At 70.6% G+C, this 42,429-nt stretch carries 31 protein-coding genes and 3 pseudogenes; 11 read left to right on the top strand and 23 right to left on the bottom strand.

Going from position 1 to position 42,429, the window contains the following annotated elements:
* Window positions 1-47: 47 nt before the first annotated feature.
* From ACFU53_RS21015 to ACFU53_RS21005, 3 genes and pseudogenes are all read right to left on the bottom strand, one after another.
* Entirely contained in the window at window positions 48-476 is a 429-nt protein-coding gene (locus tag ACFU53_RS21015; RefSeq protein ID WP_383994343.1) for a DUF6896 domain-containing protein, read from the bottom strand.
* On the bottom strand, window positions 473-2,338 hold the full coding sequence (locus ACFU53_RS21010) for a polymorphic toxin-type HINT domain-containing protein (protein WP_383994340.1): 1,866 nt from the start codon (window positions 2,336-2,338) through the stop codon (window positions 473-475). Before ACFU53_RS21010 ends, ACFU53_RS21015 begins: the two co-directional genes overlap by 4 nt.
* A gap of 1,051 nt (window positions 2,339-3,389) precedes the next feature.
* Window positions 3,390-3,908, bottom strand: a pseudogene (locus ACFU53_RS21005) (hypothetical protein); the annotation flags it as partial.
* Between the two features lie 82 nt (window positions 3,909-3,990).
* Here ACFU53_RS21005 and ACFU53_RS21000 point away from each other — a divergent pair.
* Window positions 3,991-4,470, top strand: coding sequence for a hypothetical protein (locus ACFU53_RS21000; protein WP_383994337.1), 480 nt, complete (start codon window positions 3,991-3,993; stop codon window positions 4,468-4,470).
* Window positions 4,471-4,491: 21 nt separating this feature from the next.
* Here ACFU53_RS21000 and ACFU53_RS20995 read toward each other — a convergent pair whose 3' ends face one another.
* The 6 genes from ACFU53_RS20995 to ACFU53_RS20970 form a co-directional block, all read right to left on the bottom strand.
* Window positions 4,492-6,210, bottom strand: coding sequence for a serine/threonine-protein kinase (locus ACFU53_RS20995; protein WP_383994334.1), 1,719 nt, complete (start codon window positions 6,208-6,210; stop codon window positions 4,492-4,494).
* A gap of 115 nt (window positions 6,211-6,325) precedes the next feature.
* Complete coding sequence (locus ACFU53_RS20990) at window positions 6,326-8,104, bottom strand: serine/threonine-protein kinase (RefSeq protein ID WP_383994331.1); 1,779 nt, start codon at window positions 8,102-8,104, stop codon at window positions 6,326-6,328.
* Window positions 8,105-8,264: 160 nt separating this feature from the next.
* Window positions 8,265-10,025, bottom strand: coding sequence for a serine/threonine-protein kinase (locus ACFU53_RS20985; protein ID WP_383994352.1), 1,761 nt, complete (start codon window positions 10,023-10,025; stop codon window positions 8,265-8,267).
* Between the two features lie 240 nt (window positions 10,026-10,265).
* On the bottom strand, window positions 10,266-13,169 hold the full coding sequence (locus ACFU53_RS20980) for a protein kinase (RefSeq protein WP_383994328.1): 2,904 nt from the start codon (window positions 13,167-13,169) through the stop codon (window positions 10,266-10,268).
* 388 nt (window positions 13,170-13,557) lie between these two features.
* Window positions 13,558-15,762: a serine/threonine-protein kinase gene (locus ACFU53_RS20975; RefSeq protein ID WP_383994325.1), complete on the bottom strand. Its 2,205-nt coding sequence runs from the start codon at window positions 15,760-15,762 to the stop codon at window positions 13,558-13,560.
* A gap of 304 nt (window positions 15,763-16,066) precedes the next feature.
* Window positions 16,067-17,773, bottom strand: coding sequence for a glycerol-3-phosphate dehydrogenase/oxidase (locus ACFU53_RS20970; protein ID WP_383994322.1), 1,707 nt, complete (start codon window positions 17,771-17,773; stop codon window positions 16,067-16,069).
* Between the two features lie 281 nt (window positions 17,774-18,054).
* Between ACFU53_RS20970 and ACFU53_RS20965 the strand changes: the two genes are divergently transcribed.
* A complete protein-coding gene (locus tag ACFU53_RS20965) occupies window positions 18,055-19,263 on the top strand; it encodes a nucleotide sugar dehydrogenase (RefSeq protein ID WP_383994319.1) in 1,209 nt (402 codons plus the stop codon).
* A gap of 557 nt (window positions 19,264-19,820) precedes the next feature.
* On the opposite strand, the gene ACFU53_RS20960 is transcribed toward ACFU53_RS20965, so the two are convergent.
* The 4 genes from ACFU53_RS20960 to ACFU53_RS20945 all read right to left on the bottom strand — a co-directional run bounded on the left by ACFU53_RS20960 (window position 19,821) and on the right by ACFU53_RS20945 (window position 24,177).
* Window positions 19,821-20,945 carry a GuaB3 family IMP dehydrogenase-related protein gene (locus tag ACFU53_RS20960; RefSeq protein WP_383994316.1) on the bottom strand — a complete coding sequence of 375 codons (1,125 nt, stop codon included), beginning with the start codon at window positions 20,943-20,945 and terminating at the stop codon, window positions 19,821-19,823.
* 115 nt (window positions 20,946-21,060) lie between these two features.
* Window positions 21,061-22,566: an IMP dehydrogenase gene (gene guaB, locus ACFU53_RS20955; RefSeq protein ID WP_383994312.1), complete on the bottom strand. Its 1,506-nt coding sequence runs from the start codon at window positions 22,564-22,566 to the stop codon at window positions 21,061-21,063.
* Window positions 22,567-22,722: 156 nt separating this feature from the next.
* Entirely contained in the window at window positions 22,723-23,298 is a 576-nt protein-coding gene (locus tag ACFU53_RS20950) for a sigma-70 family RNA polymerase sigma factor (protein WP_005481141.1), read from the bottom strand.
* A gap of 267 nt (window positions 23,299-23,565) precedes the next feature.
* Complete coding sequence (locus ACFU53_RS20945; RefSeq protein WP_003948568.1) at window positions 23,566-24,177, bottom strand: response regulator transcription factor; 612 nt, start codon at window positions 24,175-24,177, stop codon at window positions 23,566-23,568.
* A 392-nt stretch (window positions 24,178-24,569) separates the two neighbouring features.
* Between ACFU53_RS20945 and ACFU53_RS20940 the strand changes: the two genes are divergently transcribed.
* Entirely contained in the window at window positions 24,570-24,905 is a 336-nt protein-coding gene (locus ACFU53_RS20940) for a WhiB family transcriptional regulator (protein ID WP_383994308.1), read from the top strand.
* Window positions 24,906-24,966: 61 nt separating this feature from the next.
* On the opposite strand, the gene ACFU53_RS20935 is transcribed toward ACFU53_RS20940, so the two are convergent.
* The gene (locus tag ACFU53_RS20935; RefSeq protein WP_383994349.1) at window positions 24,967-25,869 is read right to left on the bottom strand and encodes a LysR family transcriptional regulator; all 903 of its coding nucleotides are present in this window, start codon (window positions 25,867-25,869) and stop codon (window positions 24,967-24,969) included.
* Between the two features lie 81 nt (window positions 25,870-25,950).
* On the opposite strand from ACFU53_RS20935, the gene ACFU53_RS20930 reads away from it, so the two are divergent.
* From ACFU53_RS20930 to ACFU53_RS20920, 3 genes are all read left to right on the top strand, one after another.
* Complete coding sequence (locus tag ACFU53_RS20930; RefSeq protein WP_383994305.1) at window positions 25,951-26,616, top strand: MOSC domain-containing protein; 666 nt, start codon at window positions 25,951-25,953, stop codon at window positions 26,614-26,616.
* A 134-nt stretch (window positions 26,617-26,750) separates the two neighbouring features.
* Complete coding sequence (locus tag ACFU53_RS20925; protein WP_383994303.1) at window positions 26,751-27,524, top strand: SDR family NAD(P)-dependent oxidoreductase; 774 nt, start codon at window positions 26,751-26,753, stop codon at window positions 27,522-27,524.
* A gap of 97 nt (window positions 27,525-27,621) precedes the next feature.
* Window positions 27,622-28,329 carry an ester cyclase gene (locus ACFU53_RS20920; protein ID WP_383994300.1) on the top strand — a complete coding sequence of 236 codons (708 nt, stop codon included), beginning with the start codon at window positions 27,622-27,624 and terminating at the stop codon, window positions 28,327-28,329.
* Window positions 28,330-28,438: 109 nt separating this feature from the next.
* Here the strand turns inward: ACFU53_RS20920 and groL are convergent, their stop codons facing one another.
* The 4 genes from groL to ACFU53_RS20900 all read right to left on the bottom strand — a co-directional run bounded on the left by groL (window position 28,439) and on the right by ACFU53_RS20900 (window position 32,992).
* Complete coding sequence (groL, locus tag ACFU53_RS20915) at window positions 28,439-30,064, bottom strand: chaperonin GroEL (protein ID WP_037694236.1); 1,626 nt, start codon at window positions 30,062-30,064, stop codon at window positions 28,439-28,441.
* Between the two features lie 156 nt (window positions 30,065-30,220).
* On the bottom strand, window positions 30,221-30,529 hold the full coding sequence (gene groES / locus ACFU53_RS20910; protein WP_003998759.1) for a co-chaperone GroES: 309 nt from the start codon (window positions 30,527-30,529) through the stop codon (window positions 30,221-30,223).
* 238 nt (window positions 30,530-30,767) lie between these two features.
* Window positions 30,768-31,673: a polysaccharide deacetylase family protein gene (locus ACFU53_RS20905; protein ID WP_383994346.1), complete on the bottom strand. Its 906-nt coding sequence runs from the start codon at window positions 31,671-31,673 to the stop codon at window positions 30,768-30,770.
* A 323-nt stretch (window positions 31,674-31,996) separates the two neighbouring features.
* Window positions 31,997-32,992: a polysaccharide deacetylase family protein gene (locus ACFU53_RS20900; protein ID WP_383994296.1), complete on the bottom strand. Its 996-nt coding sequence runs from the start codon at window positions 32,990-32,992 to the stop codon at window positions 31,997-31,999.
* Between the two features lie 180 nt (window positions 32,993-33,172).
* On the opposite strand from ACFU53_RS20900, the gene ACFU53_RS20895 reads away from it, so the two are divergent.
* Window positions 33,173-34,369, top strand: a complete 1,197-nt coding sequence (locus tag ACFU53_RS20895) for a methyltransferase domain-containing protein (protein ID WP_383994293.1) — start codon at window positions 33,173-33,175, stop codon at window positions 34,367-34,369.
* 21 nt (window positions 34,370-34,390) lie between these two features.
* Here the strand turns inward: ACFU53_RS20895 and ACFU53_RS20890 are convergent.
* From ACFU53_RS20890 to ACFU53_RS20870, 5 genes and pseudogenes are all read right to left on the bottom strand, one after another.
* Window positions 34,391-34,558, bottom strand: a pseudogene (locus tag ACFU53_RS20890) (RNA polymerase subunit sigma-24); the annotation flags it as partial.
* Between the two features lie 5 nt (window positions 34,559-34,563).
* Complete coding sequence (locus ACFU53_RS20885) at window positions 34,564-34,920, bottom strand: YciI family protein (RefSeq protein ID WP_383994290.1); 357 nt, start codon at window positions 34,918-34,920, stop codon at window positions 34,564-34,566.
* Between the two features lie 113 nt (window positions 34,921-35,033).
* Window positions 35,034-36,095, bottom strand: a complete 1,062-nt coding sequence (locus ACFU53_RS20880; RefSeq protein ID WP_383994287.1) for an LCP family protein — start codon at window positions 36,093-36,095, stop codon at window positions 35,034-35,036.
* Window positions 36,096-36,188: 93 nt separating this feature from the next.
* Window positions 36,189-37,550: an endo-1,4-beta-xylanase gene (locus ACFU53_RS20875; RefSeq protein ID WP_383994284.1), complete on the bottom strand. Its 1,362-nt coding sequence runs from the start codon at window positions 37,548-37,550 to the stop codon at window positions 36,189-36,191.
* 141 nt (window positions 37,551-37,691) lie between these two features.
* Entirely contained in the window at window positions 37,692-38,759 is a 1,068-nt protein-coding gene (locus ACFU53_RS20870) for a LacI family DNA-binding transcriptional regulator (protein ID WP_383994281.1), read from the bottom strand.
* Window positions 38,760-38,880: 121 nt separating this feature from the next.
* Here ACFU53_RS20870 and ACFU53_RS20865 point away from each other — a divergent pair, with 121 nt between their 5' ends.
* The 4 genes and pseudogenes from ACFU53_RS20865 to ACFU53_RS20850 form a co-directional block, all read left to right on the top strand.
* Window positions 38,881-40,245: an ABC transporter substrate-binding protein gene (locus ACFU53_RS20865; RefSeq protein WP_383994278.1), complete on the top strand. Its 1,365-nt coding sequence runs from the start codon at window positions 38,881-38,883 to the stop codon at window positions 40,243-40,245.
* Window positions 40,242-41,135 carry a carbohydrate ABC transporter permease gene (locus ACFU53_RS20860; RefSeq protein ID WP_383994275.1) on the top strand — a complete coding sequence of 298 codons (894 nt, stop codon included), beginning with the start codon at window positions 40,242-40,244 and terminating at the stop codon, window positions 41,133-41,135. Before ACFU53_RS20865 ends, ACFU53_RS20860 begins: the two co-directional genes overlap by 4 nt.
* Before the next feature lie 9 nt (window positions 41,136-41,144).
* Entirely contained in the window at window positions 41,145-42,047 is a 903-nt protein-coding gene (locus tag ACFU53_RS20855; RefSeq protein WP_383994271.1) for a carbohydrate ABC transporter permease, read from the top strand.
* A gap of 52 nt (window positions 42,048-42,099) precedes the next feature.
* A pseudogene (locus tag ACFU53_RS20850) lies at window positions 42,100-42,429 on the top strand (glycosyl hydrolase); the annotation flags it as partial.

The raw sequence follows: 42,429 nt of genomic DNA, 5'->3' as shown, positions 1-42,429 counted from the left end.
CCCCGGGGGATCATCGCCCTGACATGCGTACCGCCCCAGGACCGGCGCTAGACCGCGCTCTGTCTGTTGGCGGAGCTGAACCAACCGGTCTCCGGCTCACGGAGAGCACCGGTCTCGATCAGCTCCCGGCACGCCTTGATCAGTTCTTCCTTCCGCGGTGGGACGTCGTCACCCCGGCTCCGGGCGAACTGTTCCAGCCGCCAGAGGTCGAAGGCCTCCGAGCCGTCCGGCATCAGGTCGATGTCCACCACACGCCCATCCGGGTCGCTCATCCGGCAACCCCGTCCGTGCACCTTGTAGGTGAACCCGTCGGCCGTACAGCCCTCCCGCCCGAGCTCTCGTGCCCGTACGCCGGCCAGCACTGCCGGCAGAGCCGAGAACTCGGAGTACCGGCGAGCCAGTGCCGCCCTGATGGTCCGATGGCTGTCCAGGAACGCGCGCACCACGTCGGTGGCAGGCGCCCCGCTGCTGGTCATCTCCTGCGTCCCCTTCTGTTCTCCGGGAAGTCCGAGCCGACTTCGACCGCGGCCCAGACCACTTCGTCGACATTCTTATAGGTGTACGACTTCAGCTCCTCCAGCGAGATGACCCGGTACTGCACGTCGATCCCGGCCCTCTTGGCCGCCGCGACCCGGTGGTGGCCGTTGATGATGTACTTCCGGTTGAACGCCTCGAAGACCTCGATCGGCTCTCCGACCCAGCCGTCCTGGCTCATGCTCGTGGCGATGTCGTCGACGATCTTGCGGTCCGCGGCGCCGCCGAGCGACTCCGTCCGCTCCAGCTGGTGCGGACTGACACTGCAGTTGTGCACCAGCACCGGCTCGGAGCCCGCCAACACGTAGTACGTGTGCACGTTGCTGACGCTGAGGTTGTACACCGTGGCAAGCGGGACGGTCCGGTGTTCGACCTCGGTGATCCGCAGCCGGGTTCCGCCGCGGGTGTGCAGCCGCTCCCCAGCCTTCAGCTCGGCGGCGTCGATCCACTCGCCGAGTTCGGGGACCCAGAACGGGTGTCCGTCGGTCGCGGTGACCGAAGCCGTCCCGGTGCCCTTGTCGCCGTCCGTGTCGATGGTGATGTCTACGAGGTGCTTGCGGCCCGTGCCCTTGATCTCCGCAGTGACGGTCTCGACCGTCGTCTCGCCCGTCTCCGGGTCGGTGACCAGGACCCGGTCGCCGATCTCGACGTCCTCGATGGGTTTCGTACGGCCGTCGGCCATGAGCACTCTGGTGCCCGGAGTGAAGCTGTTGCCTCCCTTGCCCCGCACACAGGATGCCGCCGCATCGGCGAGCCGGTCCGCCTCCTTGCGGTTCTTGCGCCAGCCGTTGAACGACTCCAGCAGGTCCTCGCCGAGGTTCCAGACCCGTTTGGCGAGCGCCTCCGCCTTCTTCCACTTCCACGGCGCCCCGTACTTGACGGCGAGCCGCCCGAGCGGGCCGCCGCTGAGCAGCGAGGAGACGACGTTGAGCGCGGTCGCGCCGCAGGCACCCAGGTTGCCCGTTGTGAAGCAGTCCAGCGCGTCGGTGATGCCCAGTTCGTCGGCGATGATCTGAGCGAGTTCCTCGGCGATGGCCTTCGCTCGCTGCATCGCCGCGTCCTGCTCGGCCCGGGCGTGGTCCGCCTTCGCCTGAGCGGCGGTCTGGCTGTTGCCGGCGGGGGCGACACCGCCCGTGCCGTCGGGGTTGGCGGCCACCGCGCCCCGCTTGTGGCCGGTCGGCCACGGCCCGCACTCCTGCCAGCCGCCCACGCACTCCGCGAGCCTGAGACCCGTGGCGTCGCTGAAGGTGACCGGACTGTTGTTGGCGTAGGCATAGCCGTTGATCTGCTGCGGGTCGTTGTGGTCGACGATCGGGTCTGCCGAAAGGAAGCGGCCGGTGTCCGCGTCGTACTCGCGTGCCCCGAGCGTCGTCAGCCCGGTGGACGCCTGGATGGTGCCGCCCACGAAGCCCTTGTCGTTCACCCAGCCGGAGGCGGACGACGTGGTCTCGTCCCGCTCGTTGCCGAACGGGTCCGTCCGGCGGCGGGTGGTCTGGCCGGTGGCCGCGTCGACCGCCAGCTCGGCCGTGCCCTGGTGGTCGGAGAGCAGGAAGCGGACGCCGCTCACGTCCCGCATCGCCACCGTCTGGCCACCGAACGAGTAGTAACGGGTCGCCGTCACCTTCGACGTCGACTTGTCCAGGTGCAGCTCCGTGCCCGGCAGATAGAACGTCTTCTCGTCGGGCGTGTTCCGCAGCAGGCGTTCGCCCGACGCGTCGTACAGGTAGGACGTCACCGTCCCGTCGTGGTTGGTGACCGAGGCCAGCTCGCCCTGCTTGTCCCACGCCAAGGGTCTGGGTGTCACCGGAGAGCACACGGGTCCTGGTGTTGCCCGCGGCGTCATAGGTGTAGGTGTCACGTGAGTTGATCTCGGGGGTGGTGCTCGTCGCCGCCGTCTTCTCGGTCACCGAGGAGACCGTGTGCGGGCCGGAGTCCGCTCCGTCCGGGCCGGAGCCCTCGCCGTAGGCGTACGTACGGGTGGCGGTGGCCTCTCCGTTCAGGCCGTGGCGCACCTCGTCGGTACGGTTGCCGATCGCGTCGTAGCCGTACTCCGTCCAGAACGGGGACACACCACCCACCGTCGAGGACGAGGCCCCTGCCGAGCAGGCCGCGTCCGTGGAACCCGTGCCGGCCGCGCCGTTCGACGACACCGACGACGTCCAGGTGTCCGTCAGGCGGCGCAGACCGTCGTAGGTGAAGCACCGGATGTCCGCCGTACCACCACTCGGGGTGTCGGCGATCGACTGGATGTTGCCGGTCGCGTCGTACGTGTAGCTCGCGTCGTAGGCGACGCTCGCCGCGTTCTGCACGTCCACCCGGGAGGTGGCCAGTCGGCGGGTGCCCTTCTCGAAGGTGTTCGTCAGCCAGGTTTTCGGCGCCGCCGACGCCCCCGTGGACAGCTCCCGCTGCTCCAGCTGCGAGGTCGGTGAGTACGAGACGTCCGCGACGTAACTTCCGCCGCCCAGTGAGGTGTTGAGGGCTGCGGGACGCTGGAGATCGTCGTAGGCGTAGCCCAGCGCCTCCGCCGCCAAACCGCCCACCGCCGGCAGTCCCTGGCCCTGCAAGGTGCCGTCGTCGTTGTACTGGGTGGTGAACTCGTAGGTGCCGCCCAGCTCGGGCTCGGCCGTCTTCGACAGGTAGTACCTGGTCGTGGTCGGCTTGTAGTCGTTGTCCGGATCGAGCACCGGGTAGGTCACCGAGGAGTGGACCGCGCCGTCCTTGTACGTGTACAGCCCGTACAGATGCCCCTTGACGACCGTGTCGTACCTGGTCAGCGACAGCCGCGTGCCGCTGTCCGCGTAGCCCTGCCAGGTCGAGACCGTGCGGCCCAGCTCGTCGTACTTGGTCGACATCCTGTTGCCGCGGGCGTCCGTCACCGACGTGGGGCGGTCCATCGCGTCGTAGGTGTAGTCCCACGTACCCGTGTCGGGGTCGACCACGCTGTCCTTGCGGCCCAGCTGGTCGTAGGTGTACTCCCACGTGTTGCCGACGGTGTCCGTGACCTTCGCCAGCCGGCCGGCGTCCGTGTAGGCGTAGGACGTGGTGACCGCGGAGCCGCCCTCGGAATACTGGATCTGGGAGGTCGTCCGGTCCCGGGCGTCCTTCACGATCGTGGTCTTGATGCCACCGCTCGGCAGGGTCGTCGTCACCCGGTCACCGGAGTAGGCGTACGTGGTGCGGTATTTCTCCTTGCCCGCGACCTTCAGGATCGTGGCCGTCTCGCGGCCGGCACCGTCGTACTCCGTCACCGTCTGCGCGTCCAGGTCGGCGTCGACCGGGTCGAACAGCGTCGAGGACGGAGCGCCGGCGACATAGTAGGTGTCGTTGACCTGGATGACGCGGCCGGAGCCGTCGTAGCGGGTGTCGGCCACCATACGGCCGCCTCTCTCGCCCTCGGTCTGCTCCTGACGGGGCCTCAGGAGACCGTCGTACAGAGACCATTCGCTGCCGTACGAGGTGCCGTCGTTCTCGATCTACGAGGCGCCGGTCGCCTGGTGGATCCCGTACGCGACCAAGGACGGCTACCTCGCCCTGCGCACCTTCCACCGCACCGCGCACGCCGAGGTCACCGCACTGCCCGTCGGCGACGGCTCGATCGCCGTGGAGGGCGTCCTGCACGGGGCCGAACTCGGCGAGGGCGCGACGCTGGTGGGCGTCGCCCGGAGCGAGGAGGTGGCGGACTTCGAGGCACCGGCGACGAGCACCGACGGGGGACGCGGATTCCGCGTACAGCTGTCGTCCCTGCCCGACCCGGCGGGGCCGGACAAGGCCCCCGACGCCGAACCCCTCCGCCTCGGACGACTGTTCGACGACATCGTGGACCGCAAGGACACCGACAAGTACCCGGCGGTCACCATGGCCACGCCGAGCGGCGCCTCCCCGCAGGCCCGCTTCTTCTTCACCGTCACCAACGACCTGGCCGTCGGCCTCTCCTGAGAGGCGCTCCCTGAGACAGACCTACATCTGGTCGATCTTCAGGGTCGCGATGGCCGTACGGGCGATCTCGCGGCCCTGCTCGGTGAAGTGCCCCTTGCCCGGATAGTCGATCCAGAGCCGGTACATGTCACCGTTGCCCGCCTTGTAGTACAGGACCCGCGCCTCACGCAGGCGCGGGGCCTGGGTGTCCGTGGTCGTGTACACGATGGTGTTCTCGGCGGCCTCGTGGTCCTCGAACTTCGCCTCCTGCGGCCGTCCCTTCGGCGCGGGGTCGGCGGCGATGTCCAGCGTGTACTCGCCGTCCTTGACCAACTCCCAGTCGGCGTACGCGTTGTCCAGCGCGACGCCAGGGATCTCGTTCTCCTTGTCGTCCTTCTTGACGTCCCGGTCGACGTTGATCCGGATCAGCCCGCTCGGGTCGCTGTACTGCGCGAACGTGCCGTCGGTGTCGTCCGGCTCGAACCTGTCCTTCACGAAGTCCCCGGGCACGCCCACGTTCGCGGCGACCTTGGAGCCGAGGTCGCGCTGCTTCCAGCCGTCCGGCAGAGGCCCCGCGAACGGCTCCGCGATCACCAGGTACGCCGTCACCGCCGCCGCGACGACCACCGCGCCGAGCCCGGCGAGGGTCTTGGCGCCGACACGGATGCCCTTGCCGTCCCCCGCCGGGGGCCCGGCGATCTGCTGGACCACCTGGGTGGGCGCGGGCGCCGGCGGGTTCGCGGCCGTCTCCAGCAGCTCGCGGACGCGGGCGGCGGTCGGACGACGTGCCGGGTCCTTCTGCAGCAGGCCGTTGATGGCCTCGACGAGCGGGCCCGTGGCCGAGGCCGGCGCCGCGGGCGTGGCGTTGAGCACGGACTGCAGGGTCGCCGGCGTGTTGCTGCGCCGGAAGGGCGACACGCCCTCCGTGGCGGCGTAGAGGACGACGCCGAGCGACCAGAGGTCCGACGCGGGGCCGGGCCGCTGGCCCAGCACCCGCTCGGGCGCGATGTACTCGGGCGAGCCGACGAAGCCGCCGGTGTCCGTCAGGTTCGTCTCGCCCTCGATCTGGGCGATGCCGAAGTCGGTGAGGACGACCCGGTCGTGGCGGCCGAGGAGGACGTTGTCCGGCTTGACGTCACGGTGCAGGATGCCGGCGGCGTGCGCGGCCTCCAGAGCGCCGAGCACATCGAGGCCGATTCTCGCCGCGTCACGCACCCCGAGGGTGCCCTCCTGGAGCGCGTCACCCATCGAACGTCCCCGCACCAGCTCCATCACGATCCACGGCTGACCGTCCACGACCGCCACGTCATGCACGTTCACGACCGAAGGATGATCGAGCCGGGCCGCCGCACGGGCCTCGCGGCGCATCCGCTCGAAGGCGTTGGCCCGTTCACGCTCGGGAAGATGATCCGGTACGCGGGGCTCCTTGACGGCGACCTCACGATCCACCGTCTCGTCCTTCGCCCGCCACACCGTACCCATGCCACCATGTCCGAGCTTGGCGAGCAGCCGGTAACGGCCCGCGATCAGCCGCCCGTTGCCGGGGTCCTGCGAGGGCTGCGCGGGCTGCGGTTGCTGCGCCGAGGGCGGTGCCGGTGACGGCGGGGCCGACTGCGCCACCACCTGAGTCGGCTGCGCGTACGGGTTCCCCGGGTACGGCGCGCTCGGCTGCGGCGGTTGCAGTCCGAAACTCGTCGGCTGGTCGGGTCCGTAGCCGGGCCCATGGCCGGATCCGTAAGGGGCGCCCCCGTTGCTGCTCATATGTTCATCTGTATCGCGGCAAGCGCTTCGGCAGCCACCCCCGTCGCTTTCCGGTCACAGACCCGTGACGCGGAACGCCACTTATCTCCTCTTTGGTTACGTACGAAGGCGTGGACTAGCCGCGTCTGAAGGTGTCCACCGCCACGTCGAAGTACTCTTTCGCCTCGCTCACCTTCCCGACCGGCGCCGACACCCACACGTCGTACAGCCGCCCGTCCTGTTCCCAGCACAGGTCGTACGTGTGCCGGGGCCCCTCCGCCGCGCTGAAGCCGTCCCAGGTGAACTCCCAGAGCGCGGCGGGCCGCCCGTCGTGCGTGGTCCCGGTGACCCGGCCGTCGCGGTAGCCGGGGTTCGTGGAGGGTCCCTTCTCGTGGGCGCGCCGCATCACCCCGACCGGCCCGCCCTCCTCCGGGTCGTCGACCTTGATGCCGATCCGGATCACCTGCCCCGGCGACATGAAGAAGACCCGCTCCCCCTGCGGCTCCCGCGTGAAGTCGTCCGGCACGGCGAGACTGAAGCCGCGGTCGTCCTCGGCGAGCCGGTACCCCGAGGGCACGGTGGGCGCGGTGGCCGCCCGTGAGCGCGTCACGGTGGGCGTGGCGTCGGCCGGCGTGGCACCGGAGGTTCCGGCCCCGTCCGAAGAACTCGGCGTACTCGACGTACCCGACTGGCCCGACTGGCCCGACTGGCCCGACTGGCCCGCCGTACTCGACGCGCCCGGTGTCTGCGGTGCCGAACTGCTCGGCGTGCCGCCCCCGTCGCTCCCGTCCCGCATCAGCAGCGCCGCCGCGGAGACGCCCGCCCCGGCCATCGCCGCCACCAGCGCGGCCGCGACCAGCACGCTCCGGGTGGAGTGCGGCTGCCGCTCCTGCGCGGGCTGCTCCCGCAGGGCCGCCGCCGGGCCGAGCCCGGGCTGCCCCGCCGGCCCGGCCGCCGGTGCGTCCTGGGCGGCGGCCCCCGCAGGGGCCGTACGGTGCGCGTCCCGGCCCAGGCGCGGCACGTCCCGCCGGGTCGGCGTGTAACCGGTCGACGTCCTCGCGCTCTTCGTCGTCCTCGGTGTCCGGCCGGTCTCCCGGAAGGTCCGCAGCAGCCGCTCCGCCTCCGCCGCGTCGAGCCGCCGGTCCGGATCACGTTCCAGCAGTCCGCGTACGACGGGGAGCAGCGGCGCGGCCTGCGCGGGCGGCCGGATCTCGTCGAAGACGACCGCGTGCAGGATCCCGCCCAACGAGTCCCGCCGGAACGGCGATTCCCCGCTGAGCACGGCACACAGCAGCGCGCCCAGCGACCACAGGTCGGACTCCGGCCCGGTGCGGACCCCGGACATCCGCTCCGGCGCGGTGTACTCGGGCGAGCCGACGAAGGACCCGCTCTCGGTGAGCGTGGTCGCGCCGGCGACCTGGGCGATGCCGAAGTCGGTGAGGACGACCCGGTCGGTGCCGGTCTCCATCAGGACGTTGGCGGGCTTGAGGTCGCGGTGCAGCACCCCGGCGTCGTGCGCCCGCCGCAGCGCGCCCAGCAGATCGATCCCGATCCGCGCGGCCTCCCGCGCGTCGACCGGCCCCTGGGCCGCGATCCGCTCCGCGAGCGAGCCGCCGTCGATCAACTCCATGACGATGTACGGGCGTTCGTCCTGCTCGACGACGTCGTGCACGACGATGATGTGCGGGTGCCCGAGCCGGGCGACCGCCCGCGCCTCCCGCAGGGTGCGCTCACGCCGCTGCCGGGAGCGTTCCTCCGGGAGCGAGTCGTCGAGGGCGAGCTCCTTGACCGCGACCTGTCGACCGAGGAGCTGGTCGGTGGCACGCCACACAATCCCCATACCGCCGCGGCCGATCCTGGCCTCCAGCCGGTAACGACCCGCTATGACACGGACGTTTTCCCCCTCGGTCCCCATACGCCCCATCATGCCGCACCGGACCGGAACCCTCCGGTGCCGCGTGAAGGCCTGGCCGACAAGCGACGTACGCGCGCCTCGCGAGCGCCTCGCGAGCGCCGTGCGTGGGACGGCGTGGGACGGCGTGGGCCCTCGCGTTCGAGCCGCGGCACCCCCGCCCTCACTGCGCCGGCGGCCGCCAGCTGCGCAGCACCGCGTAGAACTGCTCCTCCGCCGTCTCCCAGTCCGCCGCGGGCGAGGACATGTAGATCGTGTACTCGACGCCGTCCCGGGAGAGATACATCTGCTCGATCGCCCGGCGCGGCCCGGGGAACTCCGTGTCCTTCGCCGGCGCGGTCCAGGTGAAGTCCCACAGCGCGCCGGGCCGGTCGCGGTAGATGTTCTCCTCCAGGCTCACCCGCCGGTACTCGGGCCGCACCTTCACCTGCTCCTCCAGGTCGATCTGGTGGTGGAGCGGGCTGTCGAAGTCCGGCGAGTCGTCCACGGCGACCCGGAGGAAGTGCTCACCCTTGTCAGGCGTGTAATCGATCTGCGTCCCCTCCACCTGCCGCTTCCACCCCTTGGGCAGGGCAAGGCTGAAACCCTCCGGGTCCTCGACCCGCTCCCACCCCTCGGGCACCCCGCCGGCCGACTGATCCCCGTCCTCCGCCTCGTCCGCCCCATCGGCTCCGGCTGCGGCGGAGCCGCTCCCCGCACGCCACCCCTCCGCGTAGTGCATCGCGACGGCACCACCACCGCCGATCAGCACGGCCAGCAGGAGGACGAGCGCGACCGTACGACGCCGGCGGCCGCGCCGCTTGACTGTGGACGCGGCGGGAACGGCGGGGGCGGGCTGATAGGCGGTGGCCATCGGGGCGACCGGGGTGCCGAAGCCACCGGCGGCGGACACGTGGCCCCCGGTCGAGGCCGCAGTGGGGTGCCCCGGCACCTGCGCGCCGCCCTCGTACGCACCAGGCGCACCGTGCACGCCCTCTGCGCCACGCGCGCCCCCACCACCCGCACCACTCGCACCACCGGCACCACCCGGGCCGGCCACACCGCCCGCACCGCCCCCAGCGCCCCCCGGCTGCTGCTCGGACGGCACATACGCCTGCGCCACCCGCGGCCGCCGCCCCTCCGCCGCCTCGGCGAGCATCTGCTCGGCCGCGTCGGGACCGGGCCGTACGGCCGGATCCTTGCACAGCAGCGCGGTGATGACGGGCCCCAGCGGCCCCGCGTCCACGGGTTCGGCGGCCTCCTCGCTCACCACGGCCTGCATCGTGGTGAGCGGTGTGGTGCGCCGGAACGGCGACTTGCCCTCCACCGCCGTGTACAGCGTGGCGCCCAGCGACCACAGGTCGGAGGCGGGCCCGGGCTCGTGCCCGCGCACCCGCTCGGGGGCTATGTAGTCGACGGAACCGACGATCTCGCCGGTCCGAGTGATGGTCGTGTCGCCCTCGACCTGCGCGATGCCGAAGTCGGTCAGCATGACCCGGCCGTCCTCGGCGAGCAGCACGTTGCCCGGCTTCACATCGCGGTGCAGTACGCCGGCCTGGTGGGCGGCCCGGAGCGCGCGCAACACCCACATCCCGATCCGCGCCGCCTCACGCGCCTCGACACGCCCCCGCTCCCTGACCGCGTCGGCCAGCGAGACGCCCTCGACCAACTCCATGACGATCCACGGCCGGTTGTCGTGCTCCAGCACGTCGTGCACGGTGACGACGGCCGAGTGGTTGATCCGAGCCGCCGCGCGCGCCTCCGCCCGGGTCCGCCGCAGCAAGATGGTCTGCTCGTTCTCCGAGACGTAGAGCGCGGCCGTCAACTCCTTGACCGCGACGGCCCGGTGCAGCACCTCGTCGTGCGCACGCCAGACCCGTCCCATGCCACCGCTGCCGATCGTGTCGACAAGCCGGTAACGCCCCGCGAGGAGCAGCCCCTGCATCTGATTCACGTTGCCCCGCAATGTTCTTGACAGGGTCAGATTAGGGAGCGGCCGGCAACCCGGGGAACCGGCCGGGCCGCACAGAGACCGCACTGTGACGGTTCTCGCTTCCGCGAACGGAGCACAACCTTCCGCCGCCGGGCCGATAAAGGCCCCATCCGACCATCCAAATCGCTCAGCCGACCATCCGCATCGCTCAGGCAGTCATCCGCATCGCTCAGCCGGTCATCCGAACAGCTGCTAACCGGTCGCCCGATACGTGTCCGCCGCCTGCTCGTACAGCCGCGTCACCTCGTCCCGCTCCGCCTCCGGCCCGCGCAACTGCAGCACGTGGTACCGCCCGTCGAGGAGGATCGCGAGATTCCGTACGAAGACGCCGCGCCCCTCGGAGTCCTGCCAGGTGAACTGCCCCTCGGCCGAGGTCACCCCGCCCACCTCGATCAACCGCATCCCGGTGGACGTGGCCCAGGACGAGTCACGGAACGGCTGCAACTCGCGCTCGTCCTCCCGCTGGTACTTCAGCGGATCACTGCCGTACGTCTGCGCGCTGTCCCGCCCGGGAACGAGGATCAGCTCGAAGTCGCCCTGGGAGTACACGATCTGACCGCGCCCGTTCTCGGCGCTGCGGTCCCACCCGCCGGCGACGGCGACCTCGAACCCCTCGGGGTCCTTGCGCAGGGTGAACCCCTGGGCGACCTCGGGGTCGCCGGCCTGCGTCTGCGTCGACCCGGACGACTCCGACGGCGACGGACTCGCCCCGCTCTGCCCCTCGCCACCGTCGGGCGAGTTCGAGTTCTGGCCGGGCCGGGACTCACTGCTCGCCTCCGGCGCCGAACTCGGCTGCCCGACACTGTCCGTACGGCTGCCCGTGTCGCTGCCCTCGCTGCTCGGCCCGGCCTTCGGCATGAACACCATGGCGTACGTGACCGCCGCCACCAACGCGAGCAGGATCAGCAGGAGCAGGTTCCGGCCCAGCTTGCGGGGCTGCGGCTGCCTCCCCTGCCGGGTGCGCTTGTGGCGGGCGTGCGCGCTGGTCGCGGGCAGCCCGGCCCGGCGCCTGCGGACCAGCTCGCCCCGCCGCCGTACGATCGGCAGCCGGCTCGCGTTTACGGGCGGCGTCGGCACGACATGCGTACCGGCCTCGGGCTCGGGCGCCGACCGCACCAGGGAGCGCAGCCAGCCGCGCAGCTCCTCGAAGTCCAGCCGCTCGGTGGGGTCCTGACGCAGCAGCGACTCCACCACCGGCCGCAGCGGGCCGCACTCCTCGGCGAACGCGGGCGGCTCCGCGCACACCATCTGCACCAGCTCGGCGGTGTTCTCCTCCGGGTAGGGCGCGTGCCCCTGCACGGCCCGGAACAGCAGCGCCCCGAGCGCCCACAGGTCCGTCGACGGCCCGATCGGCGCCGCCAGCTGCCAGTTCTCGTGCACCGGCCCGGCCTGCTCCGGTGCCCACCGCTCCGTGACCGGCCCCACCACGGCCATCCGCGCCTGCCGCGCCCGCTCGGCGGCGAGCGCGGTCGTGGGCCCCCGCCGAGGAGCGGCCCCACCACCGACGCCGTCCCAGGGGGCCGCATCCGTGACACCGGTGGGGTGCGGGTCAGCCGTGTCCTGCACGGGGGCGGCGTACGCGCCGACGCCGTACGCCGGGTTGTCGCGAGTACCTGTGTCATACGCCGGGTTGTCGCGAGTACCTGTGTCATACGCCGGGTTGTCGCGAGTACCGGTGTCGTACGCCGGGTTGCCGTACCCGGCGTCGGGACGCGAGCCGTGCCCCGGTGTGGGGTGCGTGCCGGTCTCACCGCCGTCGAAGGTGTCGTCGCGCCGACCGCCGACGCCGGACGCACCACCGAGTGGACCGCCGACGTACGGCGAGGAGTTACCGGGCGCCGCGTTCCCCTGGCCGTTGCCGCCGGGCGTGCCCGTCCCGCCGCGCGGCAGCGCGCCGTGCCAGGCACTCGTGGCGCCCCCGTTCGCGAGGACCCCGTAGGGGTCGGCGATCTGGCCGAGCGGCACCGGCCTCGTCCCCGCGCCGGAAGCCGGGTCGCCGTCCCGCCCCGCCCCCGCCGCCGTACCGTCCTGCGGCGCCGGCCGCTGCGCGGGCAACCCCGCACCCGGCCCGCCCCGTTCGTCGTCCTGCACACGGGCCGCGGCCCGCGCACCCGCCCGATACGCGGCGATCGCACCCGCCCGCGCCGCCCGGGCGTCCCCGCCGGCCTCCAGCGCGCGCTGCCCCCCGGAGGGATTCGTGCCCGGCGCCGCCGCGCTTCCCGCCCGCGCCTCTATCGCGGCCCGCCGAGCGGCTTCGGGGTCCTCGACCGCACCACCGGGCCCACCGCTACGGGCACCGCCGAACGTGCCACCGCCGGTGCCCCCGGGCAGGGCACCCCCGGGCGCCGACGCCCCGCGCGCCCCCGGAACGCCACCGGGCGGCACCGGATCCCGACGCGAACCCTGCCCCCCGACGGGCCCCACGGCAGGCGCTCCCGCGCCGCCGCCGGGTGCCCCGGGCGGCCTGTCCTCGAACTCCCGCGCGGGCACCGGGTCGTACCCGCACAACGCCTCTTCCGCCGCCCCGACCGCCAGCCCGGTCAGCATCACCCGGCCGTCGTCGCAGACCAGTACCGTGCGGGCGGTGATGTTCCGGTGGACCCAGCCGTGGGCGTGCAACGCCCGCAACGCGGTGAGCACGTCGGAGGCGACCTCGGCCGCCCGGTACGGGGTCAGCGGCTGCTCCGCGAGCAGCGCGGCGAGGGGCCGCGCGGACACCAGTTCGCTCACTATCCACAACGAGCCGCCCTCGGCGAACACGTCGAAGACCTGGTCGAGCCGAGGGTGGTCGGGGATCTGCGCGGCGGCCTGCGCGGCCTCGATGGCCCGCCGTACGGCCGGGTCCGTGGACCGGCGCGTGGTCCGCGCCGCACCCCGGCGCCCCCCGCCGTCCCGCGCCACATAACCGTCGGGCAACCCATCCGCGTCGAGCATCTCCGCCTCGACGACCTCGGGCAACGGCACCTGCCGTACCAGGACTTCCTGTCCGCTGTAGGTGTCGAAGGCCCGAATCTCGGCGGCGAGTTCGTATTCGTCGGAGGGCGGCAGCGGCAGGCGATAGCGGTCGGCGAGTACTCGCCCCGCGTATTCGTCCACGATGCCCTCCCCCGGCTGCCCGGTTGCTCAATTCCGCTCGCCTTGCGTCCCGTTCCGTTCTGGATGCGTACGGTCCGCAGCCCTTCACGATACGTGCCGGATGCAACTCACATTGACTCGATGCGATATCTCGTTCGTCTCGAATGTGTTCGAACGCTCTCGATCTTCCCCGGAGGACCCGTCCCTGAACTCACCCGGCGGGCAGAACTCCCGAAGCCGAGCTCACATCGAGAGAGCTCACCCCGGGCCGCGCCCCCTCACGCCCCCGTACGGCACCCCGAGCTGAAGCACGAAACCGCGCACAGCCACAGCCTCAAACGCACCGGCGCACAACACCCCACCCACGCGCGCTCCTGCGCACACCGTCACGGGTGGGGCACCCGGCGCCTCACGACTTCGGCTTGAATGTCTTCGTGAACGTCTGCCACGTGTTCTTGCGCAGCTCACCGCTCCACTCCGACGCCTTCGCGGTGTACATCAGCGCGTATCCCTGCTGGGAGTCGACGACGAATCCGCGGTCGATCGACCGGTTCTTCGTTCCGCTCTCCACATAGGTGAACTCCCAGTCGGCCGCGTTCCAGCCCCGGTAGTCCACCGCCTCTATTCGAATCCGCTTGTACTGCGAGCGCGTCATGTACCGCTCTTGGTTCTTCCAGTCCGCGACGGGGTCGTTCTTCGGCGTGGTCGTCCACCCGACGAGCAGCCGCTGACCGTCGGGGCCGGAGAACCGGGCCCCCGCGGCGTCCGTGGACTGGTACTTCCACCCGTCGGGCAGCCCGATAGAGAAACCCTGACCGCTCTTGTACGTCTCGGTCGCGGTGTCCTTCGAGCCGCCGGAGCCGTCACCGCTCACCGACCCGTTCGACCCGCCCGAAGGGCTCGGCGAACTGCCACCGGACCCGCTCGAACCGTCGGCCTTCTCCGTCGTGTCACCGTCCGGACTGGGGTCGGACCCCTTGTCCGCGTCCTTGCTGTCGGCGTCCGCGTCCTTGCTGTCGGCGTCGCTCCCCGACGTCGACCCGCTGGACGCGGCAGCCTTGGTGTCGGGGCCCTTGCTGTCGTTCGAACTGCCGTCGTCGCCACCGAGGGTGAGCGCCAGGACGGTCCCGAGGACGGCCAGCACCACGGCCACCGCGATGACGGCCAGCGTCCGCCGCGACACCACATCCGTGATCGGCGCCCGGGGCACCGGCCGCGGCGGCAGATCCGGCGGGGGCACCTCGGGCCACCCGGAAGTCCGCCCCGCCGAAACGGAGTTCCCGGCGCCGGCGCCCGCGCCCACACCGGCGCCACGCGGCCCGGGCACCCCGGACTCCGACTTGCCCGCAGCCTGCGCCGAGCCTCCGCCGGCCTTGGCGGCATCGGCACCCGACGCCACCCCGACGGAAGCGGACCGCGTCGTCATCACAGCCGCCGGAGACGCGGCCGGAGACTTCGCGCCGCCCCCAGCCCCGCTGGAAGCCGCACCGAGCGCCCCGCCGGAGGTACCACCGGAAGCACCCCCCGAGGTCCCACCGGACGCCCCCCGCGCGACAGCGGCACCGGTACCGGCGGCCGCAGCTCCGGCCCCCGCCCCGGCCGCGCCCTTCCGCATGGACCACCGAGGCGCACGCGGCCGCTCGCCGCCGCCCTCCTTGGCCCCGGCTCCGCCGGAACCGCCCTTCTTCGGGCGCTCCTCGGGCACGGGCGGCAACGGCACGACCCGCGTCGCGTCCACCGGCTCGACGTCCTTCGGGTCGGGCGCGTGGATCACCGTGTTGAGCATCGCCCGCGCACCGACGTCGTCGAGCCGCCGCTCGGGGTCCTTGGTCAGCAGACCGAAGATGACGTCCTTCAGGGTCCCGGCGCGCTTCGGCTCCGGCACCGGTTCGGTCATCACCGCGGTCAGCGTCGCTATGGCCGACCCCTTGTCGTAGGGCGGCACCCCCTCGACCGCCGCGTAGAGCAGACCGCCGAGCGACCACAGGTCGGCCGCGGGCCCGGGCTTGTGGCCGCGCGCCCGCTCCGGCGAGATGTACGAGGGCGCGCCCACGAGCATGCCGGTCGAGGTGATGGAGGGGTCTCCCTCGACCTGTGCGATACCGAAGTCGGTGAGGACGACCCGGCCGTCGTGCTTGTCGATGAGCACGTTCGACGGCTTCACGTCCCGGTGCAGGATGCCCTCGCGGTGCGCGGCCCGCAGCACGTCGAGGATCGCGAGCCCCACCTCGGCGGCCCGCCTCGGTTCGAGCACCCCGTCCTCACGGATGACCTCGGCGAGCGACTTGCCCTCGACGAGTTCCATCACGATCCACGGCCGGTCGTCCTCGTGCACGACATCGAACACCGTCACCGCGGCGTTGTTACGGATCCGCGCGATCGCCTTGGCCTCGCGCAACGTGCGCGTGATCAGCCGCCGCTTCTCGTCCGCGTCGATGCTCGACGGGAACCTCAGCTCCTTGACGGCGACCGTACGGCCCAACGTCTCGTCCTCGGCACGCCACACCGTGCCCATGCCGCCGCGACCGAGCACCCCTCCCAGCCGGTACCGCCCGGCGAGGAGACGTGCGTCCTTGTCCTGACGGGATTCCCCAGCCCGCTCCGCCTCCGACATGCGTCCCCTCATACAACCCGCCCTGACAGAGGCTCCATTGTCACCCACCCGCCAACCGCCCCACGCCCTGGGCCCCCCTCAACCAGCCACCCCAGCTCCAAGCCCCTCACCGCACCCACACTTCACAACCAGGGCCCGACATCGATCCCCCCATCAATCCCCCTGGGCGGACCCACACTTGATGCCGACCCAGGCTTCCGTTCAGCCCGTCCGGCGTTTGAGGACGAGCCCGAAGGGCGAGAGCGGGGGTCTGGGCGCGCAGCCCTCAGGAACGGGAAGGGTAGGGGCGGCGGGGGCGAGACGGCTACAACGGCACGATGTCCGGCGCCCCCAACCGAGCCGCATCCGCCGTCAAGTCATCCGGCTGCCGCTGCGACTCCCGCTCGGCCTCCACCCTCTTCTCATAGTGCTGAACCTCCCGCTCGATCTGGTCCTTGTCCCACCCGAGCACCGGAGCCATCAACTCCGCCGCCTCCCGCGCACTCCGCGTCCCCCGGTCGAACGTCTCGATAGAGATCCGCGTCCGCCGCGTCAGCACATCATCGAGATGCCGCGCCCCCTCGTGCGAGGCCGCGTACACCACCTCGGCCCGCAGATAGTCGTCCGCGGCCTGCAACGGCTCCCCCATCGACGGATCGGCCGCGATCAGATCGAGCACCTCCTCGGCCGCCGACCCGTACCGGTTCAACAGATGCTCCACCCGCACCACATGCAGCCCGGTACTCGCCGCGATCCGCGCCCGCGCGTTCCACAACGCCCGATACCCCTCCGCCCCCAGCAGCGGCACATCCTCGGTGACACACTCCGCGACCCGCTGGTCGAGCCCGTGCACGGCGGCGTCCACCGCGTCCTTGGCCATGACCCGATAGGTCGTGTACTTGCCGCCGGCCACCACAACCAGCCCCGGCACCGGATGCGCGACGATGTGCTCCCGCGAGAGCTGGCTCGTGGCGTCCGACTCCCCCGCGAGCAACGGCCGCAGCCCGGCATAGACGCCCTGCACGTCATCCCTGGTCAGCGGCACCGCCAGCACCGAGTTCACATGCTCCAACAGATAGTCGATGTCCGCGCTGGACGCCGCCGGATGCGCCTTGTCGAGGTCCCAGCCGGTGTCCGTCGTCCCCACGATCCAGTGCCGCCCCCAGGGGATCACGAACAGCACGGACTTCTCGGTCCGCAGGATCAGCCCGGTCGTGGAGTGGATCCGGTCCTTCGGTACGACCAGATGGATGCCTTTGGACGCCCGTACGTGGAACTGTCCCCGCTCACCCACCATCGCCTGGGTGTCATCGGTCCACACCCCGGTGGCGTTCACGACCTGCCGAGCGCGTATCTCGTACTCCCCGCCACCCTCGACGTCCTGAACCTTGGCGCCGACCACCCGTTCGCCCTCACGCAGAAACCCCGTCACACGCGCGCGGTTGGCGACCTTCGCCCCGTACGACGCGGCCGTGCGCACCATCGTCGCCACATAGCGGGCGTCGTCCATCTGGGCGTCGTAGTACTGCAGCGCCCCGACCAGCGCGTCCTTCTTCAGACAGGGCGCGATGCGCAGGGCGTGGTGGCGGGTCAGATGACGATGAAGCGGCAGCCCCCGGCCGTGCCCGCGCGCCATCGACATACCGTCGTACAACGCGACGCCCGAGCCCGCGTACCACCGCTCCCAGCCCTTGTGCTGCAAGGGATAAAGGAACGGCACGGGCTTCACCAGATGGGGGGCCAGGCGCTCCAGCAGCAGCCCTCGCTCCTTCAATGCCTCGCGCACGAGGGCGAAGTCGAGCATCTCCAGATAACGCAGACCGCCGTGGATCAGTTTGCTGGACCGGCTGGAGGTGCCGGACGCCCAGTCACGTGCTTCGACCAGGCCCGTGGACAGGCCGCGTGTCACGGCGTCCAGGGCCGTGCCCGCACCGACCACTCCACCACCCACGACCAGCACATCCAGCTCGCGCTCGGCCATACCCGCCAGTGACTCGGCGCGCTGCGCCGGTCCCAGTGCCGCTGTCCTCACCGCTGCCTCCCGCTGTTGGTCGCGTCGGCCTCACCTGTCCATGCCCGTCAGGCAAGACCCGGCTCACATCCCCCTGCCCAAAATTCTGACCGTGTTGCCCGACTTCGGCCACCACCAGCCCCCAGCCTGTGGATAACTCCGCAGGACGCGCACAGAAAAACAATTCCCCAATCCCGTATATCGGTCATATTTACTCCTAGTGTGACATTGCGCTCGCTCATCCAGTCCACAGGGCTTGCGCGCCTGTCCCGCTTCGGTTATTGGGAAGGACGGCCCACGCCATGCCCGCAGATCTCGCCGTCATCGGACTCGGCCAGTTGGGGCTGCCGCTGGCCCAAGCCGCCGTCGCCGCCGGCATCGCCACGCTCGGTTACCGCACCGGCCCCGACTCCGGCTCCCTCACCCCCGGCGAACTGCGCCGCATGCTCGCCCGCGGCTTCAAGCCCACCACCAGCCCCGCCGAACTCGGCCGCGTCCGTACGGCGGTCATCTGCGCCCCCACCTCACCGGGCGCCGACGGCTCGCTCGACCTCACCCAGGTCGAGGAGGCCGCCCGTACCCTGGCCACCCGCCTGCGCCCGCACACCACGGTCATCCTGGAGTCCCCGGTCCCCCCGGGCACGACGGAGGAACTCCTCCGCCCCCTCCTCGAAGAGAGCTCCGGCCTGCGCGCGGGCCGCGACTTCCACCTCGCCTACTCCCCCGCCCGCGTCGACCCGGGCAACCGCGACTTCGGCCCCGCCAACACCCCGAAGGTGATCGGCGGCCTGACCTCCGCCTGCACGGAGTCAGCGGCCGCCTTCTACGGCCGCCTCACCGACAAGGTGGTACGCGCGCGTGGTCTGCGCGAGGCGGAGACGGTCCACCTCCTGGAGACCAACTACCGCCATGTCAACATCGCCCTCGTCAACGAGATGGCCGCCCTCTGCAACGACCTCGGCGTCGACCTGTGGGACGTCATCCGCTGCGCCGAGACGAAACCCTTCGGCTTCCAGGCCTTCCGCCCCGGCCCCGGCGTCGGCGGCCACGCCCTCCCCCAGGACCTGTCGGGCCACGCCCCCCGCTCGCTCCGCATGGTCGAGCTGGCCCAGCGCGTCAACAACCGCATGCCCCAGTACGTCGTCCAGCGCGCCGCCACCCTCCTCAACGAGCACGGCAAGTCGGCCCGAGGCGCCCGCGTCCTCCTCCTCGGCATCACCTACAAGCCCGACGTCCCCGACCAACAGGGCACCCCCGCCGACGAGATCGCCCGCCGCCTCATCGAACTCGGCGCCCACGTCAGCTACCACGACCCCCATATCCCCACCTGGAGCGTCCTCGACCGCCCCATCCCCCGCGCCGACTCCCTCTACGAGGCCACCGCCGACGCCGACCTGACGATCCTCCTCCAGCAGCACCGCACCTACGACCTCCAGGGCCTGTCGGTGAAGGCGCAACTCCTGCTGGACACGCGAGGGGCTACGCCTACGGGGGCGGCGCACAGGTTGTGAGAGGGGGCGCACGACGCGGCCCCCGCCTCCGGGGCTGGTGGCAGACACCGCCCCACCCCGGTACCGTACGGAAACAGGTGGAGCCCACCGCAGCGGTCACTGCGGCAGGCTCCTGGATGGTTCACGGAGTGTCCGCCCCTATTTGGCTTGGGGGCGGCCGCTCACCATCCGAAAAGCCGCAAAATCCACCTCCTCCGGCACTTCACCATCCGAAGACGGACTCGGTCCCAGCGGGTGGGCTTGCGGTGACGTCCCATGGGCGCCCCCTTCCACGACACCGCCCATTGACCCGGTAGACGGTCCGTTGGAATCGGGCCGGGCCCCGAGGGCGGGGTCCGGACCAGGTCCTTGGAAGGGGGCTCCCAGCCGAACTGGGGCGCCGGACACGAACGTTATCGCCCGGCTACGCCCATTCGGCCCACATTCGTCCCCGACACCACCACGCGCCCCCACCCCACAACTCACGCCCCCACCACCCCACTTGGGCACACAAAAGGGCCCGGTCGCCCTCAGGCAACCGAGCCCCGGCCCACGCTCAAGCCGAGCGCGGCGTCACCTCACCGCATGTGCTGCGAGTCCGCCACCGTCACCTCGACGCGCTGGAACTCCTTCAGCTCGCTGTACCCGGTCGTGGCCATCGCCCGCCGCAGCGCACCGAAGAGGTTCATGGAGCCGTCAGGAGTGTGCGACGGCCCGGTCAGCACCTCCTCGATCGTCCCCACAGTCCCGAGGTCGACCTTCTTGCCGCGCGGCAGTTCCTCGTTCACCGCCTCCATGCCCCAGTGGTTTCCCTTGCCGGGCGCGTCCGTGGCGCGGGCCAGCGGGGAGCCCATCATCACCGCGTCCGCGCCGCAGGCGATCGCCTTCGGGATGTCGCCGGACCAGCCGACACCGCCATCCGCGATGACGTGCGCGTACCGGCCCCCGGACTCGTCCATGTAGTCCCGGCGGGCCGCGGCCACGTCGGCCACCGCCGTGGCCATCGGGACCCGGATGCCCAGCACGTTGCGCGTGGTGTGGGCCGCGCCGCCGCCGAAGCCGACGAGGACGCCGGCCGCGCCGGTACGCATCAGGTGCAGGGCGGCCGTGTAGGTGGCGCAGCCGCCCACGATCACCGGGACGTCCAGCTCGTAGATGAACTGCTTCAGGTTCAGCGGCTCGTGCGAACCGGAGACGTGCTCCGCCGACACGGTCGTACCGCGGATGACGAAGATGTCGACGCCCGCGTCCACGACGGCCTTGGAGAACTGGGCCGTGCGCTGCGGGGAGAGCGCGGCGGCGGTGACCACACCGGAGTCGCGCACCTCCTTGATGCGCTGCCCGATCAGCTCCTCCTTGATGGGAGCCGCGTAGATTTCCTGGAGCCGGCGGGTCGCGGCCTCGTCGGGCAGGCCGGTGACCTCGTCGAGCAGCGGCTGCGGGTCCTCGTACCGCGTCCACAGGCCTTCGAGGTTCAGGACACCGAGGCCGCCCAGCTCGCCGATGCGGATCGCGGTGGCCGGGGAGACGACCGAGTCCATGGGGGCGGCCAAAAAGGGCAGCTCGAAGCGGTAGGCGTCGATCTGCCAGGCGATCGAGACCTCCTTCGGGTCGCGCGTACGGCGGCTGGGGACGACGGCGATGTCGTCGAAGGCGTACGCCCGGCGGCCGCGCTTGCCGCGCCCGATCTCGATCTCAGTCACGTGTGTGGCCTTTCCCTGATGCGTTCAGCGTCTTCCAGTATCGCCGACGGGCACGACGAGGGCGGCCCCGGATGCACCGGGGCCGCCCTGGCCGCAGCGTGGCAAGGCCCGCTGCCTACTTACGGCTGTAGTTCGGCGCCTCGACCGTCATCTGGATGTCGTGCGGGTGGCTCTCCTTGAGGCCCGCGGAGGTGATCCGTACGAAGCGGCCGTTGGCCTGGAGGTCCGGGACGGTCCGGCCGCCGACGTAGAACATCGACTGGCGCAGGCCTCCGACCAGCTGGTGGACGACCGAGGAGAGCGGGCCGCGGTAGGGCACCTGGCCCTCGATCCCCTCGGGGACGAGCTGCTCGTCGGAGGCCACGCCCTCCTGGAAGTAGCGGTCCTTGGAGAACGACTTGCGGTCGCCGCGCGACTGCATCGCCCCCAGCGAGCCCATGCCGCGGTAGGACTTGAACTGCTTGCCGTTGATGAACAGCAGCTCGCCCGGCGACTCGGCGCAGCCCGCGAGCAGCGAGCCCAGCATCACCGTGTCGGCGCCCGCGACCAGGGCTTTGGCGATGTCGCCGGAGTACTGCAGGCCACCGTCGCCGATGACCGGGATACCGGCTTCCTTGGCGGCGAGCGAGGCCTCGTAGATGGCGGTGACCTGCGGGACGCCGATGCCGGCGACGACCCGGGTCGTACAGATGGAGCCGGGGCCGACGCCGACCTTGATGCCGTCCACGCCGGCGTCGATCAGGGCCTGGGCACCGTCGCGCGTGGCGATGTTGCCGCCGATGACGTCGACGCCCGAGGAGTTCGACTTGATCTTGGCGACCATGTCGCCGACCAGGCGGGAGTGGCCGTGGGCGGTGTCGACGACGATGAAGTCGACGCCGACCTCGATGAGGGCCTGGGCGCGCTCGAAGGCGTCACCGGCGACACCGACGGCCGCGCCGACGAGGAGGCGGCCCTCGCCGTCCTTGGCCGCGTTCGGGTACTTCTCGGCCTTCACGAAGTCCTTGACCGTGATCAGGCCCTTGAGGATGCCCGAGTCGTCGACCAGCGGAAGCTTCTCGATCTTGTGCTTGCGCAGCAGCTCCATGGCCTCGACGCCGGAGATGCCCACCTTGCCGGTGACCAGCGGCATCGGCGTCATGACCTCGCGGACCTGGCGCGTGCGGTCGGACTCGAAGGCCATGTCGCGATTGGTGACGATGCCGAGCAGCTTCTTGTTGCCGTCGGTGACGGGCACACCGCTGATGCGGAACTTGGCGCACAGCGCGTCGGCCTCGCCGAGCGTGGCGTCCGGGTGCACGGTGATCGGGTCGGCGACCATGCCGGACTCGGAGCGCTTCACCAGGTCGACCTGGTTGGCCTGGTCCTCGATGGACAGGTTGCGGTGCAACACGCCGACGCCGCCCTGGCGGGCCATGGCGATGGCCATCCGGGACTCGGTGACCTTGTCCATCGCGGCCGAGAGGAGCGGGATGTTCACCCGCACGTTCTTGGAGACGTACGAGGCGGTGTCGATCTCGTCGGGCGCCATGTCCGACGAGCCCGGCAGCAGCAGCACGTCGTCGTAGGTCAGCCCGAGCCTCGCGAATTTGTCGGGCACTCCGTCGACGTTGGCAGTCATGACACCTTCCCCAAATGGCCTTGATCGGTGCGGATGTCCATGCTAACGGGAAGCGTGGGGCACACATTCCACGGTACGAAGTGATACCGGGCTTCGTATGTTCGTACGGAAAACGCACCCCGCGTGTTCATGCGGGGTACCTGAGAGCCCGTACGGCTACTGCTCCGCCAGCGCCCGGAGTCTGCTCAGCGCCCGGTGCTGGGCCACCCGGACCGCGCCCGGTGACATCCCCAGCATCTGTCCGGTCTCCTCGGCCGTGAGCCCCACCGCGATCCGCAGCAGCAGCAGCTCCCGCTGGTTCTCGGGGAGGTTGGCCAGGAGCTTCTTGGCCCACTCGGCGTCGCTGCTGAGCAGGGCGCGCTCCTCGGGACCCAGTGAGTCGTCGGGGCGCTCCGGCATCTCGTCCGAGGGGACGGCCGTCGACCCGGGGTGGCGCATCGCGGCACGCTGGAGGTCGGCGACCTTGTGGCCGGCGATGGCGAAGACGAACGCCTCGAACGGCCGTCCGGTGTCTTTGTAGCGCGGCAGCGCGAGGAGAACGGCGACGCAGACCTCCTGCGCCAGGTCCTCCACGAAGTGCCGCGCGTCACCCGGAAGCCGGGACAGACGGGTGCGGCAGTAGCGCAGCGCCAAGGGGTGGACATGGGCGAGCAGATCGTGCGTGGCCTGCTCGTCCCCGTCGACCGCGCGATGCACGAGCGCACCGATCACTGTCGTCTCGTCGTCGCGCATCGGTCCATGGTGCCTTGCGGCCGTCCGGTCCGTGGCGCCACGTCCGTGGTTGTGCACCGAAGCGTTATGAGCAGGTGCGCCGGAACTCATCTCCTGCGCCCTCCCCTCCCGCTCGTTCGACTGCTCCCCGAGGAACTCCACACCTCAAGGATGCGGCATCCGCGGCGAAACGAGCAGCGGGCACCCGCGCGACCCCGCTGACCTCGCGGTATGCGCCCCCGCCCGCCTCGCGGCAGGCGGGGATTCCCGAACCCCCGTCGCGGCTCACTAGCGAACCAGGCCCCAGCGGAAGCCGAGCGCCACCGCGTGCGCGCGGTCCGAGGCGCCGAGCTTTTTGAACAGGCGCCGGGCGTGGGTCTTGACCGTGTCCTCGGAGAGGAACAGCTCGCGACCGATCTCGGCGTTGGAGCGACCGTGGCTCATGCCCTCCAGGACCTGGATCTCACGCGCGGTGAGCGTCGGCGCGGCACCCATCTCGGCGGAGCGCAGCCGGCGCGGGGCGAGCCGCCACGTCGGGTCGGCGAGGGCCTGCGTCACCGTGGCGCGCAGCTCCGCGCGGGAGGCGTCCTTGTGCAGATAGCCCCGCGCGCCGGCCGCGACCGCGAGGGCCACGCCGTCCAGGTCCTCGGCGACGGTGAGCATGATGATGCGCGCCCCGGGGTCGGCGGACAGCAGCCGCCGTACAGTCTCGACGCCGCCCAGACCGGGCATGCGTACGTCCATCAGAATCAGATCCGAGCGGTCGGCCCCCCAGCGGCGGAGGACTTCCTCGCCGTTGGCCGCCGTGGTCACGCGCTCGACGCCGGGCACGGTCGCCACCGCGCGGCGCAGCGCCTCTCGGGCAAGCGGGGAGTCGTCGCAGACGAGGACGGATGTCATGGCCGCCCTCCGCAGCTGATGCGCGTCACCTTGAGCCTCCAGGCTGGTACGAAATCGTCACCTGTGCGGTCGACACTCACGAGCGGACACGAACGCCTGCCCGAGCGCTTGTTCTCTCAACCGCCTCCGCCCGTCTCAACGACGGTCACTCGAAAGAGTTACGGGATGGCTGGGCACCTTCGGCACTCTACGTGAGGGCGCGCACACGGTGCAGACATGCACAACGGACCCTCAATGTTTCACCACAACCTATGCCCCATTCAGACGTTTTTCTTCCCATTTATTGGCGTCTGAGGCTAGATTCGCAATGAGTCATATTTTCATCTCCTTAGATAGTGGATGTACGGTCATGGGCAACATCTCCGCCCAGAACGGCAACAAGGGGACACGAAATGGCAGATTTCTCCCGCCTTCCCGGACCGAACGCTGATCTGTGGGACTGGCAGCTCCTCGCGGCCTGCCGCGGGGTCGACAGCTCACTCTTCTTCCACCCCGAAGGAGAACGCGGTGCGGCACGGAGCGCTCGTGAGAACTCGGCCAAAGAGGTCTGCATGAGATGCCCGGTCCGCGCGCAGTGCGCGGCCCACGCCCTCGCGGTGCGCGAGCCGTACGGCGTGTGGGGCGGGCTGACCGAGGACGAGCGCGAGGAGCTCATGGGCAGGGCACGCCACCGACTCGTGACGGCGTCCGCGTCCCCGCCGGGGGGCGACGCCGGTTCGAACACCTGAAGGAACGTTTCTGCAAGATCCCGGCCCCGGACCGTGCGGCTCTACCGGCACCGTTGCGGCGTTACCGCGCGGCCGCTCCCGCCAGCCGGTCCAGCGTCGCCGCGACCGTGGGCACCTGAGCCAAATCCGGCAAGGTGAGCGCCACGATCTCCCGGCGCACCACCGGCTCGACGGTGACCATCCGCACTCCCTTGGCGCGTACGGACTCGATGGCCAGCTCCGGCAGGACGGCGACCCCGAGGCCCGCGCCCACCAGACCGACCACCGCCGGGTAGTCGTCGGTCGCGAAGTCGATGCGTGGCGTGAAGCCCGCGCTCTCACAGACCCGCACCAGCTGCCCCCGGCAGCGCGGGCAGCCGGCGATCCAGGGGTCCCCGGCGAGTTCCCCGATGCCGATGGACCGCGTACGAGCCAGTCGGTGCCCCTCGGGCACGAGTCCGACGAGCCGGTCCGTGAGCAGGGGGCGTACGACCAGGTCGTCCCATTCCCCCTCCTCCGCGCCCGCCGCGCCCTCGTAGCGGAAGGCGAGCGCGATGTCGCAGTCGCCCTCGCGGAGCATCTCGACCGAGCGTGGCGGTTCGGCCTCCTCCAGGGAGACCCGGGTGCCGGGGTGAGCGGCGCGCAGGGCGGCCAGGGCGGTGGGGACGAGGGTGGAGCTGCCGCTGGGGAAGGAGACCAGGCGGACCCGTCCGGCGCGCAGACCGGCGATGGCGGCCACCTCCTCCTCGGCCGCGGTGAGCCCGGCGAGGATGCCGGACGCGTGCCGTACCAGCGCCTCGCCCGCCTGTGTCAGCCTCATCTCGCGGCCGGTGCGGACCAGCAGCGGTGTGCCGACGGAGGATTCGAGAGCCTTCATCTGCTGGCTGACGGCGGGCTGGGTGCAGCCGAGTTCGCGTCCGGCCGCCGAGAAGGAGCCGGTGGCGGCGACGGCGCGCAGGACGCGGAGATGGCGGGCCTCGATCACGGAGTTGAGCATAAGCGGAGCTTGGACACCGTGCCGAATATCGCGTGGACGCTTTGACCCTGGTCCGCCTACCGTGCCCGTATGAAGCTTCTGTCGCTGAATGTGGGTCGTCCCAAGGCCGTCGACGTCCCGGAGGAGTCGAAGAGGGTCTCCGGCATCGACAAGCGGCCGGTGGACGGGCCGGTGCGGGTGGCGGCGCCCGGGCCCAAAGGGGTCGGCGCCGGCGGGGTGGCCGGGGACGCGGTGTGCAACACGAAGCACCACGGCGGCGACGACCAGGCGGTCTACGCGTTCGCCCGTGAGGACCTGGACGGCTGGGAGCGCGAACTGGGCCGCACCCTGCCCAGCGGAATCTTCGGCGAGAACCTCACCACCGTGGGCCTCGACGTCTCCGGCGCCCTCATCGGCGAACGCTGGCGGATCGGCCCCGAGGTGATCCTGGAGATCACCACCGGCCGCGTCCCCTGTCTCAACTTCCAGCGGCACCTGGGCGAGCGGGGCTGGGTCAAGCGCTTCACACGCCAGGGCGCGCCCGGCGCCTACCTGCGCGTGATCCAGCCCGGCGAGATCCGCGCGGGCGACCCGATCGAGATCGTCCACCGCCCCGACCACGACATCACCGTCGCCCTCACCTTCCGCGCCACGATGAACGAACACGGGTTGCTGCCGCGGCTGTTGGCGGCGAGCGAGGCGCTGCATCCGGAGGTGCTGGAGATCGCGCGGAAGTACGCGGCGACGCGGGAGTGACGGGCCGGTCCGTGGTGAGGTGCCCGTGAAGGTGCCACGCCGGTGCAGGTCTTCACCGAGGTGCCGGCGAAGCCGCTGGTGAACGTGCGGTGGAGCAAACGGACCCGCACAGTCCCGGTCACTACGCTTGCGCCATGACAACGGCTCTGATTACGGGATCGACCGCGGGGATCGGCGCCGCCTTCGCGCGGCGGCTGGCGGCGGACGGGCACAACCTGGTGCTGGTGGCGCGTGACACCAAGCGGCTGCGGGAGCAGGCGACCGAGTTGCACGACCGGCACGGCATCGAGGCGGAGGTGCTGACGGCGGACCTCGCGACGGACGACGGCATCGAGGCGGTGGTGCGGCGGCTGGCCGACCGCAAGAACCCGGTCGACCTGCTGATCAACAACGCCGGCTTCGGCAACAAGGGCCGCTATCTCGACGTCTCGATGGCCGACGAGCTGAAGATGCTCAAGGTCCACTGCGAGGCGGTCCTCCGCCTCACCTCGGCGGCCACCGAGGCCATGCGCGAGCGCGGTCGCGGCGGTGTGGTGAACGTGGCGTCGGTCGCGGCCTTCGTGCCGCGGGGCACGTACGGGGCGTCGAAGGCCTGGGTCGTGCAGTTCACCCAGGGTGCCGCGCGCGACCTGGCCGGCACCGGCGTCCGCCTCATGGCCCTCTGCCCCGGCTTCGTCCGTACGGAGTTCCACGACCGGGCCGGCATGGGCACCGACAGCATCCCGTCCTGGATGTGGCTCGACGCCGACAAGCTCGTCACCGCCGCCCTCGCCGACCTCTCCCGCGGCAAGGCCGTCTCCATCCCCGACCCGCGCTACAAGGCCCTGATGAGTGTGGTGAAGGTGGTGCCGCGAGGTCTGCTGGGCGGGATCAGCTCGAAGACGGGGCGGAAGTACGGGCCGCAGTAGCCGTGGTCAGAACGGCGCCTGAGGGTGAGAGGGCGACGGCGCCGGGGGACAATGGAGCTGTTCAACCGGACCCAGGGGGGCCGGGAGGTGGCGCGTCATGACATTCGTGCAGCTCATCGACTGCAGGACGAGTCGGTTCGATGAGATGAACCGGCTGATGGACACATGGGTCGAACAGACCAAGGGCAAGCGGACGGCGACGCACAGCGTGATCGGGAAGGACCGGTCGGACGGGTCGCACTTCGTGGAGATCGTGGAGTTTCCGTCGTACGAGGAGGCGATGCGGAATTCCGGGCTGCCGGAGACGGACCGGATCTTCCGCGAGATGGTGGCGCTGTGCGACGAGACGCCCACGTTCACGGATCTGGATGTGGTGCGGGACGAGCAGCTGTACGCCGGGACGGCGCGGCGGTTCCTCGCGACCATCGCCACGAAGGGCGAACTGCCGCCGCTCAACGACCTGCTCGTGGAGGACTACCACGACCACGTTCCCTCCGAGGAGCCGGACGCCATCGGGATGGACGCGTTCAGGCGGACCGTCGAGGAGTGGCGGAGCGGGTTCGACTTCGAGTTCACCGTGGAGGATCAGATCGCCCAGGGTGACCGCGTGTGCACGCGGTGGACCTGGAACGCGACCCACAAGGGGGACTTCGTCGGGATTCCGGCCAGCGGGAGGACGGTCCGGATGACGGGGACGATCATTCACCGGTGCGCTTCCGACGGGAAGATCACCGAGGGGTGGTGGGAGTACGACCGGCTCGGGCTGATGGGCCAGTTGGGCGCGCTCGACGATCTGGAGAAGTAGGCGGCGCCCGGAGCGTCCGGAGACGACGGGCGGCGACGCGGGAAGGCCCGGCACCCCTCCCTCGTGCGGGGGTTCCGGGCCTCACCTGTGGCTTACCGACGTGCGTACGTCAGTGGGAGTGGCCGTGGCCGCCGTGGCCCGCGTCGGCCGGCTCCTCTTCCTTCTTCTCGACGACCAGGGTCTCGGTCGTGAGGAGGAGGGAGGCGATGGAGGCGGCGTTCTCCAGGGCGGAGCGGGTGACCTTGACCGGGTCGATGACGCCCTGCTTGACCAGGTCGCCGTACTCGCCGGTGGCGGCGTTGAAGCCCTGGCCCTTGTCCAGCTCGGCGACCTTGGAGGTGATGACGTAGCCCTCCAGGCCGGCGTTCTCCGCGATCCAGCGCAGCGGCTCGACGGCGGCCTTGCGGACGACCGCGACACCCGTGGCCTCGTCGCCGGTCTTGCCGAGGTTGCCCTCGAGGACCTTCACGGCGTGGACGAGCGCGGAGCCACCACCGGAGACGATGCCCTCCTCGACCGCGGCGCGGGTCGCGGAGATGGCGTCCTCCAGACGGTGCTTCTTCTCCTTCAGCTCCACCTCGGTGGCGGCGCCGACCTTGATCACGCACACGCCGCCGGCCAGCTTCGCGAGGCGCTCCTGGAGCTTCTCGCGGTCCCAGTCGGAGTCCGTGTTCTCGATCTCGGCCTTGATCTGGGCGACGCGGCCCTGGACGGCCCCGGAGTCACCGGCGCCGTCGACGAGCGTGGTGTCGTCCTTGGTGACGGTGACGCGGCGGGCGGAACCGAGCACGTCCAGGCCGACCTGGTCGAGCTTGAGGCCGACCTCCTCGGAGATGACCTCGGCGCCGGTCAGCGTCGCCATGTCCTGCAGCATCGCCTTGCGACGGTCGCCGAAGCCGGGGGCCTTGACGGCGACCGCGTTGAAGGTGCCGCGGATCTTGTTCACGACCAGGGTCGACAGGGCCTCGCCCTCGACGTCCTCGGCGATGATCAGCAGCGGCCGCGAGGCGTTGGACTGGATGACCTTCTCCAGCAGGGGCAGCAGGTCGGCGATGGCGCCGATCTTGCCCTGGTGGATCAGGATGTACGGGTCGTCGAGGACGGCCTCCATACGCTCCTGGTCCGTCACGAAGTACGGCGACAGGTAGCCCTTGTCGAAGGCCATGCCCTCGGTGAAGTCCAGCTCCAGACCGAAGGTGTTGGACTCCTCGACGGTGATGACACCGTCCTTGCCGACCTTGTCCATCGCCTCGGCGATGAGCTCGCCGACCTGCGTGTCCTGGGCGGACAGACCGGCGACGGCGGCGATGTCGGACTTCTCGTCGATCGGGCGGGCGGTCGCGAGGAGCTCCTCGGACACGGCCTTGACCGCGGCGTCGATGCCCTTCTTCAGGGCGGCCGGGGAGGCACCCGCGGCGACGTTCCGCAGGCCCTCGCGGACGAGCGCCTGGGCCAGCACGGTGGCGGTGGTCGTACCGTCACCCGCTACGTCGTTGGTCTTGGTCGCCACCTCCTTCACCAGCTGGACGCCGAGGTTCTCGTACGGGTCGTCGACCTCGACCTCACGGGCGATGGTCACGCCGTCGTTGGTGATGGTGGGGGCGCCGAACTTCTTGTCGATGACGACGTTGCGGCCCTTGGGGCCGATCGTCACCTTGACCGTGTCGGCAAGCTTGTTGACGCCGCGCTCGAGGGCGCGACGGGCGTCCTCGTCGAACTTCAGGATCTTCGCCATGGGAGCGGTTCAGCCCTCTCGGAAAACGTGGGTGAAACGAACTGCGCCCCGAACGCCCGGCTTCATAAGGTCGCGGGGGCCCGGGGCGCAGCTCAAAAGCAATGTGCTTCGGTGGAAGCGGGTGCAGGATTTCTGGGGGTGACCCCCCAGACCCCCTTACTTCTCGATGATCGCGAGGACGTCGCGAGCCGAGAGGACGAGGTACTCCTCGCCGTTGTACTTCACTTCGGTGCCGCCGTACTTGCTGTACAGCACGATGTCGCCGGTCTTGACGTCGAGCGGCAGGCGCTCGCCGTTCTCGAAGCGGCCCGGGCCCACGGCCAGGACGACGCCCTCCTGGGGCTTCTCCTTGGCGGTGTCCGGGATGACCAGGCCAGAGGCCGTGGTCTGCTCGGCGTCGAGCGGCTGGACCACGATGCGGTCCTCGAGCGGCTTGATGGCAACCTTGGAGCTGGTGGTCGTCACGATCCGACCTCCCCCTTCGGAGATCTCACGGGGTTAACTGTCTGAGGTGGCGACCAGGTGGATCCGTCGTCGCGGGTGCCGGACCTGCCCGTCGCTAGTTGGCACTCTCCAGGGGGGAGTGCCAGACCTGAGACTATGACCGCGATTAGCACTCGGTCAAGCGGACTGCTAATCGAGTGGGTCGCGGCGGCGCGTCGCGTGGGGTGCGGCGAGGCGCCGGACGCGTCCGGGGCGAGCGTCAGAGGTAGTCCTCCAGGCGGCCGACCGTCAGGCCCTGCTGCTGGATCCGGCGCAGCAGCCGCGTCGTCATCTCCGTGAGCGTGGCGCCCTTCAGCTGGTCCGGGCCCCGGAATTGGGCCAGGACGATGTCGCCGGGGCGGAGGTGGTCGCCGACGGCGTAGCGGAGGTCGTTGATCTGCATGGACGCGCGCCACAGGACGACGGCCGCGATGCCGCAGTCGGCGGCGGCGCGGAGCGTGGTGGTGTCGTAGACGCCGTAAGGCGGGCGGAAGAGGGCCGGCCGGACGCCGAAGCGCTGTTTCAGCTTGTTCTGCTGGCCGCAGATCTCGGCGCGCTGTCCGGCGTACGGCAGGCCGCGCAGGGCGGTGTGGTCGAGCGTGTGGTTCTGCACGGTCGCGCCGACCGCCCGCAACCGCGCGAAGTGGCCGTACCCCGGCCCCACGACACTGTCCGTCAGGAACATGCTCACCGGCAGCCGCAGCTCCCGCACCATGTCGACGAACCTCGGGTCCTTCTCGGCCCCGTCGTCGTACGTCAGGAAGACCACCTTGTCCCGGGTCGGGACGCGGTCGACGACGGGCGGCAGACCCGGGCGGGCCGCGCGGGGTACGGAAGGCAGGTCGGGAGTCCTGGGTGCGGGAGCGAGGGGGGTGGCGAGGCCCCAGCGGCGGTACGGGGGCGAGTGCGGGTGGCGGGGAACCGCGGAGCCGGGAGCAGTTGCGCCGGGGCGTGGGGCGGAGGAGCCGAGATTCGATGCGCCGCCCGCGCCGGAACACGGAGTGGAGGAGCCGGGGTTCGATGCGCCGCCCGCGCCGGGGTGGGGGACGGCTGAGCTCGGACCTCTGTACTGCGCCGGAGCCGATGGCGGCCTTGGCCCTCGCGCCGGCAGTCGGCCCTTCGCCATCGCTTCGACCCCGGGCCCCTCCGCTCGGTCGGCGCGGCCGCCGGGATCGCCTGCGCACCCGGCAAGGAGCAGTACGGCGAGGGCCGTGAGAGCGGAGAGAGCGGCCAAGGCGCGGGCGACCGGCGTACGAGCTGTCACAACGCGCGCCCCACGGCGCACCACAGGCTCTTCCCGGTTCCCACACCCTCGGCCCACCCAGCGTTCTCCCCGCGCCACCCGCCTTCCTCGCGCCAGACCTTCCCCCGGCGCCGCACCCCCTCTTCGCGCCGCACCCCCTCCCCGTGCCTGACGCCCTCCCCTCACCCGATGCCCCCCGCCGCCCCTCACAGGTAGTCCTCCAGCCTCGCCACCGCGTACCCCTCGGCGGTGACCAGGTTCAGGAAGCGGCGGATCATGTCGGGCATGGTGCCCTTCCAGTCGGACTCGCCCCGGAAGTGGCTGAGGACGATGTCGCCGGGGCGGAGTTCGCGGTCCCATTCGCGGTAGTCCCAGCGGTCGACGAAGACCTCCTCGTTCCAGAGGGGGACGGCCTTGACGCCGCAGGCCTTGGCGGCGTGGAGGGTGTCCCGGTCGTAGTTGCCGTAGGGCGGCCGGAAGAGGGTGGGCCGTTTGCCGTACCGCTTCTCGATCACGTCCTGTATGCCGCAGATCTCACGCTTCTGGGCGGCGTAGGAGAGGGCGGGCATGTGCCGGTGGCTGAGGGTGTGGTTGTTGAGGACGACGCCGCGGTCCCGCATCCGCTCGAAGTAGCCGTAGTCCTCCTTGACCAGGTAGTCGCTGAGGAAGGCGGTGTACGGGATCCTCAGCTCGCTCATCATCCGCAGGAGCGCGGGGTCCTTCTCGGCACCGTCGTCGATGGTGAGGAAGACGACCTTGTGGCGGGTCGGGACCGTGGTGAAGACCGGTGGAAGTCCGTCCTCCACGTGCCCGTCGACCTCGAATCCCTTACGGGTCCTGAGCGCCGGCTTCTTCGTCGGGGGCGCGGGCGCGATCAGCGGCACCTCGGCCAGCCCCCAGCGCTTCGCGGCGGCGACCCGCGCGGCGTGCGCCCGGCGCAACTTGCCGGCGTACGTGTCGAGGGCTCGTGCGCCGGGCACGTCGAGGGGCCGCCGCCCACGCTCCTGGCCGTGCGCCGCCCCCGCGGTCCCGCGCCGCTCGGAGGAGCCACTCTCCGATGTCTCCTCGGCACCACCCCCAGCACAGCCGGACACGATGACCGCGGCGGCGAGCACGGTGCCGCCGCCCCGGACACCACCGCTCCCCCACCAGAAACTCGCCCGCTTCGCACTCTTTCCATCATTTTGTCGTACAAGTCGCATGGCGCCGCATCCTCGCAGGACAGCCCCTCCCCACCACCCCGACACCGCCACCGGCCCCGGACCATCCACCGACTGGCCCACACCACCGGCGTGCTCCCTCACCCCCCTCCCCACCCCCCGCACCACCCCGCACCACCCCTCCGCGCCCCACGCCCCCTCCCCCTGACCGACAATGGCCCGGTGAACGCCCTGGACCCCGCCACCTTCCTCGCCCCCCTCCTCACCCCCGAGGGCCGCGCCCTCCTCGACGAGGTGCGCGATACCGAACCGGCGCGGGAGTTGGCCGTGGCGACCCGGCTGCGCCGTGACCACCCGGCGGCACTCGTATCGGCGGCCATGGCACAGGCGCGGCTGCGGCAGCGGGCGGCGGCGAAGTTCGGGGCGGCGGACGCGGAGCGGATGTTCTTCACGCCGAACGGGGTCGAACAGTCGACCCGGACGACCGTGGCGACGTACCGGGCCGAGTGCTTCCATGCGATGGGCGTGCGGTCGGTCGCCGACCTGTGCTGCGGGATCGGCGGGGACGCGATCGCGATCGCGCGCACCGGGATCCGCGTGCTGGCCGTCGACCACGACCCGCTGACGGTGGCGGTGGCCCGCGCCAACGCCGACGCGCTCGGCCTCGCCGATCTGATCGAGGTGCGCGAGGCGGATGTGACGGAGGTGGACACGGCCGGGTACGACGCCGTGTTCGTCGACCCGGCCCGGCGTTCCTCCGGGCGCGGCCGGATCTTCGACCCGGAGGCCTACTCCCCGCCCCTGTCCTGGGCCGTGTCGGCCGCGCTCAAGGCTCCGCTCGGCGTGCTGAAGATCGCGCCCGGCATCCCGCACGAGGCGATTCCGCCGACGGCCGAGGCCGAGTGGATCTCGGACGGCGGGGATGTGAAGGAGGCCGTGCTGTGGTTCCGGGAGAACGGAACGCCTGGGTCGCGGCGGGCGATGCTGCTGCCCGCGGAGGCCGACATCCGGGCCTCCCCCGACACCATGCTGCCCGACCCCCCGGTCCGCCCGGTCGGCCGGTACCTGTACGAGCCCGACGGCGCCGTCATCCGCGCCCACCTGGTCGCCCAGGTCGCCGAAGACCTGGAGGGCGGGCTGATCGACCCCACGATCGCCTACATCACCGCCGACGAACACCACGTCACCCCGTACGCCACCGCCTACGAGATCACCGACCAACTCCACTTCAGCGTCAAGAAGTTGAAAGCCCTGCTGCGGGAACGCGAGGTCGGCATCCTGACCGTGAAGAAGCGGGGGTCGGCCGTCGAGCCGGAGGAACTACGGAAGAAGGTCAAACCGCAGGGGCGCAACTCGGCGACGGTCTTCCTGACCCGGGTCGCGGGAGCGCCGACGATGCTGATCGGCCACCCGGCCTAGCGCCGCCTGCCCCCGCTCTCCTCACTCCTCCTCCGCCCGCGCCAGCAGCAACGCCCGCTCCCGCTCGTTCCGCGCCAGCCCGGCCGCCCGTACGAACTCGGCGCGCGCCTCCTCCGTACGGCCCAGCCGCCGCAGCAGATCCCCCCGCACGCTCGGCAGCAAGTGGTAGTCGCGGAGGGCGGGTTCGGCGGGGCTCAGCCCTCCTGGATCTCCCGCACCTCGCAGGTGACCGTCCAGTAGTCCTCGTGCACCTTCAGGAACCGCTTGGCCCACTCGACCGCCTCGGCCATGTCCTTGCACTGCATCAGCGCGTAGCCGCCGACGACCTCCTTGGTCTCGGTGAACGGGCCGTCGGTGACCGACAGCTTCCCGCCCTCCCACCGCACCCTCTTCCCCTGCGCGGTCGGCATCAGCCCGGCGGTGTCGAGCATGACCCCCGCCTTGGTGATCTCCTCCAACAGATCCCCCATCCGCTGCATCAGCTCGGGGCTGGGGCCCTCGGCGGGCGCTGTCGTCTCGTCAATCCGGATCATCGAGAGGTAGCGCGGCATGGTGACTCCCAATGCATCGGCGGCCAGGGCTTCTCCCCGACTCTCACCCATGCGTCGAACGGCTGCATCTCGGATCGACACGGCCGCCGGATTTCTTGAAGTGTTTTTCGCCGCTACTTCAGCGACTCCCACAACTCGCTCGCCTCCGGCTCGTCCGCCACCACCCGGTTGCTGTCGTAGGGGGCGGTGACGACCGGCATCATCACGGTTGTCGTGTCGTCCGACGACAGGCCCTTCAGGCTCTCGCCCAGCCTCATCAGTTCGGTCAGGGAATCGAGGCCGGTGTCCGTCGTCAGGCTGCCGGTGATCGCGTCGGCGACCTCGTAGAGCCGGGTGGGGTCGGTGAGGAGGTTGGTCGAGGAGATCTGGTCCAGCAGGGCCTTCACCAGCTTCTGCTGGAGGCCGATGCGGCCGAGGTCGCTGCCGTCGCCGATGCCGTGGCGGGTGCGGGCCAGGGCAAGGGCCTTCTCGCCGTCCAGGTGATGAGTGCCGGCCTCCAACGTCAGGTGGCTGTCCTCGTCGTCTATGTCCTCGTCCGTCGTGACCGTGACGCCGCCGAGCGCGTCGACCAGCTTCGCGAAGCCGGAGAAGTCGATCTCGATGTAGTGGTCCATGCGGACGTTCGTCATCGACTCGACGGTCTTGACCGCACAGATCGGGCCACCGACCGCGTACGCGCTGTTGAACATCACGCTGTACGCCACCGCCGTCGAACCGCCCGACTCCAGCGGGCAGGACGGCCGGGTGACCAGGGTGTCGCGGGGGATGCTGACGACCGTCGCCCCGGTGCGGCCCTCGTCGATGTGGACGACCATCGCCGTGTCCGAGCGGGCGCCCGAATCCTCGCCGCCGCCGCCGAGTTCGGCGTTCTCCTTGCCGCTGCGGGAGTCGGAGCCGAGGACGAGGATGTTCAGCGCGCCGCTCGGCAGCGGCGAGGCGGAGCCCGACGCGGACGGCTCCGAAGAAGACCGGAGTTTCGCGGGGCGGTTGTCACCGAGGGCGCTGTTGATGTCGACGCTCTTGATGTTGTCGTTCAGCCGCCAGAACGCCCAACCCGCCCCGCCCGCACCGACTACGAGGACGCCGGCGAGCGTGACACCGGCGATCTTCAGCCAACGCCGCCGTCTGCCCGCGCCCCCGTTGTCGTCCTCGCACGCGCTTTCTCCACCATTCACGCACAGGAACTTACGTCCGAATTGTTACGGACAGAACCTCCTGCCGCCTTTCCTTCGGAAATTCTCAGACTTCTCAGCCGCTCTCAGCCGCTCTCAGCCCAGCGTCACGGTCGGTACCGGATTGCTCCCGCTCCAGGTGCCGTTGAAGCCGAAGCTCACCGAACCGCCGCTCGGCACCCTGCCGTTCCAGGAGGAGTTGGCGCAGTTGACGTTCGCGCCGGTCTGGGTGCACGTTGCGTTCCAGGCCTGGCCGACCTGCTGCCCGGCCCCGAAAGTCCAGTCGACCCGCCAGGAGGAGAGCGAGGACCCGGCGGCACAGCTGATGGTCACGTTGCCGGTGAAGCCGGTGTTCCACTGGTTTGCGACGCTGTACGCCGCCGAGCAGCCCGCCGGGACCGGCGGCTCGGTCACCGCGCCGCCGAGCGCCGTCACGATGCCGTAGTACGCGGGTTTCGGTGTGTAGTTCTCGTCGTACGGGGTCGCCGCGCCCTGGCCCGGGAAGGTGTCCGGGATCCAGGAGTCGGAGTCGGTGAAGCCCCAGACCGTGACGCCGGTGCAGCGGGTCACGGCCACACAGGCCTTCACCACGGCGTCGTACTCGGTGCGCTGCTGCGCCAACTTGGCCTCGGTGGCCGGGAGTTGCATACGGATGTCGAGTTCCGTGATGGCGACGTCCACGCCCAGGTCGGCGAAGCGCTGGATGTTCTGCTGGAGCGTGGAGGGGACCTGGCCGAGGATCAGGTGGGCCTGGAGTCCGACCCCGTCGATCGGGACGCCGCGCGCCTTCAGGTCCCTGACCAGGTTGTAGAGGGCGGTGCTCTTCGCGTTGACGCCCTCGACGTTGTAGTCGTTGATGTAGAGCTCGGCGGCCGGGTCGGCGGCGCGGGCGGCGGTGAGGGCCTGGGCGATGTAGTCGGCGCCGAGGCCGTTGTACCAGAGGGTCTGGCGGTAGGTGCCGTCCTCGTTGAACGGCTCGTTCACCACGTCCCAGGCGGCCAACCGGCCCTTGTAGCGGCCGACTTCGAGCGCGATGTGGTCGTTCATCAGCTGGCTGAGCTGCGTCGGCGTCCACGTGCCGTTCGTCAGCCAGTTCGGGTTCTGGCTGTGCCAGACGAGGGTGTGGCCGCGTACGTCCTGGTCGTGGGCCTCGGCGAAGTCGACGATCTGGTCGGCCTCGGTCCAGTTGAAGGTGCCGCGCGTGGGCTCGACGGAGCCCCACTTCATGGCGTTGCCGGGGGTGAGCCAGTTGAACTCCCGGCCCGCGATCTCGCCGTAGGTGCCGGTGAGCTTGGAGCCGGTCACCGCGGTGCCGATCGCCTTGCCCTTGGCGGCGGCGAGGTCGCGCAGGGGCGGGTCGGCCGCGTGGGCGGCGGGGGCCGCGACGAGCAGGGCGGCGAGGGTGGCAGCGCCGGTCAGCAAGGACGTGAGCGATAAGCCTGTTCCCAGAGATCTCATTGCGGGTGCCTCCGAAAGTTTCGGTCGTGCAACCGATTGGCTTCGGTGCAGTGTGGAGGCGCTCCGAACACTCGTCAATACGCTCGCGACACTCGTCGATACGTCCGGAACACGCGTCCATACAGCAACGCGCCTCCCCGGCTACACCGCCGGAGGCACTGGCACCCCCGTACTGCTCCGCACCACCAGGCTCGTCGCCAGTTCCACCCGGGTCGCCGCCGAGGAGCCCTCCTGGCGGCCGAGGTCGAGCACCAGCCGGGCCGCCGCCTCGGCCATCTCCATCAGCGGCTGCCGTACGGTCGTCAGCGGCGGCCCCACCCAGCGGGCCACCGGCAGGTCGTCGAAGCCGACCACGCTCAGGTCCTCCGGGATACGGAGGCCCAGTTCGCGGGCGGCCTCGTACAGGCCCAGCGCCTGAAGGTCGTTGCCGGCGAAGACGGCGGTCGGGCGGTCGGGGCGGCGCAGCAGTTCCAGGCCCAGCCGGTAGCCGGTCTCGTGGTGGAAGTCCCCGGCCTTGAGCAGATCAGCCGCGACCGGCAGCCCGGCGGTCTCCAGAGCGGCCCGGTAGCCGTCGACCCGGGCGCGGCTGCACATCATCCGTGAGGGTCCGCTGATCGCGCCGATGCGCCGGTGGCCGAGTTCGATCAGATGGCGGGTGGCGGCGAGGCCGCCCTGCCAGTTGGTGGCGCCGATCGAGGGCACGTCGTCGCCGGGGTCGCCCGCCGGGTCCATCACGACGAACGGGATGGACCTGCTGGTCAGCAGCGCGCGCTGGGACTCGTCGAGCCCGGACAGGACAAGGACGACACCGTGCGGGCGGCGGGCGGCGACCTGGTCCGCCCAGGTGCGGCCGGGGGTGAGCCGGCCCGCGCTCTCGGAGAGGACGACGCTCAGGCCCTCCTGCCGCGCGATGTTCTCGACGCCCCGGATGACCTCCATCGCCCAGGCGCTCTCCAGCTCGTGGAAGACCAGGTCGATGAGGGGGGACCTGGTCGCCTCGGCGCGCCGGCGGCGGTAGCCGTACTCGCGCAGCAGCTCCTCGACGCGGGTACGGGTCGCGGGCGCAACGTCCGCGCGCCCGTTGAGCACCTTCGAAACAGTCGGAGCCGAAACGCCGGCCTGGCGGGCGATCTCCGCGAGCGTCGCGGTCTGCGTGGAATGCGACGCACGCGCTCTTGTCTGGGTTTCCTCGGGCTTCGCAGGCTTCATGAGCGGGATCGTATCCCTGCGTGACCTCTTGACGAACCCTTTCGACGGCCATACGTTCCCGGAACATTCGAAGTGCCATCCGAAACATTCGCACGTCCGAACATTCGTGAAGGGTGCTGTCATGGAGTCGAGTAGAGGTCAGGTCACCGGCGACAGCGCGGGCGGCCGGCCGTTCAGCAGGCGCTGGTTCCTCGGCGCCGGTTCCGCCTCGTTGCTCACCGCTGGGCTCGGCACCGGCCTCACCGCCTGCGGCTCCGGCGGCGGAGCAGGCGGCGGGGACGGCAAGACGGTCACCGCGTTCGTGTACGGCGACGACGCGGTGAAGGTCCAGCAGGCGGGCGTCGACCGGTTCAACAAGTCGGCCGCCGCGAAGAAGGCCGGCGGCACCATCAAGCTGCAGAAGGTCCCCGGCTCCGACTACTCCCCCAAGCTCCGCACGGCCATGGGCTCGCCCAGCGCCCCGGACGTCTTCTTCAACTGGGGCGGCGGCTCCATCAAGCCGTACGAGGAGGCGGGCAAGCTCGTCGACCTCACCGACATCATCGAGGGCGACCCGGTCCTCAAGGACGGCTTCCTGCCCTCGGTCCTCGCCGCCGGCGACCTCAAGGGCCGCCATTACGGCATCCCGATGCGCGGCATGCAGCCGGTGATCCTCTTCTACAACAAGGCCGTCTTCGCCGAGCACAAGCTCCAACCGCCCACCACCTGGGACCAGTTGCTCGACAACAACACCAAGCTGAAGAAGGCGAGGATCACCCCCTTCGCCCTCGGCGGCTCCGACGTCTGGCCCGAGCTGATGTGGCTGGAGTACCTGGTCGACCGTATCGGCGGCCCCGAGGTCTTCAAGCGCATCCAGGACGGCGACGCCGAGGGCTGGGGCGACCCGGCCGTCCTCAAGGCCGCCGAACTCGTCAAGGAGCTCATCGACGACGGCGCCTTCGGCTCCAAGTTCACCTCGGTGTCGTACGTCAACGGCGGCGCCCCCGCGGTCTTCGCGCGCGGCAAGGCGGCCATGCACCTGATGGGCTCCTGGGAGTACTCCACCCAGCTCGGCAAGTTCCCCGACTTCGCCAAGGCGGACCTGGGCTGGGCCCCCTTCCCGACCGTCGAGGGCGGCACGGGCGACGTCCGCAACGTCGTCGGCAACCCCACCAACTACTGGTCCATCAACGCCCGTACGAAGAACAAGGACCTGGCGGTCGGCTTCCTCAAGGACTGCGCTTCGGAGGCGTACGCACAGGCCCTGATCGACAACGGCGACGTCCCGACCACCTCGAACGCGGCCGACCTCCTCTCCTCCGCGCCCAACCCCGAGTACGCGAAGTTCCAGTACGACATGGTGCAGAAGGCCCCGGCCTTCACCCTCTCCTGGGACCAGGCGCTCGGCGACGGCCTCGGCACCAAGATGCACACGGAGATAGGCAAGCTGTTCGCGGGCCAGTCCTCGCCGAGCGACTTCGTGACGGCGTGCAAGGGCCTGAAATGACCGTCACGGTCGACAAACGGCCGACCGCCCCCGCGAGGGGGTCGCGCGCGGGCCGCCCGCACGCCGCCTGGGCCCTCCCCGGTGTCCTCTTCTTCACCTTCTTCGCGATCGTCCCGATGGCCCTGGCCCTCTACCTCTCCTTCACCAGCTGGGACGGCCTCGGCGACCCCCAGCCGGTCGGCCTCGACAACTGGCGGAAACTCCTCGACGACCCCCGGATGACCCAGTCCCTGTGGCTGACCGTCGTCCTGACGGTCGCCAGCTGGGCCTTCCAGACGGTCATCGCCCTGCTGCTCGGCGTCTGGGCGGCGGGCAGGCAACGCAACCGCGCGATCCTTTCCGCGGTCTTCTTCGTCCCGTTCCTGCTCTCCTCCACCGCCATCGCGATCCTCTTCTACGCCCTCCTCGACCCGAACTTCGGCATCATCCAGAAGGACACCCTGGGCTCACAGAGCGGCGCGTTCCTCGCGATCGTCTTCGTCGGCGGCTGGCAGTTCATCCCCTTCCACACCCTGATCTACCAGGGCGGGGCCCGCCAGATCCCCGATGTCCTCTACCAGGCCGCCGCCATCGACGGCGCGGGCCGCTACCGCCAGTTCTTCTCGATCACACTCCCGCAGCTGCGCCACACCATCACCACGTCCACGGTCCTGATGGTCGTCGGCTCACTGACGTACTTCGAGACGGTCCTGATCCTCACCAAGGGCGGCCCCGGCACGGACACCGCGATCCTGCCGTACCTGATGTACGAGGCGGGCTTCAAGACGTACGACTTCGGCTACGCCAGTGCCATCGCGTCCTTCCTGGTCATCGCCGCGACGGGCCTCTCGCTCGTCCTGGTCCGGCTGACGGGCTTCGGCGCCATGCGCAGCACCCGCGAAGGGATGTGACGGAACGGCATGTCACACGACACGTTGGCGCGCCCCACGAAGACCGACGAGCCCTCGCGCGAGCACGCGACCGCCCCTCGCCGCCGACGCCACTGGACGAGGCGCGCCAACCCGGTCGCGGGCCTCGGCGCGTTCATCTGGCTGGTCATCGTCCTGATCCCCATCTACGCGATGCTGTCGGCGTCCCTCACGAGCGCGGACAAGGCCCTGACGGGCAACCCCCTCAAGCCCCCCACGGACCCAACCCTCGGCAACTACAACACCGTCCTCACCAGCGGCTTCGGTCATCTGCTGAGCAACACGGCGATCGTCGCGGTGTCGGTCGTGGGCATCGTCCTGGCCCTGTCCATCCCCCTGGCGTACGTGGCCGTCCGCACCCGCGACCGCTGGTCGAACGCGGCCTTCCGCCTGTTCCTGCTGGGCGTGGCGATCCCGGCGCAGGCGGTCGTCGTTCCGTTGTATCTGCTCATCGCGAAACTCGACCTCTACGACACCCTCCTGGCCGTCATCCTCCCGACGGCGGCCTTCGCGATGCCGGTCTCGGTCCTGGTCCTGGTCGGCTCCCTGCGAGACGTCTCCGAGGACCTGTACGAGGCGATGGCCCTGGACGGCGCCTCGCCCCTGCGGATGCTCTTCCAGCTGACGATCCCGCTGGCCAAGGGCGGCATCAGCACGGTCGTCATCTTCTCGGCGCTCCAGGCCTGGAACGGCTTCCTCTTCCCGCTGATCTTCACCCAGTCCGACGAACCCCGGGTCCTCACCCTCGGACTCTTCAACTACGTCAGCCAGTTCGGCATCAACATCCCCGCCCTGCTCGCCTCGGTCGTCCTCTCCGGCATCCCGATCTTCGCCGTGTATCTGGTGGCGCGGCGGACGCTGGTGGGCGGGTTGATGGGGGTGGGCGGGAAGTGAGCCCTTCTCGCATCGCTGCCACTGAAACTCACCAACCCATGACAGGAGTTTCATGACCACGGCCCCTTGGCGTGACCCCGCCCTGCCCGCAGCGGCCCGGGTCGACGACCTTCTCTCCCGGATGACCCTGGAGGAGAAGACCGCCCAGCTGTACGGCGTGTGGGTGAAAAGCGACTCGAACGGCGAGGACATCGCCCCCGACGAGCAGGGCATGACGGAGTCCTTCGACTTCGACGAGCTGATCACCCGGGGCCTCGGCCAGCTCACCCGCGTCTTCGGCACGGCACCCGTGGACCCGGCGCTGGGCGCGCGGGCACTGGCCCGCGCCCAGCGCCGCATCATGACCGCGAACCGTTTAGGCATCCCCGCCATAGCCCACGAG

The sequence above is a fragment of the Streptomyces sp. NPDC057474 genome (assembly GCF_042802555.1).
Taxonomy (GTDB): domain Bacteria; phylum Actinomycetota; class Actinomycetes; order Streptomycetales; family Streptomycetaceae; genus Streptomyces.
This window is presented reverse-complemented; position numbering and strand designations above follow the sequence as displayed.

Bases quoted from the DNA above. Each gene is read 5' to 3' on its own strand.
- ACFU53_RS20975 (WP_383994325.1), bottom strand. From the start codon at position 15,762: ATGTCGGAGGCGGAGCGGGCTGGGGAATCCCGTCAGGACAAGGACGCA.
- ACFU53_RS20860 (WP_383994275.1), top strand. From the start codon at position 40,242: ATGACCGTCACGGTCGACAAACGGCCGACCGCCCCCGCGAGGGGGTCG.
- ACFU53_RS20905 (WP_383994346.1), bottom strand. From the start codon at position 31,673: ATGGCGAAGGGCCGACTGCCGGCGCGAGGGCCAAGGCCGCCATCGGCT.
- ACFU53_RS20930 (WP_383994305.1), top strand. From the start codon at position 25,951: ATGAAGCTTCTGTCGCTGAATGTGGGTCGTCCCAAGGCCGTCGACGTC.
- ACFU53_RS20900 (WP_383994296.1), bottom strand. From the start codon at position 32,992: ATGCGACTTGTACGACAAAATGATGGAAAGAGTGCGAAGCGGGCGAGT.
- ACFU53_RS20995 (WP_383994334.1), bottom strand. From the start codon at position 6,210: ATGAGCAGCAACGGGGGCGCCCCTTACGGATCCGGCCATGGGCCCGGC.
- ACFU53_RS20950 (WP_005481141.1), bottom strand. From the start codon at position 23,298: ATGCGCGACGACGAGACGACAGTGATCGGTGCGCTCGTGCATCGCGCG.
- ACFU53_RS20940 (WP_383994308.1), top strand. From the start codon at position 24,570: ATGGCAGATTTCTCCCGCCTTCCCGGACCGAACGCTGATCTGTGGGAC.
- ACFU53_RS20865 (WP_383994278.1), top strand. From the start codon at position 38,881: ATGGAGTCGAGTAGAGGTCAGGTCACCGGCGACAGCGCGGGCGGCCGG.
- ACFU53_RS20945 (WP_003948568.1), bottom strand. From the start codon at position 24,177: ATGACATCCGTCCTCGTCTGCGACGACTCCCCGCTTGCCCGAGAGGCG.
- ACFU53_RS20855 (WP_383994271.1), top strand. From the start codon at position 41,145: ATGTCACACGACACGTTGGCGCGCCCCACGAAGACCGACGAGCCCTCG.
- ACFU53_RS20925 (WP_383994303.1), top strand. From the start codon at position 26,751: ATGACAACGGCTCTGATTACGGGATCGACCGCGGGGATCGGCGCCGCC.
- ACFU53_RS20885 (WP_383994290.1), bottom strand. From the start codon at position 34,920: ATGCCGCGCTACCTCTCGATGATCCGGATTGACGAGACGACAGCGCCC.
- guaB (WP_383994312.1), bottom strand. From the start codon at position 22,566: ATGACTGCCAACGTCGACGGAGTGCCCGACAAATTCGCGAGGCTCGGG.
- ACFU53_RS20920 (WP_383994300.1), top strand. From the start codon at position 27,622: ATGACATTCGTGCAGCTCATCGACTGCAGGACGAGTCGGTTCGATGAG.
- ACFU53_RS20875 (WP_383994284.1), bottom strand. From the start codon at position 37,550: ATGAGATCTCTGGGAACAGGCTTATCGCTCACGTCCTTGCTGACCGGC.
- ACFU53_RS20990 (WP_383994331.1), bottom strand. From the start codon at position 8,104: ATGGGGACCGAGGGGGAAAACGTCCGTGTCATAGCGGGTCGTTACCGG.
- groL (WP_037694236.1), bottom strand. From the start codon at position 30,064: ATGGCGAAGATCCTGAAGTTCGACGAGGACGCCCGTCGCGCCCTCGAG.
- ACFU53_RS21015 (WP_383994343.1), bottom strand. From the start codon at position 476: ATGACCAGCAGCGGGGCGCCTGCCACCGACGTGGTGCGCGCGTTCCTG.
- ACFU53_RS20985 (WP_383994352.1), bottom strand. From the start codon at position 10,025: ATGCAGGGGCTGCTCCTCGCGGGGCGTTACCGGCTTGTCGACACGATC.
- ACFU53_RS20870 (WP_383994281.1), bottom strand. From the start codon at position 38,759: ATGAAGCCTGCGAAGCCCGAGGAAACCCAGACAAGAGCGCGTGCGTCG.
- ACFU53_RS20965 (WP_383994319.1), top strand. From the start codon at position 18,055: ATGCCCGCAGATCTCGCCGTCATCGGACTCGGCCAGTTGGGGCTGCCG.